At 38.2% G+C, this 47,952-nt stretch carries 41 protein-coding genes and 1 pseudogene (1 of these 42 cut by a window edge); 41 read left to right on the top strand and 1 reads right to left on the bottom strand.

What is annotated here, in order from left to right:
• The 7 genes from smc to RTR43_RS02055 form a co-directional block, all read left to right on the top strand.
• Positions 1–3,289: the 3' portion of a chromosome segregation protein SMC gene (gene smc / locus RTR43_RS02025; protein ID WP_312469269.1), read on the top strand. Its footprint begins 278 nt before the window's first position; the window shows 3,289 of its 3,567 coding nt (coding positions 279–3,567); its start codon lies beyond the left edge, outside the window; it ends in the stop codon at positions 3,287–3,289.
• 18 nt (positions 3,290–3,307) lie between these two features.
• Positions 3,308–4,294: a signal recognition particle-docking protein FtsY gene (ftsY, locus tag RTR43_RS02030; RefSeq protein WP_312469270.1), complete on the top strand. Its 987-nt coding sequence runs from the start codon at positions 3,308–3,310 to the stop codon at positions 4,292–4,294.
• A 751-nt stretch (positions 4,295–5,045) separates the two neighbouring features.
• On the top strand, positions 5,046–5,843 hold the full coding sequence (locus RTR43_RS02035; RefSeq protein ID WP_312469271.1) for a lipoprotein BA_5634 family protein: 798 nt from the start codon (positions 5,046–5,048) through the stop codon (positions 5,841–5,843).
• Between the two features lie 21 nt (positions 5,844–5,864).
• Entirely contained in the window at positions 5,865–6,560 is a 696-nt protein-coding gene (locus RTR43_RS02040; protein ID WP_312469272.1) for an ABC transporter ATP-binding protein, read from the top strand.
• Positions 6,561–6,574: 14 nt separating this feature from the next.
• On the top strand, positions 6,575–9,046 hold the full coding sequence (locus tag RTR43_RS02045) for an ABC transporter permease (protein ID WP_312469273.1): 2,472 nt from the start codon (positions 6,575–6,577) through the stop codon (positions 9,044–9,046).
• A 727-nt stretch (positions 9,047–9,773) separates the two neighbouring features.
• Positions 9,774–10,304, top strand: a complete 531-nt coding sequence (locus RTR43_RS02050) for an RNA polymerase sigma factor SigX (RefSeq protein ID WP_312469275.1) — start codon at positions 9,774–9,776, stop codon at positions 10,302–10,304.
• 3 nt (positions 10,305–10,307) lie between these two features.
• Positions 10,308–11,255, top strand: coding sequence for a DUF4179 domain-containing protein (locus RTR43_RS02055; protein ID WP_312469276.1), 948 nt, complete (start codon positions 10,308–10,310; stop codon positions 11,253–11,255).
• A 249-nt stretch (positions 11,256–11,504) separates the two neighbouring features.
• Here the strand turns inward: RTR43_RS02055 and RTR43_RS25735 are convergent.
• Positions 11,505–11,624, bottom strand: a pseudogene (locus RTR43_RS25735) (transposase); the annotation flags it as partial.
• Between the two features lie 230 nt (positions 11,625–11,854).
• Between RTR43_RS25735 and RTR43_RS02065 the strand changes: the two are divergent.
• From RTR43_RS02065 to RTR43_RS02230, 34 genes are all read left to right on the top strand, one after another.
• Positions 11,855–14,227 carry a hypothetical protein gene (locus tag RTR43_RS02065; protein WP_312469277.1) on the top strand — a complete coding sequence of 791 codons (2,373 nt, stop codon included), beginning with the start codon at positions 11,855–11,857 and terminating at the stop codon, positions 14,225–14,227.
• Entirely contained in the window at positions 14,224–15,159 is a 936-nt protein-coding gene (locus tag RTR43_RS02070) for an ABC transporter ATP-binding protein (RefSeq protein WP_312469278.1), read from the top strand. The genes RTR43_RS02065 and RTR43_RS02070 overlap by 4 nt, the downstream gene beginning before the upstream one ends.
• Positions 15,156–16,004, top strand: coding sequence for an ABC transporter permease (locus tag RTR43_RS02075; protein ID WP_312469279.1), 849 nt, complete (start codon positions 15,156–15,158; stop codon positions 16,002–16,004). The genes RTR43_RS02070 and RTR43_RS02075 overlap by 4 nt, the downstream gene beginning before the upstream one ends.
• 11 nt (positions 16,005–16,015) lie before the next feature.
• Positions 16,016–17,659: a hypothetical protein gene (locus tag RTR43_RS02080; protein ID WP_312469280.1), complete on the top strand. Its 1,644-nt coding sequence runs from the start codon at positions 16,016–16,018 to the stop codon at positions 17,657–17,659.
• 5 nt (positions 17,660–17,664) lie between these two features.
• On the top strand, positions 17,665–18,666 hold the full coding sequence (locus tag RTR43_RS02085; RefSeq protein ID WP_312469281.1) for an AAA family ATPase: 1,002 nt from the start codon (positions 17,665–17,667) through the stop codon (positions 18,664–18,666).
• Between the two features lie 2 nt (positions 18,667–18,668).
• Complete coding sequence (locus RTR43_RS02090; protein WP_312469282.1) at positions 18,669–19,538, top strand: DUF58 domain-containing protein; 870 nt, start codon at positions 18,669–18,671, stop codon at positions 19,536–19,538.
• A gap of 15 nt (positions 19,539–19,553) precedes the next feature.
• Positions 19,554–21,329, top strand: a complete 1,776-nt coding sequence (locus tag RTR43_RS02095) for a vWA domain-containing protein (RefSeq protein ID WP_312469283.1) — start codon at positions 19,554–19,556, stop codon at positions 21,327–21,329.
• Positions 21,320–24,121, top strand: coding sequence for a VWA domain-containing protein (locus RTR43_RS02100; protein ID WP_312469284.1), 2,802 nt, complete (start codon positions 21,320–21,322; stop codon positions 24,119–24,121). The genes RTR43_RS02095 and RTR43_RS02100 overlap by 10 nt, the downstream gene beginning before the upstream one ends.
• A gap of 151 nt (positions 24,122–24,272) precedes the next feature.
• Positions 24,273–24,605: a putative DNA-binding protein gene (locus tag RTR43_RS02105; protein ID WP_312469363.1), complete on the top strand. Its 333-nt coding sequence runs from the start codon at positions 24,273–24,275 to the stop codon at positions 24,603–24,605.
• Positions 24,606–24,617: 12 nt separating this feature from the next.
• Complete coding sequence (ffh, locus tag RTR43_RS02110; protein ID WP_312469285.1) at positions 24,618–25,970, top strand: signal recognition particle protein; 1,353 nt, start codon at positions 24,618–24,620, stop codon at positions 25,968–25,970.
• Between the two features lie 109 nt (positions 25,971–26,079).
• On the top strand, positions 26,080–26,352 hold the full coding sequence (gene rpsP / locus RTR43_RS02115) for a 30S ribosomal protein S16 (RefSeq protein ID WP_024030223.1): 273 nt from the start codon (positions 26,080–26,082) through the stop codon (positions 26,350–26,352).
• Between the two features lie 11 nt (positions 26,353–26,363).
• Positions 26,364–26,594, top strand: a complete 231-nt coding sequence (locus RTR43_RS02120; protein WP_312469286.1) for a KH domain-containing protein — start codon at positions 26,364–26,366, stop codon at positions 26,592–26,594.
• 83 nt (positions 26,595–26,677) lie between these two features.
• A complete protein-coding gene (locus tag RTR43_RS02125; protein ID WP_312469287.1) occupies positions 26,678–27,064 on the top strand; it encodes a YlqD family protein in 387 nt (128 codons plus the stop codon).
• 12 nt (positions 27,065–27,076) lie between these two features.
• On the top strand, positions 27,077–27,595 hold the full coding sequence (gene rimM / locus RTR43_RS02130; RefSeq protein WP_312469288.1) for a ribosome maturation factor RimM: 519 nt from the start codon (positions 27,077–27,079) through the stop codon (positions 27,593–27,595).
• Positions 27,595–28,335, top strand: coding sequence for a tRNA (guanosine(37)-N1)-methyltransferase TrmD (trmD, locus tag RTR43_RS02135; protein ID WP_312469365.1), 741 nt, complete (start codon positions 27,595–27,597; stop codon positions 28,333–28,335). Before rimM ends, trmD begins: the two co-directional genes overlap by 1 nt.
• Positions 28,336–28,479: 144 nt before the next feature.
• Positions 28,480–28,824, top strand: coding sequence for a 50S ribosomal protein L19 (rplS, locus tag RTR43_RS02140; RefSeq protein ID WP_312469289.1), 345 nt, complete (start codon positions 28,480–28,482; stop codon positions 28,822–28,824).
• Positions 28,825–29,047: 223 nt separating this feature from the next.
• A complete protein-coding gene (lepB, locus tag RTR43_RS02145; RefSeq protein ID WP_248733602.1) occupies positions 29,048–29,605 on the top strand; it encodes a signal peptidase I in 558 nt (185 codons plus the stop codon).
• Between the two features lie 144 nt (positions 29,606–29,749).
• The gene (gene ylqF / locus RTR43_RS02150; RefSeq protein ID WP_312469291.1) at positions 29,750–30,616 is read left to right on the top strand and encodes a ribosome biogenesis GTPase YlqF; all 867 of its coding nucleotides are present in this window, start codon (positions 29,750–29,752) and stop codon (positions 30,614–30,616) included.
• Between the two features lie 177 nt (positions 30,617–30,793).
• Positions 30,794–31,456 carry an L-serine ammonia-lyase, iron-sulfur-dependent subunit beta gene (gene sdaAB, locus RTR43_RS02155; protein ID WP_312469293.1) on the top strand — a complete coding sequence of 221 codons (663 nt, stop codon included), beginning with the start codon at positions 30,794–30,796 and terminating at the stop codon, positions 31,454–31,456.
• Between the two features lie 30 nt (positions 31,457–31,486).
• Positions 31,487–32,392 (top strand): L-serine ammonia-lyase, iron-sulfur-dependent, subunit alpha, encoded by a 906-nt coding sequence (sdaAA, locus tag RTR43_RS02160; RefSeq protein ID WP_312469295.1) that lies wholly within the window; start codon positions 31,487–31,489, stop codon positions 32,390–32,392.
• A 100-nt stretch (positions 32,393–32,492) separates the two neighbouring features.
• A complete protein-coding gene (locus RTR43_RS02165) occupies positions 32,493–33,266 on the top strand; it encodes a ribonuclease HII (RefSeq protein WP_312469297.1) in 774 nt (257 codons plus the stop codon).
• Between the two features lie 227 nt (positions 33,267–33,493).
• A complete protein-coding gene (gene sucC / locus RTR43_RS02170; protein WP_312469299.1) occupies positions 33,494–34,654 on the top strand; it encodes an ADP-forming succinate--CoA ligase subunit beta in 1,161 nt (386 codons plus the stop codon).
• 23 nt (positions 34,655–34,677) lie between these two features.
• Positions 34,678–35,580, top strand: a complete 903-nt coding sequence (gene sucD, locus RTR43_RS02175; RefSeq protein ID WP_312469301.1) for a succinate--CoA ligase subunit alpha — start codon at positions 34,678–34,680, stop codon at positions 35,578–35,580.
• Between the two features lie 95 nt (positions 35,581–35,675).
• A complete protein-coding gene (gene dprA, locus RTR43_RS02180) occupies positions 35,676–36,563 on the top strand; it encodes a DNA-processing protein DprA (protein ID WP_312469302.1) in 888 nt (295 codons plus the stop codon).
• A gap of 343 nt (positions 36,564–36,906) precedes the next feature.
• Positions 36,907–38,985 (top strand): type I DNA topoisomerase, encoded by a 2,079-nt coding sequence (topA, locus tag RTR43_RS02185; RefSeq protein WP_312469304.1) that lies wholly within the window; start codon positions 36,907–36,909, stop codon positions 38,983–38,985.
• A gap of 174 nt (positions 38,986–39,159) precedes the next feature.
• Positions 39,160–40,467 carry an FADH(2)-oxidizing methylenetetrahydrofolate--tRNA-(uracil(54)-C(5))-methyltransferase TrmFO gene (trmFO, locus tag RTR43_RS02190; RefSeq protein ID WP_312469305.1) on the top strand — a complete coding sequence of 436 codons (1,308 nt, stop codon included), beginning with the start codon at positions 39,160–39,162 and terminating at the stop codon, positions 40,465–40,467.
• A 344-nt stretch (positions 40,468–40,811) separates the two neighbouring features.
• The gene (hslV, locus tag RTR43_RS02195; protein WP_312469307.1) at positions 40,812–41,354 is read left to right on the top strand and encodes an ATP-dependent protease subunit HslV; all 543 of its coding nucleotides are present in this window, start codon (positions 40,812–40,814) and stop codon (positions 41,352–41,354) included.
• A 22-nt stretch (positions 41,355–41,376) separates the two neighbouring features.
• Positions 41,377–42,783, top strand: coding sequence for an ATP-dependent protease ATPase subunit HslU (gene hslU, locus RTR43_RS02200; RefSeq protein ID WP_312469309.1), 1,407 nt, complete (start codon positions 41,377–41,379; stop codon positions 42,781–42,783).
• Between the two features lie 112 nt (positions 42,784–42,895).
• The gene (gene codY, locus RTR43_RS02205) at positions 42,896–43,675 is read left to right on the top strand and encodes a GTP-sensing pleiotropic transcriptional regulator CodY (protein ID WP_312469311.1); all 780 of its coding nucleotides are present in this window, start codon (positions 42,896–42,898) and stop codon (positions 43,673–43,675) included.
• 198 nt (positions 43,676–43,873) lie between these two features.
• The gene (rpsB, locus tag RTR43_RS02210) at positions 43,874–44,572 is read left to right on the top strand and encodes a 30S ribosomal protein S2 (protein ID WP_312469313.1); all 699 of its coding nucleotides are present in this window, start codon (positions 43,874–43,876) and stop codon (positions 44,570–44,572) included.
• A 137-nt stretch (positions 44,573–44,709) separates the two neighbouring features.
• Positions 44,710–45,594: a translation elongation factor Ts gene (gene tsf / locus RTR43_RS02215; protein ID WP_312469315.1), complete on the top strand. Its 885-nt coding sequence runs from the start codon at positions 44,710–44,712 to the stop codon at positions 45,592–45,594.
• A gap of 128 nt (positions 45,595–45,722) precedes the next feature.
• Entirely contained in the window at positions 45,723–46,448 is a 726-nt protein-coding gene (gene pyrH, locus RTR43_RS02220) for a UMP kinase (RefSeq protein ID WP_248733587.1), read from the top strand.
• Positions 46,448–47,005, top strand: a complete 558-nt coding sequence (gene frr, locus RTR43_RS02225; protein WP_312469317.1) for a ribosome recycling factor — start codon at positions 46,448–46,450, stop codon at positions 47,003–47,005. The genes pyrH and frr overlap by 1 nt, the downstream gene beginning before the upstream one ends.
• Positions 47,006–47,281: 276 nt before the next feature.
• On the top strand, positions 47,282–47,952 hold a 671-nt coding region (locus RTR43_RS02230; protein WP_312469319.1), incomplete at its 3' end, for an undecaprenyl pyrophosphate synthase.

Below are 47,952 nucleotides of genomic sequence, written 5' to 3' on the forward strand. Positions count from 1 at the left end.
CGATTACAATGAAGTAAGTGTAACAAGAAGGGTATCACGTTCCGGTGATAGTGAATTTTTCATCAATAAACAGCCATGTCGACTCAAGGATATCATTGATTTATTTATGGATTCAGGGCTTGGCCGGGAAGCCTTTTCAATTATCAGTCAAGGTAAAGTAGAAGAAATTTTAAATAGTAAGGCTGAGGACCGGCGAACGATTTTCGAAGAGGCTGCAGGGGTATTAAAATATAAAAACCGCAAGAAAAAAGCGGAAATTAAATTGTTTGAGTCACAGGACAATTTAAACCGTGTGAATGATATATTACATGAGCTTGAAAGCCAAGTAGAACCGCTTAAAATTCAAGCATCTATGGCAAAGGACTATCTGGAGAAAAAAGAAGAACTTGAAAAAATAGAAGTTGCCTTAACGGTTTATGAAATCGAAGACCTGCATCAGAAATGGGAAAACTTCTCTCTCCAGCTAGAAGAACATCAGCAGGAAGAGCTAAAGCTTTCTTCAGATTTGCAGGTAAAAGAAGTGAAAATTGTCGAAACAAGGGATCAAATTTCTGCCTTAGACGAGTCCATTACGGACCTACAGAATGTTCTGCTCCATGCAAGTGAGGAGCTTGAAAAGTTAGAAGGCCGAAAAGAGGTTCTCAAGGAACGGAAGAAAAATGCTTCCCAAAATAAAGAGCAGCTTCAAGCAAATGTTTCGGAACTATCAGAACGAATCAGCCAGTTGAAAAAAAGTCGCGATATCCAGGCTGAGGCCGTAACAGACCTTGGTGAACAGGTGAAAATTTTACAAGCCAAGCTAAAAGAAAGACAAGAAAAACTACAATTATTTACTGAGAATATTGATCAAAAAATTGAAAGTTTAAAAAGTGAATATATCGAGCGCTTAAACAATCAAGCTGGTGCCAATAATGAAGTAAAATACATTGACCAACAGTTGGAGCAACAGGAGAGAAAAAGCTCCCGTCTTGATGCAGACAATGAGAAGTTCATTCAGGAACGAGAAAACGCGCAAAATAAAAAGAGAGAAATTCAATCTGCCCTAGAAGAAATTCAAGAAAAGTTAGCGAATCAGGTTGTTACGTTTCGTGATCAGCAGCGGATGCTTGAGACAGTAAAAAATAATTATCAAAAACAAGAAAAGACATTGTATCAAGCCTATCAGCTTCTTCAGCAGGCTAAATCAAGAAAAGAAATGTTGGAGGAAATGGAAGAGGATTACTCAGGTTTTTTTCAAGGTGTAAAAGAAGTCCTAAAGGCGCGAGGAAGTAAGCTGAAGGGAATTGAAGGGGCAGTGGCAGAGCTTGTAGCCGTTCCAAAAGAGTACGAAACAGCTCTTGAAATTGCCTTTGGTGGTGCCCTTCAACATATTGTTGTCGATACCGAGCAAAATGCACGAACGGCTATACAATACTTAAAACAAAATTCTTTTGGGCGGGGAACCTTTTTACCGTTAAGTGTCATCAAAGGAAGGACATTATCTGCGGCACAGCTTTCAGCCATTCAAAATCATCCTTCATTAATTGGGGTTGCTGTCACCCTTGTGAAATTTGATCAAAGGTATGCCGAGGTAATGAATAACCTTTTAGGGAATGTCGTAATTACTAAAGACCTACAGGGTGCCAATGAATTGGCGAAAATTCTTCAATACCGTGTTAGGATGGTAACACTTGATGGTGATATTGTTAATCCCGGCGGTGCAATGACTGGCGGTGCTGTAAAACAAAAGACATCTTCTTTATTAACACGAAAAGGTGAGCTTGAGCAGTTAAAAGAAAAACTTGCCATTATGGAGGAAAAAACAGCTGGATTAGAGCAGGCTGTTAAACTCTTAAAAGAAGAAGTTCAACTGGCAGAAGATCATCTCGAAGAAATGCGCAAAAATGGCGAAGCGTTACGGTTAAACGAGCAGTCGATAAAAGGTGATCTGCGCGAAGCAGAGCTTGGAGAAAAAAATATCAATGACCGTTTAGCCATTTATGATCTTGAAAAAGGGCAATTTTCTGATGAAAAGAACACCTTATTGAAAAGAAAAACTGACTTAGTTGAAGCGATTGAGAATTACAAGGACTCAATTGCCGAACTTGATCGTTATATAATGAAGCTTACGGAACAAAAGACAAATGATATGACATCGAAAGAAGCTTTAGCAAATGAATTAAATGACCTTAAAGTGGAGTTCGCATCTAAAAATGAGCAATTTACAAATAAGAAGGAACGCTTTGCACTATTAAACGCTGATTTAGAGGAAAGTGAACAAAAGCTGGCTATTTTTAGCGAGGATCTTAACTTGTTAACAGCGGAAATGACGAACAGTTCATCTGGAGAGGAACAATTAGAAGCAGCGGCAAAGAGAAAACAGCAAGATAAAGAAGCAACCTTACAATTAATTACTATAAGAAGACAAGAACGCCTACAGTTGCAGGGGGCATTGGAAGAAATAGAAGTAGCAGCCAAAGAGCTTAAGAGACTCCACAAAGGGATGATTGTTGTATTAAAGGATGAGGAAGTCAAAATCAATCGCTTAGACGTGGAGCTTGAAAACCGATTGGAACATTTAAGGGAAGAATACCTTTTATCATTTGAAGGGGCAAAGGAGCAATATTCATTAACCATTCCTGTGGATGACGCTAGGAAAAAGGTCAAGCTGATTAAGCTAGCCATTGATGAACTTGGTAATGTTAATCTGGGCTCGATTGAAGAATATGAACGTGTCTCTGAGCGATTTGAGTTCTTAAATGAACAAAAGACAGATCTCCAGGAAGCAAAGGACACCCTTTTTCAGGTCATTGAAGAGATGGATATCGAAATGAAGAAACGCTTCGAACAAACATTTAATGGGATTCGTGAGCATTTTGAACCGACATTCCGCGCCCTTTTCGGTGGGGGGAGAGCGGATCTTGTTCTCACAGTTCCAGAAGATTTATTAAATACAGGCGTTGAAATCGTGGCACAGCCGCCTGGGAAAAAGCTGCAGAATTTAGGCTTATTATCAGGAGGAGAGCGTGCCTTAACAGCTATTGCTTTATTATTTTCCATTCTAAAGATTCGCCCTGTACCGTTCTGTATTCTGGATGAGGTTGAGGCTGCCCTTGATGAGGCTAATGTCCACCGGTTCAGCCAATATTTAAAACGATACAGCACCGAAACTCAATTTATCGTCATCACACATCGTAAAGGGACGATGGAGGAAGCAGATGTCCTCTATGGGGTAACTATGCAGGAATCAGGCGTTTCAAAGCTGGTTTCTGTCAGACTAGAGGATACAAAGGAGCTTGTAATATCATAAATTAAGGGAAGTGAAATCATGAGCTTTTTTAAAAAATTAAAAGAAAAAATTACGAAATCGACAGACACTGTGACGGAAAAGTTTAAGGAAGGTCTAACGAAAACAAGGGATAATTTCTCAGGAAAAGTCAATGAGCTAGTTGCCCGCTATCGAAAAGTCGATGAAGATTTTTTTGAAGAGCTAGAGGAAATTTTAATTCAGGCCGATGTCGGTTTTGACACAGTCATGCAACTGATTGAAGAGCTGAAGATGGAAGTCAAGCGTCGAAACATCCAAGACCCACAAGAAGTACAAAGTGTCATTTCTGAGAAGCTCGTCGAGATATATAATGCTGGAGAAGGACAGTCCTCAAAATTAAACCTCCAAGAGGATAGTCTGACCGTCATTCTATTTGTTGGAGTAAATGGGGTTGGGAAAACAACGACGATTGGCAAACTTGGACATAAGTTTAAGAGCGAAGGCAAGAAAGTATTGATGGCTGCCGGTGATACTTTCCGTGCCGGTGCTATTGAACAGCTTGAGGTTTGGGGTGAAAGAGTTGGCGTTGAGGTAATTAAACAGGCTGAAGGATCTGATCCTGCAGCGGTTATGTATGATGCCATTCAGGCTGCTAAATCCCGCCAGGCAGATATATTATTGTGTGACACAGCTGGCCGTTTGCAAAATAAGGTGAACCTAATGAAGGAGCTTGAAAAAGTAAAGCGGGTCATTGAAAGAGAAATACCCGGTGCCCCGCATGAAGTGATCCTTGTCCTTGACGCCACGACTGGACAAAATGCCCTTATCCAGGCGAAAACCTTTAAAGAAGTGACTAATGTAAGTGGAATCGTCCTTTCTAAATTAGATGGAACAGCAAAAGGTGGTATTGTCCTTGCGATACGGAATGAATTAAAAATTCCGGTAAAATTCGTTGGTCTAGGTGAAAAAATGGATGATCTTCAAGAATTTGATGCAGAAAGATTTGTATACGGTTTATTTGCCGATCAAGTTGAAAAAACAGAATAATAATTAGTAATGATAAAAAAAGCAGTTTAAAGCTGCTTTCAGATTGTCGAGAAAGGGTATATTTCTCGGCAATTTTTTAATAATGGATTGACCCTGCTAGCTGGCCTGTTGATTTCCGCTTCAATCAACAGGGTGGCAAATCAACCTAAAGAATTGCAACACACTTTTTCTAAGCTGGCTAAGTGTGTCGCATTCTTTTTTTTTATTTTGGCAGGCTGCTGTAATATGATGTATCTTCTCGAAGGGATAGGAAAAGGTACATCATCATAAAAAAAATTTTTGCATTCATCTAATTAAAAGCTGAATGCTTTTTTTCGTACATAAAAAAAATAAAATTTTTTGGCACAAAACTTGGATTTCTGGTTTCTCTATATTACAGGCATTAAATGAGAGTGGGGTTTTAACTGACATGTTAACTAATAAAGATTAGGAGAATCATATCAATAAGCTTATATGTACTAGTTTATTATTTTTGTATGTAGATATTTAATAATGAAGAGGAGTGACACAATGCATAATAGTTATATAAAAATTAAAGTTAATTAAGACAGTACATTTTTTGAGGAGAAAAAATATGAAAAACAAGAGATTGGGTAACAAGTTTCTGCTTATAGCAACGCTACTTGTTAGCATAATATTCTTTAGTTCAAAGGTAGATAAAGTAGTAGCTAAGTTTTTTAAACCATAAGGGAAAATGGAAACAATCTAACGTTTCATTCAAAAGTAAACACAATATATCAGGAGGAATAAAATGAAAAAGATGATTTGGTTTTTAGTAGTAACATTGATTTTTATAGGAGTGGGTTTTACTGTGAAACGCTATATAGAAGGACCTTCACAATCAGTAAACGGCATCATGGTATCAGGAACCAAAGAAGAGATCTCTGCTGTTAAAAATCTGTATAAAGATCAAACCGCACAAACAGATGATTATCAGTATAAGTTGGTCACAGAAATTAAAAAACATGAAAATACTGCCGAGCAGAAAGAAGCTATTAAGAAAGAATGGAAAGAAAAAGGTGTAAATATGACTGAAGAAGAGATGGGCAAAAGAATCGCGGAATTAGATATTACAAAAAAACAATATGCAGTAATTACAAAGTCTACAGCTGAAAAATACATAAAAAAAGGAATCCTAAGAACTAACTTAGGAAATGAAGGTTCAGCAATTTCATCCCCGGTAAAAGAAATAAAAGAATTAGCGAGTAAAAAAAACTTATTTTACACGGAAAGTGAAGCAAATGAGGAAATGAAGGATGGAAAATTAAATTTAAATGGACAAATGATACCTGTTCAACATATCAAACAAAATAATTGGATTGGCTATTTCTCATCACCCGTAGTGATCGTTAATGATGAAACATATAAACAATTACAAGAAAAAGAAGTAAGCATTTCGTTAATTCAGTTTGCAAAAGAAAATTTTGATTATAAAAATAAAAATAAGTTAAACATGGTGGTCGAAAATATTTCAAAAGTGTATGACGTAAAAGAAGAGAATGGTAACTACGATAAGGATAAACTCTATTTTGTAGAGGTTCAAAATTAATTTGTGAAGAGGATGAGTTGTATGGAGGTTGTTAGATTAGAAAATGTAGTAAAAACATATGGAGAGGGAGAAACACAAGTACAGGCGTTAAAAGGAATTGATCTTTCCATTTATAAGGGAGAATTTGTAACGATTGTTGGTGCCTCTGGATCTGGAAAAAGTACGTTATTACACATTTTAGGGGGGTTAGACCATCCAACTTCAGGAAATGTGTTTATAGGTGGGGAAAATATCTATAATCTAAAGGATAATGCACTCTCTATTTTTCGCCGTAGAAATATCGGTTTTATATTCCAGTTCTTCAATTTAATTCCTGTTTTAAATGTACAAGAAAATATTGCTTTGCCTACTTTATTAGATGACAAACAGGTAGATGAACAATATTTATATGAAATTATACAAGTTTTAGGGTTACATGAAAGACGGAATCATTTGCCTTCTGAATTATCAGGTGGTCAACAACAAAGAGTATCTATTGGTAGATCTCTTATGAATAAACCAGATATTATTTTAGCGGATGAACCAACTGGAAACCTAGATACAAAAAATACAAAAGAAGTGCTTGGTTTATTAAAGGCAACGGCTAAAAAAAATAATCAAACGGTAATTTTAATTACCCATGATCCCGCTATTGCATCAAATTCCGATCGAATTATCACGGTAGAAGACGGAATGATCATTTCAGATAAACAGATAGAACAGGATCATGCGAAATAGGGAGGAGAGGCGATGTGATTCGTAATTATAAACAGTTAAGTCAAAAATATCTAAAAAGTAATGTGAAACGCACTGTTTTAACATTATTAGGAATTATTTTAGCACTATCGTTAATAACAACAATTGGACTATTCTTCAATAGTGGATACACTTCGCAAATAGAAAAAGCTAGAAAGGGTCCACTTGGTTCTGCCAATATTTCCGTTGAAGATTATAATCAAAAGCTTCTCAATATGGTAAAAAATAATCCTAATATAGATACTTACGGCATTGCGTCTCAAGGAGAGACGCTCTATGTTAATGAGATAGATGTCTCTTATATGTATGCAGATCATCAAGCATTAAAGATTTTAAAATCAAGTATTCCTATACAAGGAAAGCTACCTTCAAGTGAAAATGAAGCTGTTTTGGAAGAATGGATGTTACTTTACATCGATCCTAACCTGAAGTTAGGTGATATGTTTACTATGCATGAAAAAGAATATAAACTCGTTGGTTTACTTCATGATTCTAACAGTACACAGGAAAATAAAAACGGTCGATTATTAACGTTTAAAAATGAATTTAAGGTTGGAGAAGGCAATCTATTGATTGAACTACATCAGTCTGCAAATTTTAACGAAGTTGAAAATCAATTTACATTATTGACGAATAAAGAGAATGTAAAGATGAATGAGGAGTTAAACAAAGCTTTAAAGCCTAGTTCAGAAATGATTGTTGCAGCTACAATTAGTATTGGGATTGTTGTCATTTCTACCATTGTGATTATTTATAATGCATTTCAAATTAGTGTAGTAGAGCGAATGAAACAGCTTGGTTTATTGAGGAGTATAGGTGCTACACAAAAACAAATTAGGAAAATTGTAATGAGAGAAGCAACATTTCTTTCTATTATCGCTATCTTTTTTGGAATTTTGTGCAGTATATTCGTAGTCTTCAGTCTGAATCAGATACTGCTGAAGCTACTCAATAATCCTACAGGATCTACAATCCAATTAGATTGGGGAATTATATTTGTAAGTTCTTTCATTACATTAATAACAGTCTATGTGTCCAGTTTTTTCCCTGCTTTTCGTGCAGGCAGAATTTCACCGCTACTAGCCATAAGTAGCAGGTTATCCATAAAAAAAGATAAAATAAAAAGACAGAAAGGAAAAAAAATAAAGAAACCAATCTCTTTCCCTTTAAGTATGGCACTAAAAAATATAAAAAGGAATCCTAATAGATATACCGTTACAATCTTGTCCATTATTATAAGTAGTGTATTGTATATCACTTTTACGTTTTTAATCGATACTGCCTTTCAGCGTAAGCAACCGACAGATCAAGCCCTAAAAGCAGATATATCGGTTATGATTAATTCAGATTTAGACAAGCCTATCATAAATCGTATGAGTCATAACCTTCAACAGATAAATAATGTAGAGAAACTGTACAAGCAGTATGAGGCATACAATTTTCATACAAAAATACCAGAAAATAAACAAATCAAAGAATTGCAAGGAAATAGCTCATTGTATGAAAAAGTAAAGTATAATGATCGTACTTTAGAAATCATGAAAACTCATGTAAAAGCATACGACGGGAATACTTTAAAGAAACTAGCTGAAAGTGTAACAAGTGGAAAAATTGATATTCAAAAATTAAATCGTGAAAAAGGAGTTATTTTAGTAAAACAGGCTGCAGCAAAAGATATGAATACAGGTAAAACATATGTAGGTCCCCTAAGTACCTTTAAGGTGGGAGATACAATTCAAGTCATACAGGATCAACAGGAAGGGAAATCGACTGAAGAAGTCTCCTACACCCAGGACAAAATAGAAACTGTAAAAATAGCCGCAATTGTGGAGTCGGATCTTTTTAACATGAGTAGAACGTTAGATACCATAACTTTTATTACCAGTGAACAAGTAGTTGATTCTCTCACAAAATCTTCTTCAACATTAAAGGGATTTGGAATTGAATTGAACAATCAATCTCAAGCTAAGACTACAGTTTTAGATATACAAAAGAAGCTGGGAAGAGATGAATCTATACAGGTAATAAATAATATAGATGAAAATAGTGCCATTAAAGATGAAATGCTTTATATGAAAATATTGGCTTATGGTTTTATAGCGGTTATTGCACTGATTGGTAGTGTAAATGTTTTAAATACGATTACAGTAAGCATTATGATGAGAAGAAAAGAATTAGCCGCTTTAAAATCAATTGGTATGTCGCAAAAGGATTTGAAAAAGATGGTTATTTACGAAGGGCTTTTGTATGGTTTCTTTGGGAGTGTACAAGGAATCTTTTTTGGTTGCCTGCTTTCGTATATTCTCTATGTGGCTGTTTCAAATACAATTTCGTTTGAATGGGCCATCCCTTATCAAGCTAGCTTTATTACATTTATAACTGCATTGTTGATTAGTTATGTTGCAGTTTTAATTCCACTTCGGAAAATCCAAAAAGATAATACCATAGATGTACTTAGAGAAGGATAGCAGTGTATATTTGCATGTACACTTGAATTGTGCAATCAAGTATTTAAGGTATTGTATGTAACAAAACCATAGAAATGTTAAGCAATGTTTTGCCAAATTTCACAGGATTTCAAATCTGTGGTTCTGCCTAACTTAAAAGGAACCGAGAGCATTCATGTTTTAGTGGTCACAAAAGAACGCTATATCGAAAAAGCATTCATCTTTGATAGATGAATGCTTTTTTTGTACATAATTTTACACTAGTGTTGCAGTAACTTCATTTAACTATAAAAAATACTCAAAATGTTCAACAATATCATTTTACCCAAAGAAAAAGTCCTTCATAATGGATAAAGTCAGGTGGTAACCCGTCCAAATCGACTAAAAAGGACCAATCTCATGGACAAGATTACACGAAAAACTTCATTTGGTTTATTTAAGGGCTGCTTTGTGGAAACCAGCGAATATCTGGCTTCGGAAAATTGAAGGAAAAGCCATTCCTTAACCAACAAATTGTCGTCGTTGCATAAGTTTTAATTGTAAATTAAATTCCAAATGAACAGGACCACCTTTAATTCAGTATTTACCTTTTTGGCTTTAAACAAGGTAAAATATTAAACTAAAAATTATGACACTATTTATGCAACACTAGTGATAATTTTAAAAAATATATAAATTTTGTCACAAAACTTGTTTTTGTGGTTTCTCTATAATACAGGCATCAAATGAGAGTGAGGTTTTAACTGAAATGTTAACAATAAAAGATGAAGAAAGTCATGCTTCGGATGTGACATTTGAAGATTTGTTTAAACAATACTATGTTTATGTTGTGAAACAAATATTATGGATTGTTAAAAATCAGATTATTGCTGAAGAATTATCGCAAGAAGTATTTTTACAACTATATCGCAACGATTGGAAAGAGATTGAAAATGTACCTGGATGGCTCATAAAATCTTCTATTTATGTAGCGTATAACTATCTACGATCTGAAAAACGACATCAGGCGAGAATAGATAAGACCATACAATATCATGAAGTACAATATGATTCATCACTAGATGATGACTGCATAAGAAAAGAAGAAATTACAAAGGTACAAATGGTACTTAGCAATATGAATGATCGGGATCGAACCATTTTATTAATGAAATTTTCTGGTTTTAAATATAAAGAAATTGCAGAAGTACTACAAATTGAAATATCTTCTATTGGGACATTATTGGTTCGTGCTAAACAAAAATTCCGTAAGGTTTATAAACAATTAGAGGAGGTATAATAAATGAATTGTTGTGATAAGGGGTTTATTCAAACATATATTGATGGGGAGCTTTCTCGTGATACAAGAAAGGAATTCACAAAACATCTAGATACATGTGAAGTATGTCAAGATTTATTAATAGAAATCAGTAAATTAAATCGATGGGAAAACGTTATGTTAGAGGAAGAAAATATACATTCATCACAAGAAATCAAAATCGATGTAGAACAAGCATGGAAAACATTTGAAAGTCGCTCAAAACTAGAAAATGTCACTTATATGAATCAAAAAACTGAACAGAAAAAGGGCTTGTTTACAAATAAGAATAAAAAATCAAAACGTTTCATATATACAGCAGTAGCTGCAGCAGGGATTTTTGTAACAGCTATGATTCCACAAGTACAAGTGGCAGCTACGGATGTTGCTTCCTATTTTGCGAATGAAATTTCAAATGATAAGGTTGTAAAACAAGACATCATGAAAAATGGTCAATTCATTCCTATTGATGAAAAAATTACTGATCAAGGTTTTACTGTACATTTTAAAGAATTATATGTAGAAGATTCACGTATATCTGTTTATTATAGAATTGAAAAAGCTGATGGGAATTTAGTACGATATGAATTTGATACAATTGGAGGAAACTTGAAGAGTGATGGCAAAATAAATGGACAACAGGAAGAGAATCCCGAATATAGTAACCAGAATGGTGTGTTCTCGCAGTTAGCATTTATTCAAAGTGTAGATGGTTTACCATTTAGATTAATGGCAAATGGAAAGGAATTAAAATATATAGGTATTCGTGATAACGATAAGCCGGAAGGCATCATTACATTTGTTGAAGGTCCTGAAGGGAAAGGGGCTTTTAAACAACCACTTACGATGAATATAAATATAAATAAAATTGGAACAGTAGCTGGATTTTGGAAAGGTCAAATTCAAATTGATTCTACAAAATTGAAAAAATAAAACGAATTCAAATGAAAAAAATAATATAACGCTGTGTATCTAATACCACGTTTATCTTCTTCCTTGTGTTACTTACATTTACTTCGTACATGATTTTTATTCTATCTTGCATTATTTAATTAGGATTATATAATTACTGTATTTCATAGTAAGAAGAAAATAACCACTGTAAAGCGTACGCTCCAAAATGTAATGGGAAAAAACAATACATGATATAAAGTTTTTATTTTTTAGCCGGATATCAAAAACCATCATTTTAAACAAAATTAGGGGATCAGATGGGCGGCCGTTATCATCACTATAATAAGGGCGAACTTTTTCAAGAAGAAACGAAAAATCAATATATTTATCAATCAAACGAAGAAGGTTTTTCGACAACCTGAAAGCAGTTTAAAGCTGCTTTTTTTTTGTCTAACAAGGAAAATATTCCATAACTGATTGCATTTTTTTGTCAAAGGTGTAAAAATACACTAAAGGGAACTGTTATTGGAAGTGATGTGGTTTGTGAAAAATAGAAAATAAAAAACTTTAAACATTGTAGTGCAATAGAGAGTAATATTCGTCTATTTTATAGTCATGTATTTATAGGGGGAATTGATTTGTTAAAGAAGAAGGTATTATTTGTATTTTTATTATGTCTGGTTATATTAACCCAAGCAGTCCAACCCGCAAAGGCAGAAGGAGGTTTTATTAAAATATCCGTTAAAGAAGGCTATGCAGGAAAGGTAAAAAGCGGCCGCGGCTTCCCAGTTCAAGTGACGGTTGAAAACAGCGGAGCAGATTTTACCGGAGATATCCTTTTCACCTTTGCATCATCCTATAATTCAAACGGAGCAAAAGTTTTATCAATAGATGTGCCGAAGGGGAGCAAAAAATCGTATTCGCTTTCATTACCTGCCTTTTCAGAAGAGTATTACAATAATAATACTCAGGTAAAACAATCAATCTTTTTATACAAAGGAAGCTGGAAGGACGATCATGAGCAAGCCTTTATCGGAGATAAAAAACTAAAACCAAAGTATATAGACCAGGGCAGCCGCACACTTGGGATGTTAAGTGAGGATTCCGATCGTCTTAAAGAATTGAAAGTCATGGCAACGAGCAATCAAATCGAAACCATTGTTCTAACTGAAGCGATGATTCCTGATGATGAACTTGGCCTTGATTCACTAGATTACATAATGATTGATGAGTTTGGTATTTCCAAACTAAAAAACACACAACAGCAAGCGATCCTGAAATGGGTACAAAATGGCGGCAAATTAATTGCCGGTGCAGCCCCAAATGCAGCTGGTTCTTATGGAAGCCTGTACCAGGTATTGCCGATGAAACCAGATAAAGAGGTGCTCACTGATACAAAGTTTTTTCAAGCAACACCGACATTACCCCCTTTTAAAGACATTCCTGTTTTTGTTGGCCAGTTGGATAAGGGGGCAAATGTTGCCGTAAAAAGCGGAGATTTACCGATGGTTGTTCATAAAGGTTATGGTTCAGGTGAAATTTGGCAAACGGCCTTTTCTCTTGGAGATGAACCACTCTCCTCGTGGAAAGATTATGGTCCTTGGTTTGCAGCCAGCCCTATGATTAAAGGTCCTTCTACATTTCAATTTCAAAAGGGTGGACCAAACCCCTATGACATGTTATTCAATGAATTTGCAGAAGTAAATGAATACTTTGCGTCATCACAATTTTCTATTGGGCAGATAAGTTTGTTCCTTTTGGTGTATCTCTTGCTGCTCGTTCCTTTTCTATATTTCTTGTTAAAAAGGCTGGATAAACGCGAGCATGCATGGTGGATTATTATGAGTGTTGCATTTATTTCATCTGTTGGTATCTTTGTCATCGGAGCAAAAGACCGAATTGCAAAACCGCAAATGAACCAAACTGGAATTTATAAGACAGAAAATGGCCAGTTAAATGGTTTCGAGGCAGTTACCTTCCTTTCGAATACCGGCGGTGATTACCAGCTTGACTTTTCAAGCGGGAAGTTCTATGGGGTACCAGGTTCATCGATGATGCCAGTTAATGATGGAAAACGATATGCTGTTTTAGAAAATGGCAGAAAAACCAGTAGTGTCACTTTTCCGAATGTGGAATATTGGTCAACTAGAACCTATTTTGGGCAAGCTTCCAAACAAAATGCTGGTCAATTTGATATCAATCTCTCCTATGAAAATAAAAAACTATCTGGAAAAATCGTCAATCATTTCCCATATGATTTTGAAGAATTATATATTTGGTCAGGCGGGAAAAAAATCAAGGTGGGACCAGTAAAGAGTGGGGAAAGTGTATCTGTTAACGAAACAATGCAACAGGATTATTTGGCTGGACCTTATAGCCAAGGAAATGCCTACAATATGCCCACTAGCCAACAAGAGGTGGATAAATTAAAAAGAGAAAAAATGGAATATGCCGCCATTGAATTTCTTTACAACAACTCGCAATCAGAAAATCAGCCGATTCTATATGGCTATACAAAAGATTCTGTCATCAAAGCAGATATAAAGGGAAGAAACGAGGCGAGAAAAGGCCTAAGTTTAATCTACCAAACACTAAATATACAAACGAAGCTATCCGGTTCATTCACCATAAAGGATGATATGCTCAAGAACCACATTAATACCATTCGAGGCGGGATTATCAATGATAAGACAGGTAGACGTAACGAAATGGAGCTTGATGATGGCGAGTATGATTATGTCTTAGAACTCCCTAGTCAATTGGCGAAAATGAATCGTAAGCTCAAAGAATTAGAAATCACTTGGCAAGGTGTTAATGTCACCTACTCGCTTCTCAACCATACAACAGGTAAGTTTTTACCATTACCTGATTCACATACAACGATAAAAGAACATCTTGATCAATATATTTCCGAGGATGGAGCAATCATTATCAAATTAATAAAAGCAGGACAAGGTGACCCTCTCGTAAGGATGCCTGAGTTTTCAATGAAGGGGGAAATCAACTCATGATTGAAATTGTCGACTTAACCAAAAGGTACGGTAAATTTACTGCACTTGATTCATTAAATCTTACAATTGAAAAAGGGTCCGTTTTTGGCTTTGTCGGACAAAATGGTGCTGGTAAATCTACCACTTTTTCCATTTTAGCCACATTGTTGTCACCAACCTCGGGCACAGCTTATATTAATGGATATAATATATCTAAGGAACCTAAAGCAGTCCGTAGACAATTAGGATATATGCCAGATTTCTTTGGCGTATATGACCAGTTAAAGGCAGTAGAGTATTTGGATTTCTATGGGGCAAGCTATGGAATTAGCCAGAGCGAAAGAAGCAAATTGATTCCCCAGCTTCTTGAATTAGTGAATTTAACGCATAAACAAGATTCCTATGTTGATGTGCTTTCAAGGGGAATGAAGCAGCGACTTTGCCTTGCAAGGTCATTGATTCATGATCCAGAGGTACTCATTCTTGATGAACCTGCATCCGGTCTTGACCCGAGAGCACGAGTGGAAATGAGAGAAATCTTAAAAGAATTAAAGAATATGGGTAAAACCATTTTAATCTCTTCACATATTCTTCCTGAACTTGCGGAAATGTGTGATTCTATCGGAATTATTGATCAAGGACGATTAGTAGCACAAGGATCAGTTGCCGAAATCCAACAACGTCTCCAAGGAGAAAAACTAATAATTGTCAAGCTGTTCCATGAATTAGACAGAGCGGTAGCTTTTTTCGAAGACCAACCGCTAGTGAGCCAATTAGCGAAAAGGGATGATGAAGAATCGCTCCAATTCATGTTCAAGGGTAGTGTGGAAGAACAGGTACAATTGTTAAAAAATGCTCTTTTACATGATATACCGATTATCAGCTTTTCTGAAATTGAAACGAATCTGGAAGATGTCTTTATGGAAATAACGAAAGGAGTGGAGCTATCTTGAGAAATTTTCTTCTTAATCCCGTTTTAAACAAGGAATTTAAGTTAAGGTTCCGCTCATTTAAAAGTTTTCTAGGTCTTGCTTGTTATTTACTGGCACTTTCCATTTTGATTATTGGGTTTATTTATTTAGTAACTCGGAGCTCTCCACTGGGCTTATTTCGACCAGATCAAAGTAAAACGATGTTTATGCTGTTGTCTTTTATCCAAATGGGATTAATTCTTTTTATTACTCCAGGGTTAACCGCAGGAGTCATCAGCGGAGAAAGGGAAAAGCAAACATTAAATATTTTATTAACAACGAATCAAAGTTCCACAAGTATTATCTTGGGAAAACTGATTTCGTCTGTTTCGTTTTTATTACTGATGATATTGGCGAGTATGCCTATTTATAGCATTGTTTTCCTGTTTGGCGGGATTTCCCCCGGACAAGTAATCACTATTCTTGGCTACTATATCTTTACCATACTAGCTTTTGGAAGCATCGGTATCTTTTTCTCCACCCTTGTCCGGAGAACCATTATTGCGATGATTAGTACGTACGGAGTAACCCTTTTCCTAACAGCGGGAACCGCCTTTTTGTTTTCGATTTCGTTGTCTGTCAATCAAATGGGTATTACCACTAATAATCCCGTTCCTTATTTCTTCGCCATGTTCAATCCGGCGATGATATTATTCAGTTTTCTAGAACCGGATGCATTTAGAGAACTATCTAGTCAAACCGGGATGGGAATCGATTTTCCATTATGGGCAGCCTATTTGATTTCTTATACGATTATTTTTCTTGTTATGATGTTTATTAGTATCCGGAAACTACGTCCAAATATGAAAGTAAAGTCTAAAAGATAAGGATGAGGTAAATGGAGGAAAAAAGGCAGTTTTATCAATTGCTGAAGCCTGTTCGCAGACAGCTCCTAATAAAAAGGTCGTTCGTGCAGTTCCACTACTGGCTTCTAGCAGCCTCAGTCTTCACGGTACTACTCCTTTTGGTAGCAAGGTTATTCGTAATGCCTTTCTACCATGAAATGCTTTGGTATGGTTGTTTCCTCCTCCTCATTCTATTTATCTTCCTAATTTGGAGGAGTAGACCGGGGTGGAGGGAAGCGGCTCAGCTTTTTAATACGTATATTCCCGAAGACCGTGTTATTACGGCCCTTTTCTTTATTGATGATAAAGGGACGCTGCAGAAATTGCAGCTTGCGGAAGCGATTACCCTAATGAAGAAGGAACAGCAGCATGTTTTAGCACGGAAAAAAGGCTATTTTTTGCCAAAGTGGCTAATCATAGCTGCTGTTTTTGCCTTTCTTTCCATACTCCTTAATTATTTTCCAAATCATAATCTTCAATTAGCGGCAAAAAAAGAAACGGAAATAGCGGTAATGAAGAAAGTCGAAAAGAAGCTGGAAGAAAAGGCAAAAAAAGAACAAAACCCTGAAGTGAAAAAAATGCTGGAAAAAGCAAAGGAAATAATGACTAAAAACCCCACAACTGAAGACGCATTATTAGACCTTGCAAAGCAAAAAAAGGAACTGGAATTAAAGGCATTGAAGCAACAAGAAAAACAAGAAAACCTTAAAGCATGGGAGCAGGAATTGAAAAACGCCGATTTAAATAAATTGGCAGCAGCATTGGAAGCGAAGGATAATAAAAAGATCAAAAAGGAACTGGAACAGTTAACCCAAAAATATGATTCATTAACTGAAAGCCAAAAGAAGGCCCTCAGCAAGTTGAGTGGTTCAGATAAAAAACTTTCGGAAAAAGAATTAGCAGCGTTGGCTAAAAAGATTTCCGATGCACTAAACTCAGATAATGCAATGAAGGAGCTTGCAGAGGCGCAGGCAGCACTAGGAGAGGCATCTGAGAACCTGGAAAACGAAATGCTTGCAAGCGGATTACAGTCCAATCAACTAGCCCTAAATCCTCCCACCCAGTCTGCTGGGGGTAAGACGACCAGTCCAAATAGTAAAAGGGAGAATCCCTCGAGCACACCAAAAGGAAACGATCAAGGAAAGCAATCATCTGGAAATGGTTCACAAGGGAATGGAAAAGGTGCACAAGGGAATGGAAATGGCGCAGGGAATGGAAAAGGTGCACAAGGCAATGGAAATGGCGCAGGCAATGGAAAAGGTGCACAAGGCAATGGAAATGGCGCAGGCAATGGAAATGGAAATGGGTCTGGAAGTGGAACAGGGACTGGTTCCGGCAATGGAAATGGCGGTGGGGCCGGGTTAGGAGCGGGTTCTCACCGACTTCTAACGATCCCAGAGAAATTAGTTGGTAAAAACAATCTTGAAACAGATTCTGGGACTATTGGTAAGGGAAGTGCGTCAGAACAATTTGCAGGAAATGGACCAATTTTAAAAGGGCAGCTTCGTTCCTATCAAGAAGTATATGGGAATTATGCAGCCGCATATCGAAATAGTACCGACCGGGTAAAACTCCCTTCAGATTTAGAAGCAATGGTTAAAAACTATTTTTTATTGCTAGATCCTAATAAGGAGTGACAAAATTGTCTCAATTAAAAGAGAAAGAAAACCAATTTATCACGGCAGCTGAACAGTTTAAGATGGTAAAGCAAGAGTTAATGAATTTTATTGTCGGTCAGGAGGAAGTGATTGATCAAGTACTTTGGAGTATTTTCTCAGGAGGTCATGCCTTATTGGAGGGGTTACCGGGACTTGGGAAAACGATGCTGGTCCGGTCCATCTCAGCCTGCCTGGATTTATCCTTTAATCGTATTCAATTCACACCTGATTTAATGCCTTCTGATATTACCGGGACGATGATTCTTCAACCTGGAATAGACGGCAGGCAGGAGTTTGCTTTTCATGAGGGTCCGTTGTTTGGCAATATCATTTTAGCTGATGAAATAAACCGAGCAACGCCAAAAACACAAAGTTCACTTTTAGAGGCAATGGCGGAGCAAACAGTAACGGTTATGGGCAGTACTAAACAACTTTTCCAGCCCTTTTTTGTACTAGCAACACAGAATCCGATAGATATGGAAGGAACCTATCCGCTCCCTGAGGCACAAATGGACCGATTTATTTGTAAAATCCATGTGGACTATCCTACAAAAGCTGAATTGAAAGAGATTGCCCTACGAACGACAGGACTAGTGGTACCAAAACTAAATAAAATTTTAGGAACTGCAGACGTTATTGCCTTGCAGCAGCTTTCAAAGGAAATCTTAGTTTCAGATGATATATTAAATGCTGCCGTGTCCATGATTGATGCTACCCATCCGGCTTCAGCGGATGCCCCAGATAGGATTAAACAATACGTCCAATTCGGTAGCGGGCCGCGGGGATTACAAAGTCTCATCCAAATGGCCAAAACGAGAGCATTATTTTCCGGTAGATACCATGTTTCAATGGGTGATCTAAAGAGGACAGCCATCCCAGTCTTGAGACACCGTTTGTTATTAAATTTTGAAGGAGAGGCAAACGGTATTACACCGGATGACCTGATCCATGATGTATTGGAGCAAGCTGGAAAGGATGTTAGTTAACGATGACAGCCCATTTGCATTCCATGCTTTCAAGGCTGCAAAAAATGAGATTGATGGCGAAAACAAGGAGGCGGGGGGCTCATAAAGGTGGGAGGACGGCGAATAAGTTTGGGACTTCCCTTGAATTTTCTGATTTTCGCATTTATCAGCCCGGAGATGATGTCCGCCAGATAGACTGGAATATTTATGGCCGGACGCAAAAGCATTATATTAAAAGGTTTTTAGATGAACAGGAATTAGCGGTTACAATCTTTCTGGACGCTTCTAGTTCCATGCAGGCGATTGATTCAAAGTGGAATCGAGCAAAAGAGCTCGCAGCCGCCTTTAGTTATATTGCACTTACTGGCGAAGACCGCTTGTCGTTCATCCCGGTTTCTTCGGCTTCATACGCAAAGGTAAGCAGAAAAGGGTCCGTATATAGTAAACATGTATTTTTTGAAATCCTCCAGTTACCGAAGCAGGAGGCAGCCGGGACATTTACGGACAGCTTTCAAAAAAACACCTTAAAACATAATCAGCTGGTCATTCTCATCACCGACGGGCTTGAACCGCTTGAATCGTTTGAAGAGCTTTTTCGATTACTTGCTGCTGCTAAACAGGAGGTTAAACTAATCCAACTATTGAGCAGGGAAGAACTCGAACCAATTTATTCGGGTGATTTAAAATTAATTGATAGTGAATCGAATGAAAGTGTGAATGTTACGATGAATGAATCAATTCTCGTAAAATATCAAAAGCAAGTTCAAGAACATAATTTCATGCTTGAAGCTTTATGCCGCCGTTTTGGCTTTAGTTATTTATTAACGACAGATGATGCTGATCTAAAGAATTTTTTATTTCTTGAGTGTTCCGCGAAAAGAATGCTTTATTAACCAGAGGTGATTAAGATGTACTTTACAAACACACTGTTTTTTATCCTCGTCATTTTGATCGCCTTGGTTGTGTTGTTATATTTTTTCCGTAAACAATACACAGCTGTCATCAACCCATCTAACCTCCTTTGGCAGCAGGCAATGAATGAATGGAATGCCTCGCCCTGGATTCAAAAATTACAGCATAATCTCTTATTTTGGCTGCAAATTGCTGCTCTCACTTTATTAATGCTTGCTTTGGCAAAACCAGTTTGGCTCTCGGAGGGAGTAAAGGGAGAACAGATTATTTGGATTGTTGATACATCCGCTACCATGTCAGCGGTGAAGGCTGATAAACCACTCATTGAACAGTCAAAACAACAGATGAAGCAAATGGTTGATCGCTTAAATGGTCAAGAAGTAACCGTGATTATCGCCGGAGAGAAGCCAAAAATACTTTTGAATCGGGAAACCAATGCCGGCCTGATTCACAGGACGATTGCGGGGCTTACTGTAACTTACGACCATGAAAATATCGAAAAGGCCGTAAAGCTCGCAGAATCTCTTGTGCAAAACAGCGAAACGGTGATTCATTTATTTTCTGATTCAGTGAAAAAGGAAGACATCCAGGCAGACCTTGATAATATTCCCTATGAAATTCATAATGCTGACGGCATCCAAGATAATGTTGCCATTTTGTCCTTTGGGGTTGCTGGAAAAGAAAAACGAATTTCTGGGCTGGCAGTTTTGGAAAACCAAGGAAAGAAATCGAAAACAATTCCCTTTGTTATTACAAGTGAGGATTCGATCGATTATCAACAGGAAGTAACGATTCCACCTGGAAAACAAGTGGTGATCAATGTTCCTGATTTGCCACAGCGTCGCTTTTATCAAGCTAAAATAAAAGCAGGAGATCAGTATGCGGCTGACAATGAATTAACGGCCGTTTACACAGTGTTTAATCCAACCATTCATGCACTTGGCGGAGTGAATCCCTTTTTTATTAAGGGAATGGAAACCCTGGGATTCAAAACGGTACAGCTTGATCAAAACCGCGCTTTAGGGTTAAAGGACAGTGGAATCATTCTGGCAGAAGGGCTACCTGTTGTTGATTTACCGAAAATGCCGACCATTTATATCAATAATAAACAAACTGAGGATGAACTCATTGAACTAAAGGAACCGATAACGAGCACGGATTCGCCGTTAACAGAATATGTTGATATCGACAAAACCTACATAAAGTATGCAACCAGCCCGATAAAGGGAAACTGGGAAAACGTTGTAACCAGCGGCAATCATCCATTGATTCAAACCGGAACACTAAATGGACAGCCGGTTATCCTCGTAAATTTTTCACTTGAAAACACGGATTGGCCACTTCACCCGGGTTTTCCAATCTTTCTCTATAACAGCTATCAGTGGTTATCAAAGCAAACAGGCTTTCTTGGCTACTTTCAGCCTGGAGAGGAAAAATGGCTTCAGCTTGAAACTAAAAAATCTGTATTGGAAATTTATAATTCCGCTGGAAAAAGCTTATCGTCGCTTCAGTTAAATAAGGAAAATTTTAAAGCCCCTTACAAACCGGGCATTTATCAAGCAGTTGCTGATGGTCAAGTCTATTATTTCTCTGTTCTTCTTGATGATCGTGAAAAAAAACCGGAGACTGCCCCATCCTTTATATTGAATAGTTCAAAGACATATGATTCTGAGCAGACGTTGAAGCCAAATGAATCACTATGGTTTTGGCTGACCCTCTGTGTGCTATTACTGCTTATGATGGAATGGGAGGTGTATAGAAGGTGGATGTAGAGCTTAAGTTTCCCATCTTTCTTGTTCTATTAATACCCGCTTTTTTCCTAATCTATCTATATTTTAAACAAATAAACACATCAAGAAGTCCAGAAAAAGTGGTAATTGGCTGCCTTAGAGCTTTTCTATTTTTATTGATTATATTTGCGCTAACTATGCCGCAAATTCTGTTGCCAATCAAAGAGGAAATGATTATTTTTCTTACAGACCGCTCAGCAAGTTTTGAAGATGCGGAAAATGGAGTATTGGATTGGCTTGACGAGAGCATCCAATCTAAGAAAGGTAATCAAACATTTGCGGTAGCATCGTTTGCTGATGGCGCGATTGTCGAACAATCTCTTTCAAATAAAAAAACAGTTTTAGATCAATATAACGGAAAATTGAAAACTGATGAAACCAATCTGGAAGAGGGAATTAGTTTTGCTGCTTCTATGTTGAAACCTGAGCAAAGCGGACGGATTGTCTTGTTATCTGACGGAAATGAGACCGCGGGCAATAGCAAAGAGGCCGCAAAACTATTAAAAAATCAGAACCTTGAGTTAGATTATGTTCAATTCAAGCAAAAATTCCGTGAGGATATGTCCATCACGAAGCTAGATGTCGCTCCTGCCCTTTACGAGGGAGAAAAAGCAAATCTAACTGTATCGATTGCAAGTAACGTTGAAAAAAGTGCTGAATTACGGATTTCAGTAAACAACCAAGATATTCTCCATAAACAAGTATTAGTAAAAGAAGGTCAAAATGAGTTTTCTTTTTCACATATAGCATCCGAACCGGGAATGTCCATTTTTAAGGCGGAATTAGCCGCAGAAGGGGATACTTTTATTGAGAATAATTCCCTTTATGCTGTAACGAATGTCAAGGGAACACCAAGAGTACTCGTTGTTCAAGGTAATCAGGAGGACCCCTTAGTGAAGATATTACAATCCTCAGGATTAATCGTTGACAGGCTTATTCCTGAGAAGCTTCCAACGACCTTGGCGGGATTTTTACAATACCAATCGATTATTTTTAATAATGTCCCTGGAACGAAGGTCACTGAACAGCAAATGAACTTGATTGAAAAAGCAGTCAAAGAATTTGGGACAGGCTTTGTGATGCTCGGTGGCGAGGACAGCTTTGGCCTCGGCGGCTATTTTAAAACACCAATTGAAAAGCTGTTGCCGGTCGATATGGACATTAAAGGGAAGAAAGAGATGCCCTCTCTTGGATTGGTGATTGTCATTGATCGATCCGGTAGTATGAGCGGTAATAAACTGACATTAGCGAAGGAAGCAGCAGCCAGGTCGGTGGAGTTATTGCGAGAAAAAGATACGCTTGGCTTTATTGCCTTTGATGACCGGCCGTGGGTGATTGTTGAAACCGCGCCGCTCGAGAACAAGAAGAAAGTGATTGAAAAAATCCGTTCTGTTTCTGTTGGGGGTGGAACGAATATTTATCCTTCCCTTGAAAAGGCCTATCAAGAGTTAAAGGATTTAAAGCTACAACGAAAGCACATTATTTTATTGACGGATGGACAGTCTGCGGCTGGTGGCGATTATCAATCATTGATTGAAAAGGGCAAGGAAAATCATATTACATTGTCAACGGTAGCATTAGGATCTGATGCTGATCGAAACTTGTTAGAAGATCTTGCCGGACAGGGGAAGGGAAGATTTTACGATGTGACAGATGCTTCGGTTATTCCGAGCATTCTTTCAAGGGAAACTGTGATGACAACGAGAACCTATATTGAAGATCATCCTTTTTATCCGGCTGTACAGCCCTACCCGGAATGGACAGCTATTTTTCAAAACGGCATTCCTAAAATGAATGCTTATATCGCTGTAACTGCGAAAACTAGAGCTGAGGTGCCACTCATTAGTGAAAAAAAGGATCCGATTCTTGCCCAGTGGCATTATGGTTTAGGTACGAGTCTAGCCTTTACTTCTGATATGACGGGAAAATGGTCTGGTGACTGGGCAAACTGGGCAAACTGGCCGAATTTTTTAAATCAGATTGTTGCAAAGTCACTGCCACATTTTGATAGTGAGCCGTTCCGTTTTACAATTGAAAAAGAAAATGGTAATACGGTGGTCCATTTAAAAGCGGAGGATGGTCAATTTCTTCCGCTTGATGTATCAGTTGTTTCGCAAAATGGGATCGTTATGGATACCAATTCTAAACCTACAGCTCCGGGAGAATTTGAAGTGAAATTTCCTAATAAACCGGGGATGTATTTTTTGCGGGTGAAACAAACGACCGAGGGTGGACAAGATAAATTATTCCAAACAGGATTTTCGGTACCCTATTCTGATGAGTATTTGTTAAAAGGGACAAATCATGAGTTATTAAGAGAGCTGGCGGTCCTTACTGGCGGAAAAGAACTTAAAACGGCAAAAGAAGCGTTCAGACCTCTAAAGCAAAAACCTAAAAAGAAAGAATCAATTAGTGAATGGCTCTTACTGGCTGCCTTTCTGTTACTGGTGTTCGAGATTCTGCTCAGGAGATTAGGCTTCCAGCCATTCCGTTCATTGCTACACCTGCTAAAGAAAACTTCAAAAAAAGGTGAGCAAGGAGGCACAGAAGTCCTTCAGCAGCTTTCAAGGGCGAAAGCAAAAATAAAAGCTAATGTTGAAAACAAGAGGGAATTTACAAAAGCAGAATCTAAGCAAGAAATAAAGAAGGAAAAACGGCAGGATCAGGAGCAAACCACTCCTGTTAAAAGGAAGCAAACCGTTGCGGTTGTGTCCCCTGAAGAAAAAGAAGAACGAATGAAACGTTTGCTTGAAGCAAAGAAAAGAAAGAAGTAATATAGGAAGGGGAGCATGAAAAGCAGGGGTTATGGGTTGCTAACATCACATATATGTAAAGATATTTTCTTGACAGAAATAGTTAGACTGTGTAAACTACTTTTGTAAAGGCTTTTCACTTAACAATGGTATTGGAGGGAACCCTTGCATGATGCTTGAAAAGACAACACGAATGAATTATCTTTATGATTTTTACTATTCGTTGTTAACACCAAAGCAGCAAAGCTATATGTCTCTCTATTATTTAGATGATTACTCCCTTGGAGAAATTGCCGAAGAGTATGATGTAAGTCGTCAGGCCGTATATGATAATATTAAACGGACGGAAGCAATGCTTGAGGAGTATGAAGAAAAACTACAATTATTTCTGAAATTTCAAGAGCGCGCGAAACTAATCAGTCACGTAAAAGAATTGCTTATTGTGGAGAACCCTTCAAAGCAGGCGATGTTAGAAACCGTTGCCAAGCTTGAGAAATTAGATTAGGAGGCGGCATGAATGGCATTTGAAGGATTAGCCGACCGACTGCAAAATACAATCCAAAAAATCCGTGGAAAAGGCAAGGTCTCTGAAGCGGATGTCAAAGAAATGATGCGTGAAGTCCGCCTTGCACTACTGGAAGCAGACGTAAATTTCAAAGTCGTTAAAGATTTTGTGAAAAAAGTTAGCGAACGTGCAGTAGGGCAAGAAGTACTAAAAAGCTTAACTCCAGGTCAGCAAATCATTAAAATCGTTAATGAGGAATTGACTGCCTTAATGGGAGGCGAGCAAAGCAAGATTGCTGCATCCAATCGTCCTCCGACTGTCATTATGATGGTTGGGTTGCAAGGTGCTGGTAAAACAACGACAACTGGGAAGCTTTCGCTCTTGCTTCGGAAGAAGTATAATCGCAACCCCTTGCTTGTTGCTGCCGATATTTACCGTCCAGCGGCTATAAAGCAGCTTCAAACTCTTGGCAAACAATTAGACATGCCAGTTTTCTCGCTCGGCGATCAAGTCAGTCCGGTAGAAATTGCCAAACAAGCAATTGAAAAGGCTAAAGAAGAGCATCATGATTATGTCTTGATTGATACTGCTGGTCGACTTCACGTTGATGAAGCGTTAATGGACGAGTTGAAGGACATTAAAGAATTAACTAAACCGGATGAAATTTTTCTTGTTGTTGATGCAATGACTGGTCAGGATGCTGTCAATGTTGCCCAAAGCTTTAATGAACAACTTGGACTCACTGGGGTTGTGTTAACAAAGCTCGATGGTGATACAAGGGGTGGGGCCGCACTTTCAATCCGTGCTGTCACACAAACGCCGATTAAATTTGTCGGACTGGGCGAGAAAATGGATGCTTTGGAGCCGTTTCACCCGGAACGAATGGCCTCACGGATTTTAGGTATGGGTGATGTGCTGACACTGATTGAAAAAGCACAGGCAAATGTCGACGAACAAAAGGCGAAAGAGTTAGAACAGAAGATGCGGACAGCAACGTTTACGCTGGAGGATTTTTTGGAACAGCTTGGCCAGGTTCGGAATCTTGGTCCGCTTGATGAATTATTAAAGATGATGCCTGGGGCAAACAAAATCAAAGGGTTGAATAATCTTCAAATTGATGAAAAGCAAATTTCCCATGTTGAAGCCATTATTCAATCGATGACAAAGGCAGAAAAAAACAATCCTGAAATCTTGAACTCAAAACGTAAAACACGAATTGCAAAAGGTAGTGGACGGTCTGTCACTGAGGTTAACCGTTTGCTGAAGCAATTTGAAGATATGAAAAAAATGATGAAGCAAATGACAGGGATGCAACAAAAAAGCAAGAAAAAAGGCGGTTTTAAACTTCCTTTCAAACCGTTTTAAGTTGTTCAAAATTGGCAATACTCACTGTAAAGAAAAAACACTTTACAAATGAAATAATAATTGATATTATACTATCTTGTGTGAAACTATTCGGAGGTGCTTATTTAAAATGGCAGTTAAAATTCGTTTAAAACGTATGGGAGCTAAAAAAACTCCTTTCTATCGTATCGTAGTAGCAGATTCTCGTTCTCCACGTGACGGACGTTACATTGAAATCGTTGGAACTTACAATCCAGTTACTCAACCAGCTAAAGTAGAAATCAACGAAGAATTAGTTCTTAAATGGTTAAAAGATGGTGCGAAACCATCTGATACCGTTCGTAATCTTTTCTCAAACCAAGGCATCATGGAAAAATTCCATAATGCAAAATTAAGCAAGTAATCGTAATCACTATGAAACAATTAATCGAAACGATTGTGAAGCCCTTAGTTGATTTTCCAGAAGATGTTCGTGTGGATATCGCGGAAGACGATTCACGTATAACCTATCAGTTATCTGTTAACAAAACAGACATGGGGAAAGTGATTGGTAAGCAGGGGCGTGTTGCAAAGGCCATTAGAACTGTTGTATATGCAGCAGGATCATCACAACATAAGAAAATTTTTCTAGAAATTGGTGAATAGCTTTTTGCATCTAGATGAAAGGGAGGGATAATTTCCTCCCTTTTTTGCTATAAGAAAAGCAGAAGTGTGAAGGAGGCTATCTTATGCAAATAATTCAAACAGTTGTAGTGAAGCAAATTTTAACAGAAAAGAGCAGACAACAGCTTTTTGATAACTACTATGAGCGAAATCTGCAGCTTCAGAAGGAATGTGATCAACTCCAGTTCGAACTGAAACGGGTCGAAAAGACAAAAACCTTTTCATCTGGGGCGTTGAGAACACATTTTAAAAAAGAAATTCAAATGCGCAAGGAAAAAACAAAGCTTCTTGAGTTTCAAATCGAACAATTACATATCCTACCATTAGGCAGTGAATTAAAAGAAAAGGAAGTTCAGGCCCTTGTCGAAATAAATATTGGAGATAAATGGGACGAACGGCTGGGACAACCTGTAATTATCATCAAAGACGGAATAATAGAAGATATACGTTAGAGGTGTATGCAAATGGAAAAATGGTTCAACGTTGGGAAAATCGTCAATACTCAAGGGATAAAAGGTGAAGTGCGAGTTATTTCAAAAACAGATTTCCCAGAGAAACGATATAAGGTCGGGAATGTATTATATTTATTTATGCCTAATTCAAATACTCCGATTGAACTAACAGTCAAAAGCCACCGAACCCATAAAAATTTTGAAATACTTTCATTTGAAGGCTTTCATAATATCAATGAAGTTGAAAAGTTTAGGGACGGAATTCTAAAGGTACCTGAATCACAGCTTGGTGCCTTAGAAGAAGATGAATTTTATTACCACGAAATAATCGGATGCCTTGTATCGACAACTGAAGGAGAAGAAATTGGGAAGATTACTGAAATTCTCTCACCTGGTGCTAATGACGTTTGGGTTGTTAAGGGTAAAGGTGGAAAAGAAGTATTGATTCCTTATATTCATGATGTGGTCAAGAAGGTTGATGTAAAAGAAAAAACTATCATTATCGACCCGATGGAAGGGTTACTTTCATGATGCAAATTGATATTCTCACATTATTTCCGGAAATGTTTTCTGGGGTGCTGGGACAATCCATGTTACAAAAAGCGGCAGAGAAATCGGCCGTTACCTATAACGTCGTTAATTTCCGCGAGTATGCTGATAACAAACATGCAACCGTTGATGACTACCCGTATGGCGGCGGGGCTGGCATGGTATTAATGCCGCAGCCAATTTTTGATGCTGTTGAAACCCTTAAAGAAAAAGCAAAAAGTAATCAACCTAGAGTGATTCTCTTATGTCCTCAGGGCGAACGATATGATCAGCGTAAAGCAGAGGAACTGGCAAAGGAAGAGCACCTTATTTTTATCTGCGGCCATTATGAGGGCTATGATGAGCGAATCCGTGAACATGTGGTAACAGATGAAATATCAATCGGAGATTATGTCCTGACTGGTGGCGAGCTTGGAGCGATGGTTGTGGTCGACAGTGTTGTCCGCCTTTTACCAGAGGTGTTAGGCAATCAAGAATCCCATATGAAAGATTCTTTTAGCACAGGTCTTTTAGAACATCCACACTACACTAGACCCGCCGAATTCCGGGGGATGAAGGTACCTGATGTGCTACTTTCAGGAAACCATAAGTTAATTGAAGAATGGCGTAATAAAGAAGCGTTACGTCGTACGCTATTAAGAAGACCTGATCTATTCGATAAAATGGAGTTAACACCCGAGCAAGAAAAATGGCTACAAGAAGTAAAAAAAGATTACGAGTAGTGTTGCGAGTACGCAACAATTATGATATGATACTTCTTGTGACTTGAACTGATACTAATCAGATAATGGTCTTATAATGATGTTCCGCTGCAATGAAACAGTTAGTAGATGTGCATGAGCGTCTGTTGGAAGGAGTTGAAAACGATGCATAAAATTATCGAAGAAATCACAAAAGAACAACTTCGTTCTGATCTTCCTGCGTTCCGTCCTGGTGATACTGTACGTGTACACGTTAAAGTTGTCGAGGGTACTCGCGAGCGTATTCAGTTATTTGAAGGTGTAGTGATTAAGCGTCGTGGTGGTGGAATTAGCGAAACTTTCACAGTTCGTAAAATTTCTTACGGAGTAGGCGTTGAGCGTACTTTCCCTGTTAACACACCAAAAATTGCGAAGCTAGAAGTAATTCGTCGCGGTAAAGTTCGCCGTGCTAAACTTTACTACTTGCGTAACCTTCGCGGTAAAAAAGCAAGAATTAAAGAGATCCGCTAATATGAAAAGGAAAGAGCTTGCTTTAGGAGCAGGCTCTTTTTTTATACATATCTTCTCAAACTATTGAAAGAATAATGATAAGGGCTTGATTAAATTGTTGCTGTTTTTTAAACAAATTATTAAAGTTTGATTAAAAAACATTATCCCATCGTGTTAAATATGTTTAAGTTATGTAAAATAGTCTTTATAAAACATTTTTTTATTAGTGATTGGTGGGGATTGTATGACAAAAAAGAAAAATGAACTATGGGAATGGACGAAGGCCCTGGTGATTGCGGTGGCCCTAGCAGCAGTTATTCGGTACTTTCTTTTTGCTCCAATTGTAGTGGATGGCTTATCTATGATGCCGACATTGAAAGACCAAGATCGAATGATTGTCAATAAATTCAGCTATGATATTGGCACACCGAAGCGATTTGATATCATTGTCTTTCATGCCCCTGAGAAAAAGGATTACATAAAACGTGTGATTGGACTTCCAGGCGACACTATCGAGTATAAAGATGATATCTTATATGTGAATGGAAAAGCTTATAAAGAACCCTATTTGGATGAATATAAGAAAAAAGCTGAGGATGGTCCATTAACGGAACCATTTACTTTGGAAGAAAAAATAGGTCGGAAAACAGTTCCAAAAGGGGAGTTGTTTGTCATGGGTGATAACCGGCGCTTCAGCAAGGACTCAAGGCATATCGGGACAGTCCCGATGAGTAAAGTAATCGGCAAAACAAATATGGTTTACTGGCCGATTAAGGATGCACATATTGTTACAGTAAAATAGAGTTTACTATCCAGCTTCAGCGCCTAGCCACTCGAGGTCATAAGCCAATCCGTTATGAAGGTTAAAAAACAACCTTCTTGACGGCTTTTCTTATGCTTGTCGGGGCTGGTCAAGGCGCTTATGCTTTTATAGGAGGTGGCAGCTTTGACGATCCAATGGTTTCCTGGCCATATGGCCAAGGCTCGTAGAGAGGTCACGGAAAAATTAAAACTGGTTGATATTATTTTTGAATTGGTCGATTGCCGTATACCGTATTCCTCAAGAAATCCAATGATTGATGAAATTATTCAGCATAAACCAAGGTTAGTCCTACTCAATAAAGCAGATATGGCTGATAAAGTCGTGACTCGGGAGTGGATTGCCTACTTTGCAGCCAAGGGGATAAAAGCCCTTGCGATTAATTCTCATGCTGGAGAAGGAATGAAAAATATTGTCCAAGCCTCAAATGAAATTCTCAAAGAGAAATTTGATCGCTTAAGGGCAAAAGGTGTGAAGCCAAGAGCGATTCGTGCTATGATTGTTGGTATTCCGAACGCTGGAAAATCAACCCTAATAAATCGCCTTGCCAAAAGAAACATTGCTAAGACTGGTAATACCCCAGGGGTTACAAAATCACAACAATGGATAAAGGTTGGTAAGGAAATGGAATTATTGGATACTCCAGGTATTCTATGGCCGAAATTTGAGGATCAAGAGGTTGGGATGAAACTGGCCATTACTGGCGCGATTAAGGATACATTATTAAATCTCCAAGACCTAACCGTTTACTCACTAAGATTTTTGGAACGTGCCTATCCTGATCGTTTAAAGGAACGATATAACCTTGATAGGCTACCTGAAAATGTGGTAGAAATGTTTGATCATATAGGAGTACTTCGGGGGTGCCTAATGGCTGGTGGTATCGTCGATTATGATAAAGTTTCGGAATTGGTGATAAGAGAAATTAGGTCGGAAAAATTTGGCCGGATTACATTTGAGCGACCAGTTGATTTCATGATTGAAAAAGAATAGTGGCTGAATGAATCGAGCTCTCCTAATGGGAGAGCTTATTTGTTGTCATGTCAGTCCACTTTCTTTTACCAAGATTTTTCTCTAGTTACCTTGTGGTATTTCTCGTAAAATAAATTGAAAAGAAAGTTCTTGTTTGGTAACGGAAGAAGACTCATAAGATTTAAAGGAGCGTTCAAAATGAAATATCGATCGGCTTTTGATATTATCGGTCCCGTTATGATTGGGCCGTCAAGCTCTCATACAGCGGGTGCAGCTCGTATTGGTAGGGTTGCAAGGACCTTGTTCGGAAAGCTTCCAAAGAAAGCAATTATTTCACTATACGGGTCATTTGCCAAAACTTATAAGGGGCATGGAACAGATTTTGCCATTATTGCAGGCTTGTTAGATTTTGATACCTTTGATGAACGAATGCCAAAATCTTTGGAAATTGCACAGGAAAAGGGTATTGAGGTGATTTTTCGTACAGAAGAAGCAATAACGAATCATCCAAATACTGTTAAAATAAATTTATTTGATGGACAAGATAAACTAGAAATGGTTGGGATTTCCATTGGTGGAGGTACCATTGAAATTACGGAATTAAACTCTTTTCCGTTAAAATTATCTGGCGAACATCCTGCTGTCTTGGTTGTTCATCAAGATCGATTTGGAATTATTTCGGCGGTGACAAGTATCTTATCAAGATGTGAAATTAATATTGGCCATATGGAGGTTGCAAGGTTGGAAAAAGGGGAAATGGCCTTAATGGTCATTGAAGTCGACCAGAAAATCGAGGATATGGTAATTGAGGAATTGAAAAATCTTGCAAATGTAACCCAAATCATTCGTATGGTTGAATAGAAAAATGGACAGAGATCAGGAGGTAAAATCATGTTTCGGAATGTTGCGGAGCTGGTTGAACTTGCAGAAGGCAATCAGGTAAAAATTGCGGAGATCATGATCCGTCAGGAAATAGAAGTATCTGGTCTTTCTAGAGAAGAAGTAATCGCGAAAATGGATATGAATTTAATGATTATGGAACAAGCGGTCGAAAGAGGTCTTAATGGTGTCCATTCACATACAGGTTTAACTGGTGGAGACGCTGTGCTGCTCCAAAACTATATTAAAAGTGGGAAAGCACTTGGCGGAACCATATTATTAGATGCGGTCAGTAAAGCAGTGGCCACTAACGAAGTGAATGCCGCTATGGGAGTGATTTGTGCAACCCCAACTGCAGGTTCAGCAGGTGTTGTTCCAGGAACATTATTTGCGGTCAAAGAAAAATTGAATCCGACCCGCGAGGAAATGATTGAATTTTTGTTTACAGCAGCAGCTTTTGGTTTTGTGGTTGCTAATAACGCTTCCATTTCTGGTGCAGCAGGGGGTTGTCAAGCAGAAGTAGGCTCTGCTAGCGGGATGGCGGCAGCTTCCATTGTTGAATTAGCTGGCGGCACACCAAAGCAAGCTGCAGAGGCGATGGCCATCACGTTAAAGAATATGCTTGGACTTGTATGTGATCCTGTAGCAGGATTAGTTGAAGTTCCTTGTGTAAAACGGAATGCAATGGGCGCATCCAATGCCATCACTGCAGCGGATATGGCACTGGCCGGAGTAACAAGCAGAATCCCATGTGATGAGGTCATTCACGCTATGTTCTTAATAGGTCAATCGATGCCTTCAACGTTAAGGGAAACCGCTGAGGGTGGACTTGCTGCGACTCCTACAGGTAGAAGATTAGAACAGGAAATTTTCGGCAGTGGTAACACTGTTAAACTCAAAGACCTAGTTATTTCCTAAAGGAATTTTCAATGATGGAGAAGCACACGAATTTTGTGTGCTTTTTCGTGTTTGTTGTAATAAGTTCGATGAAAAGTTATCATAACAACGGGTGAAAAAAATGAAAATACAAACAATCACAGAAATTAATAGACAATTAGAAAAAATTAAAGCAGAGAATGATCCGTATCTGTTAAATATTCTTCAAGATGAACGTAAAGGTGTTCAACAGTTGATACACAAATGGCGTAAGAAAATGGCGGAGGAACGTCGGTTAGAAGAAAAATTCCTTGAAATGTGCGTATATGAAAATAAATGGCGTACTCAAGGATTTGAATTGATTGCTGGTGTCGACGAAGTGGGGAGAGGTCCGCTTGCAGGCCCGGTTGTTGCTGCGGCTGTCATTTTACCAAAGGATTTTTTCTTAGCCGGTATCGATGATTCCAAAAAGCTTTCCGAAAAAAAACGGCAGGAATATGATGAACTCATTAGACAGGAAGCGCTTGCTGTGAGTATTTCGATGATTGATGCCAAGGAAATTGATGTCGTTAATATTTATGAAGCAACAAAAAAGGCTATGAAGTCTGCAATAGTTTCGTTAAATATAAAGCCGGATTTTTTACTGATTGATGCGATGAAACTTGAAACCCCATATCCATCAGAATCGATTATTAAAGGGGATGCAAAAAGTATTTCGATTGCTGCAGCTTCGATAGTCGCAAAGGTAGCTAGAGATAGGCTAATGAAGGAGATTTCGCTAACGTTTCCTGGCTATGGTTTTCAGCAAAATATGGGCTACGGTACAAAGGAGCATTTACAAGCGATAGAACAACACGGCATCACACCTTATCATCGGAAAAGTTTCGCGCCCGTCAAAGATTATTTCAATCAATAATTTTTCTAGACTAGACGAGATTTATAACAGGATTCGGTCAGTTTTTTATTATAGTAAAAAATAAAAAGAATAGAAAAATCCTATTGTAATGCTGAAAATAAGGGTTTATTAGTCAGAATTTTTTAAAGATGAATATAATTTTTTGCTTATTGGTGGACAAGGTATGTGTCATTATATAAAATGAAAACGGAGTCAATTTTTTGAAGAGTTTGTTAGGAGGATGGGAAATGAATATCCATGAGTATCAAGGGAAAGAGATCCTCAGAAAATACGGGGTAGCGGTTCCAAACGGAACAGTCGCATTCACGGTTGAAGAGGCAGTGGAAGCAGCGAAAGAATTAGGTACACAGGTTTGTGTAGTAAAAGCACAAATCCATGCAGGCGGACGGGGGAAAGCCGGTGGTGTTAAAGTTGCAAAAAACCTTGAAGAGGTTCGTACATATGCTAACGAAATCTTAGGGAAAACATTGGTCACACACCAAACAGGCCCTGAAGGTAAAGAAGTAAAGCGCCTCCTAATTGAAGAAGGCTGCGACATTAAAAAAGAATATTATGTTGGCTTGGTATTAGATCGTGCCACTTCTCGGGTTGTCCTGATGGCTTCTGAAGAAGGTGGTACTGAAATTGAAGAAGTAGCTGCAAAAACTCCAGAGAAAATTTTCAAAGAAGAAATTGATCCAGCAATTGGCTTGCAGCCATTCCAAGCACGCCGTATTGCCTTCAATATCAACATTCCAAAAGAACTTGTTAATCAAGCTGTTAAGTTTATGATGGGATTATATAATGCTTATATCGAAAAGGATTGCTCAATTGCTGAAATTAACCCACTCGTTGTTACGGGAGATGGTAAGGTTATGGCCCTTGATGCGAAATTAAACTTCGACGCTAATGCATTATATCGTCAAAAAGACGTATTAGCGTACCGTGATCTTGAAGAAGAAGATGCTAAGGAAATCGAAGCATCTAAATATGATTTAAGTTATGTTGCATTAGATGGAAATATCGGCTGTATGGTGAATGGTGCCGGACTTGCTATGTCAACGATGGATATCATTAAACATTACGGTGGCGATCCCGCTAACTTCCTTGATGTTGGGGGCGGTGCGACAGCTGAAAAGGTAACAGAAGCATTCAAAATTATCCTTTCTGATCCAAATGTAAAAGGTATTTTTGTCAATATCTTTGGTGGAATCATGAAGTGTGATGTCATTGCTGAGGGTGTTGTAGAAGCAGCAAAGCAAGTTGGACTTAGTGTTCCACTTGTTGTTCGCTTAGAAGGAACAAATGTTGACTTAGGTAAGAAAATCCTAGCAGAGTCAAGCGTAGACATTATTGCTGCTGAATCCATGGCCGATGGTGCACAAAAAATCGTTTCATTAGTGAAATAGGATCGAAAGAAAGGGGAATTAACGTGAGCGTTTTTATTAATAAAGATACAAAGGTTATTGTCCAAGGGATTACAGGTTCAACTGCCCTTTTTCATACAAAACAAATGCTAGAATATGGTACACAAATTGTTGGCGGTACGACTCCAGGTAAAGGCGGCATGGAAGTAGAAGGTGTTCCTGTTTTTAACACAGTGAAAGATGCTGTTGAAACAACAGGTGCAACCGCGTCCGTTATTTATGTTCCTGCACCCTTTGCAGCAGATGCGATTATCGAAGCTGTTGATGCAGAATTAGATCTTGCCATTTGTATCACAGAGCATATTCCAGTATTGGATATGGTAAAGGTAAAGCGTTACATGGAAGGCAAGAAGACTCGCTTAGTTGGTCCTAACTGCCCAGGTGTTATTACTGCCGATGAATGTAAGATTGGGATCATGCCTGGTTATATTCATACTAAAGGACATGTTGGCGTTGTTTCCCGGTCTGGAACATTAACATATGAAGCTGTACATCAACTAACACAAGCAGGTCTTGGTCAAACAACTGCAGTGGGTATTGGTGGGGACCCTGTTAACGGAACAAACTTCATCGATGTTTTAATGGCATTTAACGAAGACCCTGAAACATATGCGGTCATTATGATTGGTGAAATCGGCGGTACCGCTGAAGAAGAGGCTGCTGAATGGGTAAAAGCAAATATGACTAAACCAGTAGTCGGCTTCATCGGCGGACGTACAGCGCCTCCAGGGAAGCGTATGGGACACGCTGGTGCCATCATTTCCGGCGGAAAAGGTACAGCAGATGAAAAGATCCGTGTCATGAACGAATGTGGTATTAAAGTTGCGGATACACCATCTGTAATGGGAGAAACATTGATAGAAGTATTAAAAGAGCAAGGTCTATACGAAAAGTGTAAAACACATTAATAAATAAATTGAACCTCTAGATTCTGAACAGATAGTCCCTCATAGTTTGAGGGGCTATTTCTCGTATAATAAAAAAATAAGAAGGAGAAATAAAAATGGATGACTTTAAAGAAAAACTGATTCATTTGCTTCATTACCCAAATATCTCATGGAATACTGTTTTTCAACTGTTAAAAAAGGACCCGACACTGCAGTCTTTATACAGGCTCCAAACGCAACCCCCCCACCAGATTTCCTTATTTCCACCAATTAGCCACGACATCTCCTTTGCCAGTTCTTCGATCCTCCCTCTTCATCCTGATACTATTCACGAACGAATCCGTCAATACGAAACCAATGATATTACCGTCATTACTATTTTGGATAAAGAATACCCAAGGTACTTAAAAGAAATCTACCAACCACCATGGGCATTATTTGCGAAGGGTGATATATCTCTTCTTGAAAAAGAACCAAAGCTCGCAGTCGTTGGCTCACGTCAGGCCACACAATACGGAAGAAATGCGATTCGGTTAATCTTTCCTGAATTAATTGACAATGGTGTGCTCATTGTCAGCGGTTTGGCCAATGGGATTGATACACTTGCACATGAATACGCGATGAAAAATGGCGGGAAAACAATCGCTGTTATTGCAGGTGGTTTATATCATATCTACCCGAAAGAAAATATGGGGCTCGCAATAGAAATGATGCAAACACAACTTATCTTATCCGAATATCCTCCTGATTCAAAGCCACTTAGATGGCATTTTCCGGCACGGAATCGAATCATAAGTGGTCTATCCAATGGGACCTTTATTATAGAAGCAAAACGAAAAAGCGGTTCGCTCATTACAGCCAATTATGCGGTTAACGAAGGGCGTGAAGTGTTTTCGCTGCCAGGAAGCATATTTAATCCCTATTCCATTGGTGCAAATGAACTAATTCAACAAGGTGCAAAGCTTGTAACAAATGCTAAGGATATTTTAGAAGAAATTAGATAAAAATCTAGTTTAAATAAAAATCTTTCGAATAAATCAGGTTTTTTTGCAGGTTTTTTTCGATTAAGTGGAGAAATTAGCTAAAAAAGGTTGCAATAATTTCTAATATGTTATACATTTTCCAACAGAAGTTCGAAAAAAAGAATATATCTATTAAGAAAAAATAATATTGTAAATAACATATATTTTTGGGAATTTTGGGATAGGCAGTTTTGTAAAGTATTTTCTCCTCTCCGAGTTGTAGAAACTAGGATTTAGGAAAACTTCTCAAATGGTAAGCAGCTTAGAAACAGGCTTTTGCCAGATTCAAGGCGCTTTCACACTTTCCCTCTTAAGGAGGATTTAAATGGCAGATTTTCTTGTAATCGTCGAATCGCCAGCAAAAGCGAAAACGATTGAACGGTATTTAGGGAATAAATATAAAGTAAAAGCATCGATGGGGCATGTCCGCGACCTTCCGCGGAGTCAAATGGGCGTCAACGTTGAGGATAACTTCGAACCAAAATATATTACGATTCGTGGTAAAGGACCTGTATTAAAGGAATTAAAAACAGCCGCCAAAAAGGCTAAAAAAGTTTATCTCGCAGCTGACCCTGATCGTGAAGGTGAAGCAATTGCTTGGCATTTAGCGCACAGTCTAGATGTTGATATTACGTCAGATTGCCGCGTTGTTTTTAATGAAATCACGAAAGATGCGATAAAAGAATCGTTTAAGCATCCTCGCCCGATTAATATGGATCTCGTTGATGCGCAGCAGGCGCGAAGGATTCTAGACCGCCTTGTCGGCTATAATATCAGCCCGCTTCTATGGAAAAAAGTGAAAAAAGGGTTAAGTGCAGGGCGGGTCCAATCCGTTGCAGTCCGCTTAATCATTGATCGGGAAAAAGAGATTAAAGCATTTATCCCCGAAGAGTATTGGACGATTGATGGGGAATTTTTAAAAGGAAAAGATCATTTTAGTGGCGTTTTTCATTCGATTGTTGGTCAAGAAAAAACCGATCTAACGACTGAGCAAGACGTTCAAGCGATTCTAAAGCTAATGGATGACAATAAGTTCAAAGTCATCTCGGTAACAAAAAAAGAACGGAGACGAAACCCGGCGCCTCCTTTTATCACATCTTCCTTACAGCAGGAAGCAGCTAGAAAGCTAAATTTCCGGGCGAAAAAAACAATGATGATCGCTCAGCAGCTTTATGAAGGAATTGAGCTGGGGAAAGAAGGAACAGTTGGTCTCATTACTTATATGAGAACCGATTCCACTCGTATTTCTGAAGTTGCTCAAAATGAAGCAGCGAATTATATAAAAGCAGAATATGGTGAAAATTATTTAAAAGAAGAGCAAAGAAAAGAAAAAAAACAAGCGAACGCTCAGGATGCACATGAAGCGATTCGCCCAACCAGTACGTTAAGAGATCCGAACAGCTTAAAGGCTTTTCTTTCTCGGGATCAATTTCGTTTATACAAACTCATTTGGGAGCGTTTCCTTGCAAGTCAAATGGCGCAGGCCATCATGGATACGATGAGTGTAGATTTACAAAATGGAAAAGTTATGTACCGTGCTACAGGTTCAAAAATAAAGTTTCCAGGCTTTATGAAGCTTTATGTTGAGGGATCAGATGACCAGATAGATGGACCGGATAAAATGCTTCCAGATCTTAAAGAAGGAGATGAAGTGTTCAAGAAGGATATTGAACCTAAGCAGCACTTCACACAGCCGCCGCCAAGATATACAGAAGCACGACTTGTAAAAACGATGGAAGAACTTAGAATTGGTCGCCCTTCCACCTATGCCCCAACTTTGGATACCATTCAAAAGCGGGGGTATGTTGCACTTGATAATAAACGGTTTGTACCTACTGAGCTGGGTGAAATTATCCATGAGTTAATTCTTGAGTTTTTCCCTGACATACTTGATGTGGAGTTTACAGCAAAAATGGAACAGGGATTGGATAATATCGAAGACGGAAAAGTTCGCTGGGTTCAAATTATCGATGGATTTTACCGAGATTTCGAAACACATTTAAAAATAGCTGAAAAAGAGATGGAGTCAGTAGAAATTAAAGATGAGCCGGCTGGTGAGGATTGTGAAAATTGCGGCAGTCCAATGGTGTTTAAAATGGGCAGATACGGCAAATTCATGGCTTGCAGTAATTTTCCGGATTGCCGGAATACAAAACCAATTGTGAAAGAAATTGGTGTTACTTGTCCTACATGTAAGGAAGGACAGATTATTGAGCGAAAGAGTAAGAAAAAAAGGTTATTTTATGGATGCACCAGATATCCGGCATGTGAATTTATCTCTTGGGATAAACCATTACCGAGAGTCTGCCCTAAATGTGAAGGCCTGCTTGTAGAAAAGAAATTAAAAAAAGGTGTCCAAGTTCAATGTACGGCATGTGATTACAAAGAAGAGCAACAGAGTTAAAAGAGTGGTGAACTCCACTCTTTTTAATTTTGTGAAATAAAAAACTTTTTTGTTTTTCATTCGTATAGTACAATGCAAGATGGACTTGAAAGAGGGAAAGGTATATTTATAGTGCTTTTTTATGCAAAATGTAAATAAACGCATGTTTCAAGAAGATATCCAGGAGGTAACTAAATGAAGGAAGTAACAATAAACGTTGTCGGTGCTGGCTTGGCGGGAAGTGAAGCAGCCTGGCAGATTGCTAACCGCGGGGTTAAGGTACGGCTATTTGAAATGCGGCCGGTAAAACAAACACCTGCGCACCATACAGATAAATTTGCGGAATTAGTTTGCAGTAATTCACTCAGGGCTGATACGTTAACAAATGCTGTTGGAGTGTTAAAAGAAGAAATGAGAATGCTTGATTCCGTGATTATCGCGGCAGCTGATGCTTGTTCCGTTCCGGCAGGTGGAGCCTTGGCAGTCGATCGTCATGAATTTGCTGCTAAAGTAACGTCCATGGTTAAAAACCATGAAAATGTTACTGTAGTAAATGAGGAGGTAACTAGTATCCCTGAAGGGCCCACCATTATTGCTACAGGCCCACTAACAAGCCCAGATCTCTCGGCACAACTTAAAACCTTAACGGGTGAAGATTATCTTTATTTTTATGATGCAGCAGCACCGATTCTAGAGAAAGAAAGCATCAACATGGATAAAGTATATTTGAAGTCCCGCTATGATAAAGGTGAGGCTGCCTATTTAAATTGTCCGATGTCGGAGGAAGAGTTTGATCGATTTTATGATGCACTTATTACTGCAGAAACAGTTCCATTGAAAGAATTTGAAAAAGAAGTCTTTTTCGAAGGCTGTATGCCAATCGAAGTCATGGCGGCAAGGGGAAAGAAAACAATGCTTTTCGGTCCGTTAAAACCAGTTGGACTAGAGGACCCGAAAACGGGGAAAAGGCCATATGCGGTTGTCCAGCTACGTCAAGATGATGCGGCAGGAACCTTATTTAATATTGTCGGTTTTCAGACACATTTAAAATGGGGAGCGCAAAAAGACGTTATTCAGTTAATACCTGGTCTTGAAAATGCGGAAATTATTCGATATGGAGTGATGCACCGTAATACCTTTATCAATTCTCCAAAGGTTCTAAATGCCACCTACCAGTTTCGGAACCGTGAGGACTTATTTTTCGCTGGTCAAATGACCGGTGTTGAGGGATATGTAGAATCGGCCGCCAGTGGTTTAATTGCTGGCATCAATGCAGCCCGGTTAGTTCAGGGGATGGACGCATTGGAGTTTCCAATTGAGACAGCAATAGGAGGTATGGCACGTTATATCACCACCGCAAACCCTGATAATTTTCAGCCGATGAATGCGAATTTTGGTCTGTTTCCTGAATTACCAGTTAGAATAAAAGGAAAGCAGGAAAGAAATTTGCAGCATGCAAATCGAGCGTTGGAAACAATTCAGAACTTTGTGAAAGTTTTGTAAAATTTATTGCATGGGCTTTAGAAGTATGATACTATTTAGTAGCCCTTGTAGGTGAATATTATGATAAATGTGAATTTTTTATTAAAGTTATTTATCGAGTATTTACAAATGAAAAGGAATTACGCAAAATATACAATTGAACATAATCAACATGCTATCAGTAGATTTCTTTTTATTTATGGCTGTACTAGAGAAAAAACACTTAAGAAAAGAGTATATTGCTAATCATCTAAGGGCATATATGAATACAGTTTTCATAATATTATGTACGGGATATTTTTTATTTTGTTACATATCATATCAGTGCTATAAAGGGAAAATACTCCAAAAGGAGGATCATCTATATGGGCCAATTTCATGCAACAACAATATTTGCCATCCATCATAACGGTGAGTGCTCAATGTCAGGTGATGGTCAAGTAACATTTGGCAATGCGGTAGTGATGAAGCACACAGCAAAAAAAGTTAGAAAGATATTTAATGGAAAAGTGATAGCCGGATTTGCTGGTTCAGTTGCTGATGCATTTACTCTTTTTGAACTTTTCGAAGGAAAACTGGAGGAATTTAACGGTAACCTTCAAAGAGCGGCAGTTGAACTTGCGAAAGAGTGGAGAAGTGATAAGGTACTCAGAAAACTTGAGGCTATGTTAATTGTTATGAATCATGACTATTTGCTACTCATATCTGGAACAGGTGAAGTAATCGAACCTGATGACGGTATTCTCGCGATTGGTTCAGGGGGAAATTACGCATTAGCTGCGGGGCGTTCGTTGAAGAAATATGCAGGGGAACACTTATCTGCGAAAGAAATTGCAAAAGCTTCTTTAGAAATAGCTGCGGAAATATGTGTTTATACGAACAACAACATTATTGTTGAAGAGCTATAACGGGAAGGAGATATTAATTACCATGGAAAGAACAACTAATTTAACCCCCCGCCAAATTGTAGAAAGACTTGATCAATATATAATTGGCCAGAAGGATGCGAAGAAAGCGGTAGCTGTGGCTCTCAGGAACCGATATCGAAGGGGCTTATTAAATGACAAGCTTCGGGAAGAAATTATTCCGAAAAATATTTTGATGATTGGACCTACTGGCGTTGGTAAAACAGAAATTGCTAGAAGGATTGCAAAGCTTGTCGGTGCACCATTTATAAAGGTTGAGGCAACTAAATTCACCGAAGTTGGTTATGTTGGCCGAGATGTGGAATCAATGGTTCGAGATCTTGCAGAGACATCTGTCCGTTTAGTGAAAGAGGATCGCATGCAAAGTGTGAAGGAACGGGCTGAAGAGAATGCAAATAGCAGGCTCGTTGATTTACTTGTACCATCTACTAAAAAATCGACTAACTATAAAAACCCTTTGGAAATGTTGTTTGGTGGTGGTGGAAATTCCTCATCTGAGCAAGAAACACAACAAGAAGATTACTCTATCCATGAAAAACGGAAGATTGTCAAAGAAAAATTAGCACTTGGTCAATTAGAGGAAGAAATTGTTACCGTAGAGGTAGAGGAGCAGGCTCCTTCGATGTTTGACATGCTGCAGGGCTCAGGAATTGAACAAATGGGAATGAATATGCAGGACGCTCTTAGTAGCTTTATGCCGAAAAAACAAAAAAAGAGAAAATTAACTGTTCGAGAGGCAAGAAAGGTTTTAACAAGCGAAGAAGCGGCTAAACTCATCGATATGGATGAAGTTACGTCTGAAGCCATTTATCGTACTGAACAAACCGGAATAATTTTTATCGATGAAATCGATAAGATTGCCAGCAAAAATTCTGGAGGTTCCTCAGCAGATGTATCCCGTGAAGGTGTTCAAAGAGATATCCTACCTGTTGTAGAAGGTTCAACAGTGGTAACGAAATATGGTTCCATTAAAACTGATCATATTTTATTTATTGCAGCAGGGGCGTTCCATATGGCTAAACCATCAGATTTAATTCCGGAACTTCAAGGACGTTTCCCAATCCGGGTTGAGCTAACAAAGCTGACAATTGATGATTTCTTTAGAATCTTAATTGAACCAGATAATGCCTTAATTAAACAATATCAGGCGTTATTAGAAACAGAAGGTATACAAATTGAATTTTCTGACGATGCTATTCGTAGAATTGCTGAAGTAGCATTTGAAGTGAATCAAAATACCGATAATATTGGTGCGAGACGTCTTCATACGATTTTAGAAAAGCTTTTGGAAGACTTATCTTTTGAAGCTCCAGATATTTCGATGGAGAAAATCACGATTACACCGCAGTATGTTGATGATAAACTTGGTGCTATTTCTAAAAATAAAGATTTGAGTCAATTTATTCTTTAGGAATGGGTGTTACTTTTTATTTCATTCATTCGTAGGATACCTAATACGTTATAATGGATGTTTTATCAAATAAATTTAATAATGGTTGTAGTTAATTAGGAGGAAGAAACAGATGGATTTACTTACAAAAACTAGAAGGATTAATGTTTTATTGCAAAAAGCAGCAGGAAAGCCAGTTAATTTTAAGGAAATGTCTGAGACGTTGAGTGAAACGATTGAAGCGAACGTTTATATTGTTAGCCGTCGCGGTAAACTTTTAGGATTTTCAATTTATCAACAAATTGAAAATGAAAGAATGAAAAAGATGTTTGAAGATCGCCAATTCCCTGAAGAGTATACAAAAGGTTTATTTAATATTCAAGAAACTTCGTCAAATCTTGATATTGAAAGCAAATATACTGCTTTTCCAGTGGAAAACAGAGATTTATTTAGTGAAGGTTTAACAACAATTGTTCCTATTATCGGCGGTGGAGAACGTCTTGGTACTTTAATTCTTGCAAGACTGCAAGAAAAGTTCCATGATGATGAACTCATCCTTGCAGAGTATGGTGCAACTGTAGTAGGTATGGAAATCTTACGTGAAAAAGCAGAAGAAATTGAAGAGGAAGCAAGAAGCAAAGCAGTTGTTCAAATGGCCATTAGTTCATTATCCTATAGTGAGCTTGAAGCTATTGAGCATATTTTTGAAGAGCTTAATGGTTCTGAAGGTTTGTTAGTTGCTTCAAAAATTGCAGATCGCGTTGGTATTACTCGTTCAGTTATTGTTAATGCATTGAGAAAACTTGAAAGTGCAGGGGTAATCGAATCTCGTTCCCTTGGGATGAAAGGTACGTATATCAAAGTCTTGAACAATAAGTTTCTTATTGAACTTGATAAATTAAAATCTAAATAATAACTACCAATCCTCAGGCTTCCCTGGGGATTTTTAATTTTTTGTATAAGTTCACCTTGATTGTTTAAAGCACTTGTGCTATATTATTTCATGGTGTTAATACACACGCTCATCGATTTAAACAGACGGTGCTGTTACCAACAGTTCTGTTTAAAAATGACTTGAGCGGAGGAAAACAAACCATTAGGAGGAAAAAACATGTCAGTCATTTCTATGAAGCAATTGCTTGAAGCTGGTGTACATTTCGGACACCAAACTCGCCGCTGGAACCCTAAGATGAAGAAGTATATCTTCACAGAGCGTAACGGTATCTATATTATCGACCTTCAAAAAACAGTTAAAAAAGTTGAAGAAGCTTATAACTGGGTTAAGGAACTTGCCGGTAACGGTGGAACAGTTCTTTTTGTTGGTACAAAGAAACAAGCTCAAGATTCTGTTAAAGAAGAAGCGGGCCGTTCTGGTATGTACTATGTTAACCAACGCTGGTTAGGTGGTACTTTAACTAACTTTGAAACAATTCAAAAGCGTATTGGTCGCTTAAAAGATATTGAAAGAATGTCTGAAGACGGTACATTCGAAGTTTTACCGAAAAAAGAAGTTGTTCAATTAAAGAAACAACAAGAACGTCTTGAAAAATTCTTAGGCGGCATCAAAGATATGAAGAAGCTTCCTGATGCATTATTCATTATCGACCCTCGTAAAGAGCGTATCGCAGTTGCAGAAGCTAAGAAATTAAACATTCCTATCGTAGGAATTGTTGATACAAACTGTGATCCAGACGAAATCGACGTAGTTATTCCTGCGAATGATGACGCGATTCGTGCGGTTAAGCTTTTAACTGGTAAAATGGCAGATGCCATCCTTGAAGCTAAACAAGGTGAAGAGGTTCAAGCTTAATTCAATGTTCTGATTAAACAAAAAGGTGATAAGAGGGAGACCCTTTATCACCTTTTTTTGGAGAAATATGAGTTTTATCTTAGCTGTACTTGGCTAAGATAGGTGTACATAGTTAAATAAAAGGAGGAATATATATTATGGCAGTAACTGCTCAAATGGTTAAAGAACTTCGTGAAAAAACTGGCGCAGGGATGATGGATTGTAAAAAGGCTCTAACAGAAACGAATGGTGACATGGAAAAGGCCATTGATTTCTTACGTGAAAAAGGAATCGCAAAAGCAGCAAATAAAGCAGACCGCATTGCGGCAGAAGGATTGACTTCTATTTTAACAGAAGGCAACGAAGCTGTTATTCTTGAAGTAAACTCAGAAACTGACTTCGTTGCGAAAAACGAAGGTTTCCAAACTCTTGTTAAGGAACTAGCAGCACATCTTCTCAATAACAAACCAGCAACTGTTGAAGAAGCCTTAGCGCAAACGATTGAAAACGGAGCAACTGTTGCAGATCATATCAATGCTGCAATTGCTAAAATTGGAGAAAAACTTACATTACGTCGTTTTGAAGTAGTGTCTAAAACTGATAATGATGCATTTGGTGCCTACCTTCATATGGGTGGACGTATTAGCGTGTTAACAGTTCTTGAAGGTACTACTGAAGCAGATGCGGCTAAAGATGTGTCTATGCACATTGCTGCGTTAAGACCGAAATATGTTTCTCGTGATCAAGTATCACAAGAAGAAGTTGAGCGCGAGCGTCTAGTATTAACACAACAAGCTCTTAATGAAGGAAAGCCTGAAAACATCGTTGCTAAAATGGTAGAAGGCCGTCTTGGAAAATATTTTGAAGATGTTTGTGTCCTTGACCAGACTTTTGTTAAAAACCCTGATCAAAAGGTACGTCAATTTGTTGAATCTAAAGGTGCAACAGTTCGCGAATTCGTACGCTATGAAGTAGGGGAAGGAATCGAAAAACGTGAAGATAACTTCGCAGAAGAAGTTATGAACCAAGTTAATAAACAATAGTCAAATATTCTCGTGCTTTTAAACAAAGTGAGCAAAAAGGGAATGTTACTGAAATAGGTTTTGAATAGGGGACACGGCGTGTTCCCTATTTTTGAAGGTAATAATCTACATAAAAAATGGAGGTTTATATGAGCGGTCCTAAGTACAAACGCGTGGTTTTAAAATTGAGCGGGGAAGCACTTGCTGGTGAGTCGAGCTTTGGTATTAAACCTTCTGTCATAAAATCGATAGCCATCCAGGTAAAAGAAATAGCCGAACTTGGCGTAGAGGTAGCAGTGGTTGTCGGTGGCGGCAATATCTGGCGTGGGAAAATCGGCAGTGAAATGGGTATGGATCGAGCGACTGCTGATTATATGGGAATGCTTGCTACAGTTATGAATTCATTAGCACTTCAAGATAGTTTGGAGCACTTAGGAATTGAATCACGGGTGCAAACCTCGATTGAAATGCGTCAGGTTGCTGAACCATACATTAGACGTCGTGCTATTAGGCATCTAGAGAAAAAACGGGTTGTAATATTTGCGGCTGGTACAGGTAATCCTTATTTTTCTACTGATACAACGGCTGCTTTAAGAGCAGCAGAAATTGATGCGGAAGTCATTTTAATGGCAAAAAATAATGTGGATGGTGTATATTCTGCAGATCCGCGTATTGATGCAAATGCCACTAAATACGAAGACTTATCGTTCCTAGATGTACTAAAGGAAGGATTGGCAGTCATGGACTCTACGGCCTCTTCCTTATGTATGGATAATGATATTCCACTTATTGTTTTCTCAATTATGGACCAAGGCAATATTAAAAAGGCAGTAATGGGTGAAAAAATAGGAACAATTGTTAGGGGGAAAAATTAATGCCAAAACAAGTCATTTCAACTACAAAAGATCGGATGACAAAAGCGATTCAGTCATATTCACGTGAGCTTGCCAGCATTCGTGCCGGAAGAGCAAGTGCTTCACTTTTAGACAGAATTACCGTTGATTATTATGGTTCACCTACTCCTGTAAATCAAATGGCAGGTATCACCACACCTGAAGCTAGACTTCTTGTTATTCAACCGTACGATAAATCGATTCTTGGAGATATTGAAAAAGCTATCTTGAAGTCTGATTTAGGGTTGAATCCGACTAATGATGGGACGGTAATTAGAATTGCTATTCCTCAACTGACTGAAGAACGCCGTCGGGACCTTGTGAAATTAGTCAAAAAAGAATCAGAGGAAGCTAAAGTAGCGGTCCGTAATATTCGCCGTGATGCCAATGATGATTTGAAAAAGCTAGAAAAAAATGGTGAAATTACTGAAGACGCACTTCGCGGTTATTCTGATGATATTCAAAAGCTGACGGATGAATTTATTCAAAAAATTGATCAAATCACGAAAGATAAAGAAAAAGAAATTTTAGAAGTGTAAATATTTCCCCATTTCTATTAAGAACCCTCTTTTTAGGGGGTTTTTTTCACTATTTTCAGGATTTATTAACAGTGGAGTATGTTTTTGGAGTTATCTGAATATTATTCTTAATTCCGTTTATTTTACATAAGTTATTTATTAGAGATATCTTTTTGCTTTTTTGGTATGATAAAAGCATGCTACCCTGAAATATCCTTCAAATAACAACACACCGGGTTCGATTGAAATGCAGATTTATTATCGGAGGAAATGATTAACTAATTGAGGAGCAATGTTATGTTAAATATATTTAGACCTAGGAAGAAACAAAATACTTCTTCCACACTCCGAGATAAAATAGAGCAAGTAAAAAAAGCAGCTGTTCCTGAGCATGTGGCGATTATTATGGATGGCAACGGGCGGTGGGCTAAAAAACGGGCATTACCACGTATTGCCGGCCATCATGAGGGAATGAAAGTTGTTCGTAAAACAACGAAGTTGGCAAATGAGCTGGGAATTAAAACGTTGACCCTATATGCTTTTTCGACGGAGAACTGGAAAAGACCAAAAAATGAAGTGGAATATATTATGAAGCTGCCTGATGAATTTTTAGGTACCTTCCTTCCTGAATTAATTAAGGAAAATGTGCAAGTGAAAATGATGGGATACAAAGATCAGCTCCCAATACATACACTTCGCGCAATAGAAAAAGCTATAGAAGAAACCAAAAATAATAATGGCTTGGTTTTAAATTTTGCCTTGAATTATGGGAGCAGATCAGAAATTCTCGATGCTGTTAAACAAGTCTTAAACGATTGCAATAAAGGTATAATAAAGGAGACAGAGCTAGACGAAAAGGCTTTTTCCTCCTACCTAATGACTGCAAATTTTACTGACCCGGATCTTTTAATCCGAACTAGCGGTGAAATGCGTTTAAGCAATTTTATGCTTTGGCAATTGGCTTACTC

The organism is Neobacillus sp., from assembly GCF_031988165.1.
GTDB classification, from domain to species: domain Bacteria; phylum Bacillota; class Bacilli; order Bacillales; family Cytobacillaceae; genus Neobacillus; species Neobacillus rhizosphaerae.

Coding starts and splice junctions, on each gene's coding strand:
- ftsY (WP_312469270.1), top strand. CDS start 3,308: ATGAGCTTTTTTAAAAAATTAAAAGAAAAAATTACGAAATCGACAGAC.
- RTR43_RS02035 (WP_312469271.1), top strand. CDS start 5,046: ATGAAAAAGATGATTTGGTTTTTAGTAGTAACATTGATTTTTATAGGA.
- RTR43_RS02040 (WP_312469272.1), top strand. CDS start 5,865: ATGGAGGTTGTTAGATTAGAAAATGTAGTAAAAACATATGGAGAGGGA.
- RTR43_RS02050 (WP_312469275.1), top strand. CDS start 9,774: ATGTTAACAATAAAAGATGAAGAAAGTCATGCTTCGGATGTGACATTT.
- RTR43_RS02055 (WP_312469276.1), top strand. CDS start 10,308: ATGAATTGTTGTGATAAGGGGTTTATTCAAACATATATTGATGGGGAG.
- RTR43_RS02070 (WP_312469278.1), top strand. CDS start 14,224: ATGATTGAAATTGTCGACTTAACCAAAAGGTACGGTAAATTTACTGCA.
- RTR43_RS02080 (WP_312469280.1), top strand. CDS start 16,016: ATGGAGGAAAAAAGGCAGTTTTATCAATTGCTGAAGCCTGTTCGCAGA.
- RTR43_RS02090 (WP_312469282.1), top strand. CDS start 18,669: ATGACAGCCCATTTGCATTCCATGCTTTCAAGGCTGCAAAAAATGAGA.
- RTR43_RS02095 (WP_312469283.1), top strand. CDS start 19,554: ATGTACTTTACAAACACACTGTTTTTTATCCTCGTCATTTTGATCGCC.
- RTR43_RS02105 (WP_312469363.1), top strand. CDS start 24,273: ATGCTTGAAAAGACAACACGAATGAATTATCTTTATGATTTTTACTAT.
- ffh (WP_312469285.1), top strand. CDS start 24,618: ATGGCATTTGAAGGATTAGCCGACCGACTGCAAAATACAATCCAAAAA.
- rpsP (WP_024030223.1), top strand. CDS start 26,080: ATGGCAGTTAAAATTCGTTTAAAACGTATGGGAGCTAAAAAAACTCCT.
- RTR43_RS02120 (WP_312469286.1), top strand. CDS start 26,364: ATGAAACAATTAATCGAAACGATTGTGAAGCCCTTAGTTGATTTTCCA.
- RTR43_RS02125 (WP_312469287.1), top strand. CDS start 26,678: ATGCAAATAATTCAAACAGTTGTAGTGAAGCAAATTTTAACAGAAAAG.
- rimM (WP_312469288.1), top strand. CDS start 27,077: ATGGAAAAATGGTTCAACGTTGGGAAAATCGTCAATACTCAAGGGATA.
- trmD (WP_312469365.1), top strand. CDS start 27,595: ATGCAAATTGATATTCTCACATTATTTCCGGAAATGTTTTCTGGGGTG.
- rplS (WP_312469289.1), top strand. CDS start 28,480: ATGCATAAAATTATCGAAGAAATCACAAAAGAACAACTTCGTTCTGAT.
- lepB (WP_248733602.1), top strand. CDS start 29,048: ATGACAAAAAAGAAAAATGAACTATGGGAATGGACGAAGGCCCTGGTG.
- sdaAB (WP_312469293.1), top strand. CDS start 30,794: ATGAAATATCGATCGGCTTTTGATATTATCGGTCCCGTTATGATTGGG.
- sdaAA (WP_312469295.1), top strand. CDS start 31,487: ATGTTTCGGAATGTTGCGGAGCTGGTTGAACTTGCAGAAGGCAATCAG.
- RTR43_RS02165 (WP_312469297.1), top strand. CDS start 32,493: ATGAAAATACAAACAATCACAGAAATTAATAGACAATTAGAAAAAATT.
- sucC (WP_312469299.1), top strand. CDS start 33,494: ATGAATATCCATGAGTATCAAGGGAAAGAGATCCTCAGAAAATACGGG.
- dprA (WP_312469302.1), top strand. CDS start 35,676: ATGGATGACTTTAAAGAAAAACTGATTCATTTGCTTCATTACCCAAAT.
- topA (WP_312469304.1), top strand. CDS start 36,907: ATGGCAGATTTTCTTGTAATCGTCGAATCGCCAGCAAAAGCGAAAACG.
- trmFO (WP_312469305.1), top strand. CDS start 39,160: ATGAAGGAAGTAACAATAAACGTTGTCGGTGCTGGCTTGGCGGGAAGT.
- hslV (WP_312469307.1), top strand. CDS start 40,812: ATGGGCCAATTTCATGCAACAACAATATTTGCCATCCATCATAACGGT.
- hslU (WP_312469309.1), top strand. CDS start 41,377: ATGGAAAGAACAACTAATTTAACCCCCCGCCAAATTGTAGAAAGACTT.
- codY (WP_312469311.1), top strand. CDS start 42,896: ATGGATTTACTTACAAAAACTAGAAGGATTAATGTTTTATTGCAAAAA.
- rpsB (WP_312469313.1), top strand. CDS start 43,874: ATGTCAGTCATTTCTATGAAGCAATTGCTTGAAGCTGGTGTACATTTC.
- tsf (WP_312469315.1), top strand. CDS start 44,710: ATGGCAGTAACTGCTCAAATGGTTAAAGAACTTCGTGAAAAAACTGGC.
- pyrH (WP_248733587.1), top strand. CDS start 45,723: ATGAGCGGTCCTAAGTACAAACGCGTGGTTTTAAAATTGAGCGGGGAA.
- frr (WP_312469317.1), top strand. CDS start 46,448: ATGCCAAAACAAGTCATTTCAACTACAAAAGATCGGATGACAAAAGCG.